The sequence below is a fragment of the Lentzea terrae genome (assembly GCF_003265345.1).
GTDB lineage: Bacteria > Actinomycetota > Actinomycetes > Mycobacteriales > Pseudonocardiaceae > Lentzea > Lentzea terrae.
Window position 1 is genome coordinate 114,757 of the sequence record NZ_QFWW01000029.1, and the last position, 47,691, is coordinate 162,447.

48 protein-coding genes and 1 pseudogene (1 of these 49 only partly in view) are annotated in these 47,691 nt (G+C 69.2%); 30 read left to right on the forward strand and 19 right to left on the reverse strand.

Annotated elements, in window-relative coordinates:
• On the reverse strand, window positions 1-1,666 hold the 5' portion of the coding sequence (locus DI276_RS35180; RefSeq protein ID WP_112272380.1) for a cellulase family glycosylhydrolase. Its footprint begins 32 nt before the window's first position; the window shows 1,666 of its 1,698 coding nt (coding positions 1-1,666); its start codon is at window positions 1,664-1,666; its stop codon lies off the left edge, out of view.
• A gap of 124 nt (window positions 1,667-1,790) precedes the next feature.
• Here DI276_RS35180 and DI276_RS35185 point away from each other — a divergent pair, with 124 nt between their 5' ends.
• On the forward strand, window positions 1,791-2,180 hold the full coding sequence (locus tag DI276_RS35185; RefSeq protein WP_112271675.1) for a GyrI-like domain-containing protein: 390 nt from the start codon (window positions 1,791-1,793) through the stop codon (window positions 2,178-2,180).
• Here DI276_RS35185 and DI276_RS35190 read toward each other — a convergent pair.
• From DI276_RS35190 to DI276_RS35205, 5 genes are all read right to left on the reverse strand, one after another.
• Entirely contained in the window at window positions 2,173-4,224 is a 2,052-nt protein-coding gene (locus DI276_RS35190) for a hypothetical protein (RefSeq protein ID WP_157985119.1), read from the reverse strand. The genes DI276_RS35185 and DI276_RS35190 overlap by 8 nt on opposite strands.
• Window positions 4,225-4,265: 41 nt before the next feature.
• Window positions 4,266-4,676, reverse strand: coding sequence for a GNAT family N-acetyltransferase (locus tag DI276_RS35195; RefSeq protein WP_232837179.1), 411 nt, complete (start codon window positions 4,674-4,676; stop codon window positions 4,266-4,268).
• A 17-nt stretch (window positions 4,677-4,693) separates the two neighbouring features.
• Window positions 4,694-5,572, reverse strand: a complete 879-nt coding sequence (gene bla, locus DI276_RS35200) for a class A beta-lactamase (RefSeq protein ID WP_112272382.1) — start codon at window positions 5,570-5,572, stop codon at window positions 4,694-4,696.
• A gap of 64 nt (window positions 5,573-5,636) precedes the next feature.
• Window positions 5,637-5,831, reverse strand: a complete 195-nt coding sequence (locus tag DI276_RS50375) for a hypothetical protein (RefSeq protein ID WP_157985120.1) — start codon at window positions 5,829-5,831, stop codon at window positions 5,637-5,639.
• Complete coding sequence (locus DI276_RS35205; RefSeq protein WP_112271681.1) at window positions 5,777-6,253, reverse strand: hypothetical protein; 477 nt, start codon at window positions 6,251-6,253, stop codon at window positions 5,777-5,779. The genes DI276_RS50375 and DI276_RS35205 overlap by 55 nt, the downstream gene beginning before the upstream one ends.
• A 75-nt stretch (window positions 6,254-6,328) precedes the next feature.
• On the opposite strand from DI276_RS35205, the gene DI276_RS35210 reads away from it, so the two are divergent.
• Window positions 6,329-6,853 (forward strand): GlcG/HbpS family heme-binding protein, encoded by a 525-nt coding sequence (locus DI276_RS35210; protein WP_112271683.1) that lies wholly within the window; start codon window positions 6,329-6,331, stop codon window positions 6,851-6,853.
• Here DI276_RS35210 and DI276_RS35215 read toward each other — a convergent pair whose 3' ends face one another.
• Window positions 6,854-7,174 (reverse strand): hypothetical protein, encoded by a 321-nt coding sequence (locus DI276_RS35215; protein WP_157985121.1) that lies wholly within the window; start codon window positions 7,172-7,174, stop codon window positions 6,854-6,856.
• Between the two features lie 97 nt (window positions 7,175-7,271).
• Between DI276_RS35215 and DI276_RS35220 the strand changes: the two genes are divergently transcribed.
• The 4 genes and pseudogenes from DI276_RS35220 to DI276_RS35235 all read left to right on the forward strand — a co-directional run bounded on the left by DI276_RS35220 (window position 7,272) and on the right by DI276_RS35235 (window position 9,481).
• Complete coding sequence (locus DI276_RS35220; RefSeq protein WP_112271687.1) at window positions 7,272-8,096, forward strand: class II glutamine amidotransferase; 825 nt, start codon at window positions 7,272-7,274, stop codon at window positions 8,094-8,096.
• A gap of 87 nt (window positions 8,097-8,183) precedes the next feature.
• Complete coding sequence (locus DI276_RS35225; protein ID WP_112271689.1) at window positions 8,184-8,777, forward strand: DUF4360 domain-containing protein; 594 nt, start codon at window positions 8,184-8,186, stop codon at window positions 8,775-8,777.
• 85 nt (window positions 8,778-8,862) lie between these two features.
• A pseudogene (locus DI276_RS35230) lies at window positions 8,863-9,054 on the forward strand (cupin domain-containing protein); the annotation flags it as partial.
• 1 nt (window position 9,055) lies between these two features.
• Window positions 9,056-9,481: a cupin domain-containing protein gene (locus DI276_RS35235; RefSeq protein ID WP_112271691.1), complete on the forward strand. Its 426-nt coding sequence runs from the start codon at window positions 9,056-9,058 to the stop codon at window positions 9,479-9,481.
• Window positions 9,482-9,526: 45 nt separating this feature from the next.
• Here the strand turns inward: DI276_RS35235 and DI276_RS35240 are convergent, their stop codons facing one another.
• Window positions 9,527-11,251 (reverse strand): L-aspartate oxidase, encoded by a 1,725-nt coding sequence (locus DI276_RS35240; protein WP_112271693.1) that lies wholly within the window; start codon window positions 11,249-11,251, stop codon window positions 9,527-9,529.
• A 116-nt stretch (window positions 11,252-11,367) separates the two neighbouring features.
• On the opposite strand from DI276_RS35240, the gene DI276_RS35245 reads away from it, so the two are divergent.
• Window positions 11,368-11,964: a phosphoribosylanthranilate isomerase gene (locus DI276_RS35245; protein WP_112271695.1), complete on the forward strand. Its 597-nt coding sequence runs from the start codon at window positions 11,368-11,370 to the stop codon at window positions 11,962-11,964.
• A 52-nt stretch (window positions 11,965-12,016) separates the two neighbouring features.
• Here DI276_RS35245 and DI276_RS35250 read toward each other — a convergent pair whose 3' ends face one another.
• Window positions 12,017-13,168: an nSTAND1 domain-containing NTPase gene (locus tag DI276_RS35250; RefSeq protein WP_112271698.1), complete on the reverse strand. Its 1,152-nt coding sequence runs from the start codon at window positions 13,166-13,168 to the stop codon at window positions 12,017-12,019.
• 36 nt (window positions 13,169-13,204) lie between these two features.
• Window positions 13,205-13,567, reverse strand: a complete 363-nt coding sequence (locus tag DI276_RS35255) for a DUF4406 domain-containing protein (RefSeq protein ID WP_232837137.1) — start codon at window positions 13,565-13,567, stop codon at window positions 13,205-13,207.
• Window positions 13,568-13,616: 49 nt separating this feature from the next.
• Between DI276_RS35255 and DI276_RS35260 the strand changes: the two genes are divergently transcribed.
• Both DI276_RS35260 and DI276_RS35265 read left to right on the forward strand, forming a co-directional pair.
• A complete protein-coding gene (locus DI276_RS35260) occupies window positions 13,617-14,357 on the forward strand; it encodes a DeoR/GlpR family DNA-binding transcription regulator (protein ID WP_112271700.1) in 741 nt (246 codons plus the stop codon).
• Between the two features lie 49 nt (window positions 14,358-14,406).
• A complete protein-coding gene (locus DI276_RS35265) occupies window positions 14,407-16,119 on the forward strand; it encodes a serine/threonine-protein kinase (RefSeq protein ID WP_157985122.1) in 1,713 nt (570 codons plus the stop codon).
• Window positions 16,120-16,123: 4 nt separating this feature from the next.
• Here the strand turns inward: DI276_RS35265 and DI276_RS35270 are convergent, their stop codons facing one another.
• The gene (locus DI276_RS35270) at window positions 16,124-17,119 is read right to left on the reverse strand and encodes a HEAT repeat domain-containing protein (RefSeq protein ID WP_157985123.1); all 996 of its coding nucleotides are present in this window, start codon (window positions 17,117-17,119) and stop codon (window positions 16,124-16,126) included.
• 55 nt (window positions 17,120-17,174) lie between these two features.
• Between DI276_RS35270 and DI276_RS35275 the strand changes: the two genes are divergently transcribed.
• Window positions 17,175-18,482, forward strand: coding sequence for a cytochrome P450 (locus DI276_RS35275; protein ID WP_112271705.1), 1,308 nt, complete (start codon window positions 17,175-17,177; stop codon window positions 18,480-18,482).
• Between the two features lie 227 nt (window positions 18,483-18,709).
• Complete coding sequence (locus tag DI276_RS35280) at window positions 18,710-20,803, forward strand: NB-ARC domain-containing protein (RefSeq protein ID WP_198681091.1); 2,094 nt, start codon at window positions 18,710-18,712, stop codon at window positions 20,801-20,803.
• On the opposite strand, the gene DI276_RS35285 is transcribed toward DI276_RS35280, so the two are convergent.
• Both DI276_RS35285 and DI276_RS35290 read right to left on the reverse strand, forming a co-directional pair.
• Entirely contained in the window at window positions 20,784-22,469 is a 1,686-nt protein-coding gene (locus tag DI276_RS35285; RefSeq protein WP_112271709.1) for a hypothetical protein, read from the reverse strand. The genes DI276_RS35280 and DI276_RS35285 overlap by 20 nt on opposite strands.
• Before the next feature lie 143 nt (window positions 22,470-22,612).
• A complete protein-coding gene (locus DI276_RS35290; RefSeq protein ID WP_112271711.1) occupies window positions 22,613-23,830 on the reverse strand; it encodes an ROK family transcriptional regulator in 1,218 nt (405 codons plus the stop codon).
• 250 nt (window positions 23,831-24,080) lie between these two features.
• On the opposite strand from DI276_RS35290, the gene DI276_RS53135 reads away from it, so the two are divergent.
• The 4 genes from DI276_RS53135 to DI276_RS35305 all read left to right on the forward strand — a co-directional run bounded on the left by DI276_RS53135 (window position 24,081) and on the right by DI276_RS35305 (window position 27,118).
• Entirely contained in the window at window positions 24,081-24,209 is a 129-nt protein-coding gene (locus DI276_RS53135) for a hypothetical protein (protein WP_269814324.1), read from the forward strand.
• A gap of 106 nt (window positions 24,210-24,315) precedes the next feature.
• Window positions 24,316-26,085: an albusnodin/ikarugamycin family macrolactam cyclase gene (locus tag DI276_RS35295; protein ID WP_232837181.1), complete on the forward strand. Its 1,770-nt coding sequence runs from the start codon at window positions 24,316-24,318 to the stop codon at window positions 26,083-26,085.
• Window positions 26,072-26,674: a lasso peptide biosynthesis B2 protein gene (locus DI276_RS35300; RefSeq protein ID WP_232837138.1), complete on the forward strand. Its 603-nt coding sequence runs from the start codon at window positions 26,072-26,074 to the stop codon at window positions 26,672-26,674. Before DI276_RS35295 ends, DI276_RS35300 begins: the two co-directional genes overlap by 14 nt.
• 33 nt (window positions 26,675-26,707) lie before the next feature.
• Window positions 26,708-27,118 carry an SRPBCC family protein gene (locus DI276_RS35305; protein ID WP_112271717.1) on the forward strand — a complete coding sequence of 137 codons (411 nt, stop codon included), beginning with the start codon at window positions 26,708-26,710 and terminating at the stop codon, window positions 27,116-27,118.
• Here DI276_RS35305 and DI276_RS35310 read toward each other — a convergent pair.
• The 5 genes from DI276_RS35310 to DI276_RS35330 all read right to left on the reverse strand — a co-directional run bounded on the left by DI276_RS35310 (window position 27,106) and on the right by DI276_RS35330 (window position 30,653).
• Window positions 27,106-27,633, reverse strand: a complete 528-nt coding sequence (locus tag DI276_RS35310; RefSeq protein ID WP_157985126.1) for a MauE/DoxX family redox-associated membrane protein — start codon at window positions 27,631-27,633, stop codon at window positions 27,106-27,108. The two genes, DI276_RS35305 and DI276_RS35310, sit on opposite strands and share 13 nt — an antisense overlap.
• Window positions 27,634-27,637: 4 nt before the next feature.
• A complete protein-coding gene (locus DI276_RS35315; RefSeq protein WP_112271722.1) occupies window positions 27,638-28,057 on the reverse strand; it encodes a S26 family signal peptidase in 420 nt (139 codons plus the stop codon).
• Window positions 28,054-29,880, reverse strand: coding sequence for an ABC transporter ATP-binding protein (locus tag DI276_RS35320; RefSeq protein WP_112271724.1), 1,827 nt, complete (start codon window positions 29,878-29,880; stop codon window positions 28,054-28,056). The genes DI276_RS35315 and DI276_RS35320 overlap by 4 nt, the downstream gene beginning before the upstream one ends.
• On the reverse strand, window positions 29,877-30,383 hold the full coding sequence (locus tag DI276_RS35325; RefSeq protein ID WP_157985127.1) for a TlpA family protein disulfide reductase: 507 nt from the start codon (window positions 30,381-30,383) through the stop codon (window positions 29,877-29,879). The genes DI276_RS35320 and DI276_RS35325 overlap by 4 nt, the downstream gene beginning before the upstream one ends.
• A 63-nt stretch (window positions 30,384-30,446) precedes the next feature.
• Window positions 30,447-30,653 (reverse strand): hypothetical protein, encoded by a 207-nt coding sequence (locus tag DI276_RS35330; RefSeq protein WP_112271728.1) that lies wholly within the window; start codon window positions 30,651-30,653, stop codon window positions 30,447-30,449.
• A gap of 149 nt (window positions 30,654-30,802) precedes the next feature.
• Between DI276_RS35330 and DI276_RS35335 the strand changes: the two genes are divergently transcribed.
• The 6 genes from DI276_RS35335 (at window position 30,803) to DI276_RS35360 (ending at window position 38,049) form a co-directional block, all read left to right on the forward strand.
• On the forward strand, window positions 30,803-32,569 hold the full coding sequence (locus tag DI276_RS35335; RefSeq protein WP_198681094.1) for an AfsR/SARP family transcriptional regulator: 1,767 nt from the start codon (window positions 30,803-30,805) through the stop codon (window positions 32,567-32,569).
• A gap of 7 nt (window positions 32,570-32,576) precedes the next feature.
• Window positions 32,577-33,614 (forward strand): alpha/beta hydrolase, encoded by a 1,038-nt coding sequence (locus tag DI276_RS35340; RefSeq protein WP_112271732.1) that lies wholly within the window; start codon window positions 32,577-32,579, stop codon window positions 33,612-33,614.
• A gap of 162 nt (window positions 33,615-33,776) precedes the next feature.
• Complete coding sequence (locus DI276_RS35345) at window positions 33,777-35,477, forward strand: S8 family peptidase (protein WP_112272389.1); 1,701 nt, start codon at window positions 33,777-33,779, stop codon at window positions 35,475-35,477.
• 58 nt (window positions 35,478-35,535) lie between these two features.
• The gene (locus tag DI276_RS35350; RefSeq protein ID WP_198681095.1) at window positions 35,536-36,438 is read left to right on the forward strand and encodes a LysR family transcriptional regulator; all 903 of its coding nucleotides are present in this window, start codon (window positions 35,536-35,538) and stop codon (window positions 36,436-36,438) included.
• Between the two features lie 69 nt (window positions 36,439-36,507).
• Window positions 36,508-37,503 carry a YeiH family protein gene (locus DI276_RS35355; protein WP_112271736.1) on the forward strand — a complete coding sequence of 332 codons (996 nt, stop codon included), beginning with the start codon at window positions 36,508-36,510 and terminating at the stop codon, window positions 37,501-37,503.
• A gap of 12 nt (window positions 37,504-37,515) precedes the next feature.
• Window positions 37,516-38,049, forward strand: coding sequence for a cysteine dioxygenase family protein (locus DI276_RS35360; protein WP_112271738.1), 534 nt, complete (start codon window positions 37,516-37,518; stop codon window positions 38,047-38,049).
• On the opposite strand, the gene DI276_RS35365 is transcribed toward DI276_RS35360, so the two are convergent.
• Window positions 38,036-38,650 carry a TetR/AcrR family transcriptional regulator gene (locus DI276_RS35365; protein WP_157985128.1) on the reverse strand — a complete coding sequence of 205 codons (615 nt, stop codon included), beginning with the start codon at window positions 38,648-38,650 and terminating at the stop codon, window positions 38,036-38,038. The two genes, DI276_RS35360 and DI276_RS35365, sit on opposite strands and share 14 nt — an antisense overlap.
• 75 nt (window positions 38,651-38,725) lie before the next feature.
• On the opposite strand from DI276_RS35365, the gene DI276_RS35370 reads away from it, so the two are divergent.
• From DI276_RS35370 to DI276_RS35410, 9 genes are all read left to right on the forward strand, one after another.
• A complete protein-coding gene (locus DI276_RS35370) occupies window positions 38,726-39,415 on the forward strand; it encodes a 3'(2'),5'-bisphosphate nucleotidase CysQ (protein ID WP_112271743.1) in 690 nt (229 codons plus the stop codon).
• On the forward strand, window positions 39,412-40,299 hold the full coding sequence (gene cysD, locus DI276_RS35375; RefSeq protein WP_112271745.1) for a sulfate adenylyltransferase subunit CysD: 888 nt from the start codon (window positions 39,412-39,414) through the stop codon (window positions 40,297-40,299). The genes DI276_RS35370 and cysD overlap by 4 nt, the downstream gene beginning before the upstream one ends.
• Window positions 40,299-42,074: an adenylyl-sulfate kinase gene (gene cysC, locus DI276_RS35380; protein ID WP_112271757.1), complete on the forward strand. Its 1,776-nt coding sequence runs from the start codon at window positions 40,299-40,301 to the stop codon at window positions 42,072-42,074. Before cysD ends, cysC begins: the two co-directional genes overlap by 1 nt.
• A gap of 58 nt (window positions 42,075-42,132) precedes the next feature.
• The gene (locus DI276_RS35385; protein WP_198681096.1) at window positions 42,133-43,185 is read left to right on the forward strand and encodes a DUF1214 domain-containing protein; all 1,053 of its coding nucleotides are present in this window, start codon (window positions 42,133-42,135) and stop codon (window positions 43,183-43,185) included.
• The gene (locus tag DI276_RS35390; RefSeq protein ID WP_112271761.1) at window positions 43,182-44,330 is read left to right on the forward strand and encodes a sulfotransferase family protein; all 1,149 of its coding nucleotides are present in this window, start codon (window positions 43,182-43,184) and stop codon (window positions 44,328-44,330) included. Before DI276_RS35385 ends, DI276_RS35390 begins: the two co-directional genes overlap by 4 nt.
• On the forward strand, window positions 44,330-45,109 hold the full coding sequence (locus tag DI276_RS35395; RefSeq protein ID WP_112272391.1) for an SDR family oxidoreductase: 780 nt from the start codon (window positions 44,330-44,332) through the stop codon (window positions 45,107-45,109). The genes DI276_RS35390 and DI276_RS35395 overlap by 1 nt, the downstream gene beginning before the upstream one ends.
• Window positions 45,106-45,558 carry an SRPBCC family protein gene (locus DI276_RS35400; protein WP_112271763.1) on the forward strand — a complete coding sequence of 151 codons (453 nt, stop codon included), beginning with the start codon at window positions 45,106-45,108 and terminating at the stop codon, window positions 45,556-45,558. The genes DI276_RS35395 and DI276_RS35400 overlap by 4 nt, the downstream gene beginning before the upstream one ends.
• Before the next feature lie 36 nt (window positions 45,559-45,594).
• The gene (locus DI276_RS35405; protein WP_112271765.1) at window positions 45,595-46,887 is read left to right on the forward strand and encodes an aspartate aminotransferase family protein; all 1,293 of its coding nucleotides are present in this window, start codon (window positions 45,595-45,597) and stop codon (window positions 46,885-46,887) included.
• 116 nt (window positions 46,888-47,003) lie between these two features.
• On the forward strand, window positions 47,004-47,495 hold the full coding sequence (locus DI276_RS35410; RefSeq protein WP_112271767.1) for an RICIN domain-containing protein: 492 nt from the start codon (window positions 47,004-47,006) through the stop codon (window positions 47,493-47,495).
• The last annotated feature ends 196 nt before the right edge of the window (window positions 47,496-47,691 follow it).

A 47,691-nucleotide genomic window follows, 5' to 3' on the forward strand; every position in this document is an offset into this window, starting at 1 on the left:
CCTCCGCCGCCGCGACGTTTCCACCCGAAGCGGCCGTGACCAGCGCGAACTGCCGTCCCGAGCCTCCCCGCAACAGCAGCTTGTCACCGCTGACCGTCGACGGTGCCGAGCTCACGACCAGCGGTGAGCGCAGCGACGCGGGCAGGTGCAGCTCGGTCGGCGCGGACCCGCCGTTCGAGTCCCAGACGATCACCGCGAACGGCGCCGAGCCGACCAGGCTGCGCACCGCGGCCAGCGGGATCTGCTGCCACGTCTGGTAGGCGCGGTCCTCGTAGGTGAACGCGAGCGTGGTGCCCGCGACGGCCTGCGGGTAGACGCGGTCGACGAGGGCGCGCTCGACGGTGAGCACCGGGTTGCCGGACGCGTCGAGCTTCACCGCGGAGAAGTGCTCGTCGTTCATCGCGTCGCCGTCGGTCATGACCTTGTTGGGGTTGTCGTTCATCAGCTCGCGGTGGCGGCCGTAGTTGACGTCCCAGTGCCACTGGCTGCCGGAGATCACGCTGCCGCGCGGCGCCGACCACCAGCGGGCGCCGGGGGCGGTCGAGTCGAGGCCCTGGTAGATCCCCTTGAGCACCGAGGAGAGCTTGTCGGAGGTGTTGCCGGAGACCGGGTGGCCGAACTCGGAGACGATCGACGTGGTGCCGAGCGCGGTGGCGCGGTCGCGGATCGTGCGGAACGCCTGGGTGTACTGGCCGTCGGCCGCCTTGCCCGGCATCAGCAGGCCCGACTGCGCCTTGCCGTCGTAGAAGTGCGCGTTGAACACGAACCGCTCCCCCAGCGTCGGCACCAGTGCGAGCCCGCCGGGTTCGGCGAAGAAGTCCACGTTCTGGTTCCAGAACACCAGCGGCTCCACGAAAGCGGGCTTCGTGGTCCAGCCCGCCTCGTCCATCTCGGCACGAAAGCGGTGGTAGAACGGCATCAGGAGGTCGCGCTCCCACTGCTGCGAGTTCTGGCCGCTGTCGTACTTGCCCGCGTAGGGCTCGTTGAGCGGGTCGACACCGGCGACGAGCTTGAACTCGTTGGCGGGCAACGCTTGCTTGACGTGCTTGAGCGCCTCGCCGGCCGCGTTGACGAACGAGTCCTGCACACCGTTGCGGTTGTGCCAGAAGTCGTAGGTGGCCGCGGTGACGGCGTTGTTGTTCTTCATGTTCTGGCCCCAGTGGAAGCAGAGGCCGCACGACTCCTTGGGATAACCGCTCGCCGCCCACGCCGGGGCGCCGTCGCCGGTGTACCAGCTGTCCTTGTTGAACAGGTACCGCGAGTACAGGTCCTGGTGGAAGTCGAGGTAGACGCGGATCCCCTGATCGGTGAACGCCCGCAGCTGCGTCGTCACCCCGTCGAGGTACGCGCGGTCGATCTGGCCGCGCTGCGGTTCGATCCAGGCCCACGTCAGCAGGAACCGCACGGCGTTGGCGCCGGTCAGCTGCTTCATCGCAGACGCGGACTTGCGCGCGTCGGCCACGGACGCGAACGGCAGGCCGCGGTACTCGGCGAGTTTCGCGGTGCCCGAGACGTTGAAACCGCGCAACACGACCTCACGGCCGTGCTCATCGCGGAACACCCCGCCGGACACCCTGAGCTCGGAGCCGTCGAACGACTCCGCGTGCACCGGGGTGATCACGAACGAGAGGAGGAACAGGACTACCAGGAGGACCGCTCGCCGCATCGCCGCCGCCTTTGGGAACGTGAACGAGATTCGCATTGCACGTTAGACGGTGGATTCGGGCTGGTCTAGGGTTGATCGAGCGCGTTCGACGCCATTCGACGATCGAATTCTGGGAGGCGCCGCTGTGACCGCTCCGATCACCCGGTCCGACGTCGAGGTGCTTGAGCACACCGTCGCGGACGAGCCCACCGCGATGGGCGAGGCGTGGCACTGGTTCGAGAACCTCGTGGGCCTCAAGGGGCGCAAGATGTTCGCGCGCATCGACGAGACGGCCGGCACCTACACCGTCTGCACACCGCGCAAGCCCGGCGACTCGTACGACCTGACCGTCGGGGTGCTACCCGGTGGCCGCTACCGGAGAACGGTGCTGGAGGGCGAACCGCCGGAGCTGTACGGCCGGATCGGACCGGCCATGGAGGAGCTCAAGGCGTTGGGGCCCTGGGACTCCTCCCGGCCGCTCGTCGAGTTCTACCGCCGCCACACGGTGGTCGAGCTCTGGGTGCCGATCACCTGACGTCTGCGGTCAGCGCGTCCACCTGCAGCCGCGTCGAGCCCTCCGCGCGCACGGCGATCCGCACCGACCTGGTCTCGTCGTGGAGGCGCAGGTCGGATTGCTTGTGCCGCAAGTAGTTCAGCCCTTCGCCGCTGATTTCCACCGGCTCGGTGAGCGTGCTGGCGACCTCGCGTCCCGACGAGTCGAGCTCGGTGAGCACGAGCCGGGCCGTGCCGTTGCCGCGCAGGACGGCGTTGGACGTGAGGATTCCTTGCTGCACCGGGATGTTCGTGTGCACTTCCAAGGTCGTCGGCTGCACTGAGGTGGCCTCGCGCGGAGTGCCGCAGTCCGGTACGAGACTCCACCGGGAACACAGCACGCCGTATCCCGGCTTGGCGCGGTTCTTGGTGAGGTAGCCGAAGGCGATGCTGTTCGGGTGCGGTGGCATCCGCGGGTCGTCGTAGAGCTCCCAGGCCATGGTGATCGGCACCTGGAGGCCGGCGACGGTCTGCAGCGTCTGCCCGGTGTAGTCCGCTTGTTCGCGTTCCTTCTGCTCGTCCGGCGCGCTCTTCCCGATCTCGCCGACGATCACGGTGCTGGCGGGGAACTTCTCCCGCAGGCCGCGCACCGCCGGGTCGAGCAGGTCGAGGTTGCCGTAGCCGTGCACGTCGACGAAGTCCACCGGCTTGCCCACGAGCGCGGCGGCGAGGTCCGCGCCGTCGGTCGTCGCGTGCATGACGGACACGCCGCGCTTGCCCCTCGGCGCTGCGGTGCGGTCGTACACCATTGCCACGTAAGCGCTCTGGAGGTTCGGCTGGTTCCCGCGCACGCCGGACGTCTCGTTCTGCAGGTCGTAGTAGAGCACCGCATCGGTGGGTTCGAGCGCGTTGATGTAGGTGTTCATCCAGTCCGCGCTGGTGGTGGCGAACTCGGCCCACTTCGTGCGGTTGCTCTGCCAGTTCGGGTTGGTGAGCCAGCTGTTGGCGAACGCGACCACGAGCCGGATCCCCCGCTGCTTCGCGAGGTTGGCCAGGTCGGCCAGGTTGCGGGCTTGTGCGGCGGCGTTCTTGCTCATCTCCGGCCACAGCACGATCCTGGCGACGGTGCCGCCGGTGGCCGCGATCACGTCGAAGTCGCGCGCGACCTGATCGCGCACCTGCGGCCAGGTCGTGTCCTCGAGATACTCCTGGTACCGGTTCTGGTGCTCCGGCAGGTAGTTGAAGCCGGCCCAGCCGCGTTCGTCCGGAACGATCGTCAGGCTCGCGTGCGTCACGACCTGGCCGCCTTCGTAGACCCTGACGACCTTGCGATCTTTTCCTCCCGTGCTGATGGCGGCCGATCCGCCGCTGAGCACGGTTTCGGTGCCGTCGTCGTTGACCAGCCGTGCCTCGCCGCCGGTCCAGCGCACCGTGGCGGTGTCGCCCGCCTTGACCGTCGGCCGGTCGAACGAGACGGTCGCGCCGGAGCCCGCGGTGACGACGAGGGTGTCGAGCAGGTGCTCCTGCGCGGTGCCGGACCAGAGCGTGAACACCGTGGTGCCACGGCTGATCCAGGTGATCCGGCCCTGCCCGGACGGTCCCTGCGCGTACAGCTTCTGCGGGTTTCCGTTGTGCGACACCCACACCTGGGCGTCGCTCAGCGTCGTGGCCCAGCCGAGGTCGATCTCACCGGTGGCGCCGGGTGCGAGCGCGAGCTGCGTGCGGCTGGCGCTCAGCCGGCCCGGCAGCTTCCCGGTGCTGCTCGTGGTGCCGAGCAGAGTGGCGAAGTTCGGGCCGCCGCGCAGTTCGAACGTCGTCGTGGTGCCGGCGCGGAGGTACGGCCAGCTGGCGCTGCCGTTGACCTCCTGCCGCCACAGCTTGGCGGCCTTGCCGGTCTCGCGGATCCAGATCTGGACGGTCTGGTTGCCGTCGGTGTGCCAGCTGACGTCGACCGACGCCGCGTTCTTGCCCGGCGGCAGCGTCACCTCCGCCGCGGACACGGTGATGCTGTTGCTCGCGCGCGCTGGTGCCACGAGCGTGGCCACCAGCGCGACGGCGAGCACAATTGCTTTCCCCCAGGTGCTCATGCGCCCCATCTGATCAGACGGGGCGCCGGCCCGAGGGGGTTTCAGAGCTTCCGGCGGTACGAGATGTAGCCCGTGTACGCGGCCACCTTGTCGTAGAGCCTGCGGGCGGGGTTCTCCTCCTTGGTGTGCCAGTGCAGGAGCGTGGCACCGTGCTGCTCGGCGTCGCGCGCCACCCACTCGATCAGCGCCTGCGCGATGCCACGCCTGCGGGCTTGCGGGGCCACGTACAGGTCGTGGAGGTAACAGCGGGAGTCGCCGTCCGCCCAGATGCCGGTGTGGAAGTAGTAGTGCGCGAAGCCGACGATCGCGCCGTCCGACCTGGCCGCGACACCGCGGATCCGCGTGCCGTCGAGCAACCGCGACCAGGCCTCGGCGTAGACGTCGTCGCTCAGCGTTCCGCCGGCATCGTTGTGGTACGCGCGAACCGCGGCCTCCCAGTCCGCGCGATCCACCTCCGTCAACGGACTGATCAACTGAAGAACCCGGCCACCAGCTCCGCCGTCTTGGCCACCAGCGGCTCGTCCGCGCCGGCGTCCGGCACCGACTTGGTCGACAGCACCGCGATCACGATCGGCGCACGGCCGGGCGGGAACGCGATGCCGGCGTCGTTGGTGGTGCCGTACTTGCCGGTGCCGGTCTTGTCGCCCCAGCGCCACGCCGCCGGCAGGCCCGCCCGGATCCGGTGGTCGCCGGTCGTGTTGGCCAGCAACCACTTCGTCAGCTGGTCGGCGTCGGAGCGGTTGAGCGCGTGGCCCAGGGTGAGCCTGGCGTAGCTCTGGCCGATGGCGCGCGGTGAGGTCGTGTCGGTGACGCGGCCCGGCTCGGCCGAGTTCAGGTCCGGCTCCCAGCGGTCGAGGCGCGTCACCGGGTCGCCGATCGAGCGGCAGAAGCGAGTGATCGCCGTGGGGCCGCCGAGCTCGCGCATGAGCAGGTTGGCCGCGCAGTTGTCGCTGTAGGTGATGGTCGCGTCGCACAGGGCCGAGACCGTCATGCCGTTGGCGAGGTTCTCCGCCTTTTCCGTGATCTTGGCATAGCCGGACTTCGTGCAGTCGTCCTGCGTGTAGCGGATCACCTTGTTCAGCAACGTTCCGTCGTGGTCGCGCCGCAGGATCGCCGCGGCCACGAGAGTCTTGAACGTCGAGACCATCGGAAACAGCTCGTCCGCGCGGTGCAGCACCGTGCGGCCGGTACCTGTGTCAGTGGCGAACACGCCGAGCCGTGCGTTGTGCTGGCGTTCGAGGTCACGCAGCTTGCCGGTGATCGTCGAAGCGTGTGCCTGGGCGGGCACGGCGACGGCCAGCGCGGCACCCGCGCCCAGTGCCAGAACCGAGCGACGGTCAACAACCAACGTCTTGTCCCCCTTCTTGTGAAACCTCTCCACATGTCAGGACGCGCGGGAGATCAACTGGTTGTCAATGGATCCGGCGCCAGCACGCCAGGAAGGTGAGCGCCGCGATGAGCGACCCGGCCGAGGCGAACGACCCGGCGCCCAGGTAGATCACCCACTCGTCCGCGTTCAGCCCCTCTCTGGCCAGCGGAAATCCCCACAGGATCAGGCCCAGCGCCATCGTGGCCGTGGCCGCCAACGCCCAGAACACGACCAGCACGACCCGGCCCTTGCGGCTCGGGCCGGTGTAGGGCTGGAGAGACCCCTTGCGCTGCAACCACCAGCTCGCCAGCGCCGCGAGGGCGAGCGCGCCGCGGCCAGCCTGATCTGGGCCAGCACCACGGCGAACGTGAGCACGGCCGCGATCGGCAGCGCCACCCGCGGCCGGAGCTGGCGCAGGCACTGGAAGAACAGCGGGATCGCGCACCAGCCGAAGCTCGGCGCCAGCCAGACCAGGACCAGCCACACCGCGAGCACGACGGGCAGCGCGTTCGTCCAGCGCACGCCGGCCGGATAGGCGAGACCCAGCCCCAGCGCGAGGCCGAGCACGAGGAGGTCGGCGCCGTGATACGCGACGTACCGCGCCGCCGACGCCGTCAGCAGCACGTAGAAGCCCGCGTGCATCGCCCGGTGCAGCCACACGTCCGGGACTGCAGGCGAACGGACCGGGCGCGCGGGTCAACCGATGGGTGGAACCGAGGTTCCACCGTCACCACCATGGAAACGCGCGTGACCTGCGGAATCGTCGACGCCATGGACATCAGGAAGATCGCAGTCGCCACGCTCGCCGTCCTCGCCGTCGGTGGCGGTTACGCGGCAGCCGACCAGCACACCACCACGCGCGCCGAGAAGGTGCTCACCATCGACGCGGCCGTCAAGGCCGCTCAGGCCACCCTGGACGCCGCGGAGAAGGAGAACCAGCGCGTCACCGTGGCCGTGGTCGACCGCAGCGGCGACCTCGTCGTGCTGCTCGCGGGCGACGGCGCCGGCCCGCAGACCGAGGAGTCGGCCAAGCGCAAGGCGTTCACGGCCGTGTCGTTCAACGCCGCGACGTCGAAGCTCACCGGCCGCGTGACGGGCGCGGGCGCGACGCTGCGGGACATCCCTGGCACGTTGTTCCTGGGCGGTGGCGTGCCGGTCGCGGTGGACGGGGCGCCGGTCGCGAGCATCGGGGTCGGCGGCGCGCCGTGCGGTGACCTGGACGAGAAGTACGCGCGGGCCGGTCTGGCAACCCTCAAGTGATCAGCGTTCGGTGCGGTGCCGGGCGACGTGCCTGCCCGGCTCCGGCCGCTTGCCCAGCAGCATGAGGACCACGGCGACGACCAGGCCGAGCGTCGCGAGCCCGGCGGCCACGACGCGCGCGGCGGGGTGGTCCAGGACCAGCGTCGAGATCGTCAGTGCGAGCACCAGTGCGGCGATCGGGCCGATGACGGCCAGGTCCTGGCGCTCCTGGGGCGCTGCGACCGGTTCCGGTGCCTCGATCCGCACGGTCGGCACGCGCGTTTCGATCGTCTCGAAGTGCTGCTGATAAGCCGGGTACCGCACGCCGGGAGGAACCGTCACACCATGCATGCTGCCTGAGGAGGGCGCGCCGCCGCAAACATCGCGTTTCCGGCGAGGTACGTGTTCCCATGTACCAGCTGGGCAAAGGGAGGTCGTCATGTGCCGGTGGCTCGCCTATTCCGGTTCGCCGGTGCTGTTGGAGGAACTGCTCTACGCGCCGGAGAACTCGCTGGTCATGCAGTCGAAGCACGCTCGGCTGGGCGCGACGGCCGTCAACGGCGACGGGTTCGGCATCGGCTGGTACGGCAGCGCGAGCACACCCGGTCTGTTCCTGAGCACCGAGCCCGCGTGGAACGACCGCAACCTCCGCGAGCTGTCCGCGCAGATCACCGTCGACCGCGTCTTCGCGCACGTGCGGGCGTCGACCGGCGGCGCGGTGCAGCGGTCGAACTGCCACCCGTTCCGCTGGAACAACTGGCTGTGGATGCACAACGGTCTCGTCGCGAAGTTCCCCGTGGTGCGCCGCGAGCTGACGCTGGCGATCGATCCCGCGCTGTTCCCGCTGATCGAGGGCTCGACGGACTCCGAGATCATCTTCTACCTGGCGGTCAGCTTCGGCCTGGAGCAGGACCCGCCCGCCGCCGTCGCGCGCATGGTCGAGTTCGTCGAGGACGTCGGCAGGCGCGCGGGCGTCGAGTACCCGATCCAGATGACCGTCGCGGTCACCAACGGCTCGACCACCTGGGCGTTCCGTTACTCGAGCCGCGGCAAGTCGCGGACCCTGTTCCACAGCACCGACGTGACGACGCTGCGCCGCCAGTACCCGGACAACCCCGCGCTGCACGACCTGGCCGACGACTCGCGGCTCGTCGTGTCCGAACCGCTGGGCGACCTGGTGGGCGCCTGGCAGGAGGTCCCGGAGTCGACGTGCGTCGTCGTCCGGCCCGGTGTCGAGGAGGAGCTCCTCCCGTTCAAGCCGTGAATTGTCAGGCAACCGTCAGGTAGCGGGGGAATTTCGTCACTACCGTCTGGTGCTGCCGCCGCCACGGACCCCCCGGAGAGGTTCCTCATGCTCAACACGGCAGCGGCAGCACTGGTAGCCCTATCCGCCCTCGCCCCCACTGGCGCGGCGGAGGAAGAAGAACCCACGGCCAGCCTCGAGGTCGTGACCGTCAACGGATCGGGTTGCCCGGCGGGCGACGCCGACGTGAAGACCGACGAAAGAACCTTCACAATCGGCTACCACACGTTCCTGGCCAGGGCGGGAGGCGGCTCGTCGCCTGTCGACATGCGCAAGAACTGCCAGATCAACATCCGCGTCCGCGTGCCCGACGGCTTCACCTACGGCCTGGCACGCACCACCTACGAGGGCTACACCCACCTGCAGGACGGCGCTTCCGCCCTCAACCGCGTCTCCACCTACCTGCAGGGCTCGTCGGCCACCGCGTCGGTGAGCCAGTCGTTCACCGGGCCGCGCAGCGGCGACTGGGAGACCACCTACCGGCCGAGCTTCTCGGAAATCCAGTGGTCGCCGTGCGGTTCGGCGCGCAACATCAACATCAACGCCGAGGTGCGCGTGCTGCTCGGGTCGGCTGATCCGGACCGGCTGAACTTCGCGATCGTGGAGTCGAGCCGCGGTCAGGTGCGGGTCCGGCGCTGCTGATCGGAGTCACAGATCATCGGGCTGTCCCTGGTGTCGCGCCGGTGCCCGAAACCCTGGTGGGGCGGACCATCCTGTCACGTTCCCGCCCGGCAGCCCCGGCGCGCCACCGCACCGGCACCCCGGTCCGATCTACGGCTACGTCCTGACGGGCGCCATCACGTTCGAGCTCGAGGGACAGCCCGAGCGGGTGGTGCTCACCGTGGTCGGACCCGACGAGCTGGAGGCGCGCAAGCATCTGCGCGTGTCACAGAACGACGCGGTGTCCGGTCTCAGCTGACATGAGCCATGCACATCAGTTGGAGAACACCGACAAGAGCGGTCCGCCGCCGAAGATCGACGTCATCGGCACCGTGCCGGACGCACCGCGGATCCCGGACGGCGCCGAGGCCATGACGATCTTCGTGACGCTGCCGCCGAGCAGTCCGGGCGCACCGCCGCACCGGCACTCCGGGCCCGCGTACGGGTACGTCGTCAAGGGCGCCATCGTCTTCGAGCTCGAAGGCGAGCCGGCACGGGTGGTGCGCACCGGCGAGACGTTCTGGGAGCCCGGCGGTGACGTCATCCACTACCAGGACGGAAACCACCTCGCCGACGAGGAGTCCGCGTTCGTCGTCACGATGTTCTGCGCGCCCGGCCAGCCGATGCTGACCGTGGTCGAACCGGAGGAGCTCGAAGCCCGGAAGCATCTGCGAGCACCGAGGTGAACGAGGGGCGGGAGCCATCCCCGGCGCTCCCGCCCCTCACCCGCGTCACTCGACCAGCTTGCCGGTCGTGTCGACGTCCCTCATCAGCGACGCGATCTCGGCCGGCACCGGAGGGATCTCCTCCCGGTCGATCCAGCCGGGCCCGGCCCAGACCAGGTTCACCTGCTGTGCGGGATCCATGTCCGGGTAGTCCGACCGGTTGTGACAGCCGCGGGTCTCGCGACGTTCCAGGGCGCATTCCAGGGTCGCGCGGGCCGCGAGCGCCGAGGCCTTCAGGTCGAAGGCGTGCGCGAGGTCCTGGAACCCGGCGAGGTCCGGGTGCACGCCGACGTTGCGGATGCGTTCCTCCAGCTGGTCCAGCTCGGCGAGTCCCTTGCGCAGGCCCGCCTCGTCCCGGACCACACCGGCGTGTTCGGTCATCGTGTTGCGCAGAGTTCGTTGCAGCGCACGGACGTTCTCGGGTCCGTCAGCGGACAACAACCCGTCGACCTCGGACCGCGCCTCGTTCAGCACGATGCGCGAACGGCGTTGCGCGCTCAGCGAAGCCGAGTACTCAGCTGCCGCCTCGCCCACGATCCGCCCGTACACCAACAGTTCGATGAGCGAGTTGCCGCCGAGACGGTTCGCGCCGTGCAAGCCGCTCGACGCCTCACCGATCGCGTACAGGCCCTCGACACCCGTCGAGTGGTCCGTGGGCGACACCCAGACGCCGCCCATCGAGTAGTGCGCGGTCGGCGCGATCTCCATCGGCTCACGGGTGATGTCCTTCATCTGCAGTTCGAGCAGCGTCTGGTAGACCCGCGGCAGCCGGCGCATGATCTGCTCACGCGGCAGGTGCGAGACGTCGAGCCACACGCCGCCGTTCGGGGTGCCGCGGCCTTCCTTGATCTCGGTGTACGCGGCCAGCGCCACTCTGTCGCGTGTGGACAGTTCCATCCGCTGCGGGTCGTAACGCGCCATGAACCGCTCCCCCAGCGCGTTGGTCAGCACGCCGCCCTCGCCGCGCGCCGCCTCCGAGACCAGCGTGCCGGCCGCGTTCTCCGGTTCGAGCAGGCCGGACGGGTGGAACTGCACCAGCTCGGGGTCCCGGATGCGGCCACCGGCCAGCACGGCCAGGCGGAACGAGTCACCGGTGTTCTCGTCGCGCCTGCTCGACGTGCGGCGCCAGATCCGGGTGTGCCCGCCCGCCGCCAGGATCACGACGTCGGCGTGGAAGACGTACCGCGTGCCGGTGTTCAGGTCGAACCCGTACGCGCCGAAGACCACGTTGTCCCGCACCAGGATCTGCGTGATGTAGCAGGAGTCGTGGATCGGGACGTTCAGCTGCGCGGCCCGGTTGACGAGCGTGCGCTGGATCTCCAGACCGGTGTAGTCGCCGGCGAACGACGTGCGGCGGAAGGTGTGCGCGCCGAAGAACCGTTGCGAGAGCCGGCCGTCGACCTCGCGGGCGAACGGCATGCCCCAGCGCTCCAGGTCCGCGATGCCGCGCGGGGCCTGTTCCGCGACCACCCGCACGATGTCCGGGTTGGCGAGGAGATAGCTCTCCTTGACGGTGTCGGCCGCGTGCTGCTGCCACGTGTCGGCCGGGTCCATCGTCGCCAGCGCCGCGTTGATGCCGCCGGCCGCCAGCGCCGTGTGCGCGTCGGCCTTGGGCCGCTTGCCGACGACCATTACGTCGACTCCGCGTTCGGCCAGCTCGATGGCCGCGCGCAGGCCCGCACCGCCGCTGCCGATCACCAGTACTGAGGTGGCTACCTGATGTTCCGTCATCGCGGCCTCCGTTGCCCGTGTGCTTCTACAGGTAGGACCAGGCAGCGGCGCGATGTGTGACTGTTAGCTGCGCGACACCGGCCAGTCCGGACGGTCGCGGCACTAGGATCGACACCGTGTTCGTGAAGCTCTGCGGTCTGCGCACCGAGTCCGATGTCGCCGTCGCGGTCGAGGCGGGCGCCGACGCCGTCGGTTTCGTGCTGACCACCAGCCCCCGCCAGATCGACGCCGACCTGGCGCGCAGCCTCGTCGCGGCCGTCCCCGAGCACGTCCTCACCGTCGCCGTCGTGCGCGGCATCACAGCCGCTGAGGCAGGCGAACTGGCGGTGAAGACCGGCGTGCAGGCGCTGCAGCTGCACGGCGACTACCCGAAGGCGGCATTCGACGAGCTGGCGGACCGCCCGTTCCAGCTGGTCCGGGCGACGGCGCTGGGGCCGGACACCGACGTGCGCACCGGCGCGTTCGGCGAGGAGCTGCTGCTGATCGACTCCCCCGTCGCGGGGTCGGGCGAGCAGTGGGACATCACGAAGCTGCAGGACAACCGGCCGACCGGCAAGTGGGTGCTGGCGGGTGGGCTGGCGCCGGAGACCGTTGTCGAGGCGATCAGCGTGGCTCAGCCGTGGGGTGTCGACGTGTCCAGCGGCATCGAGTCCAGTCGTGGTGTGAAGGACCACGGCCGGATGCGCGAGTTCGTGGCCGCGGCCCGCAGCTAACAGGGCAGCTGGTAGTCGCGGTCGCGGAACCGCGCCGACCACTCCTCCCGCGTCATCGGGGTGCCCGCCAGCTCGCAGACGCGCCGGGCAGGGCCTCGACGTCGGTGTCCCAGAACCGGATCGTGCCCTCGTCGGTCGTCACGGCGACGCGCCGGCCGTCGGGCGTGAAGATCAGGCCGGCCACGCTGCCGGTCGGGCTGCGCAGGACAGCGGCCACCGCGGGGCCGTCGACGTTCCACAGCTGGGTGGTGCCGTCGTTGGTGGTGAGGACCAGGGTTCGGTTGTCAGGGCTGAACCGCACCTTGTTGATCGGGCCGCCGCTGTCCGTGATGACCGACAGCGGGGCCGAGTCGGCCACGCGCCACAGCCTTGCGGTGCGGTCGAGGACCTGGCTGTCCTGCAACGCTTTCACCAGCCGCGGATACCGTCCACAGTGGCCGTAGAAGTCCGCGCGCACGCCGATCACGACCCTGGCGTGCCGGTCTGCGGCGTGCACCAGCGTTTCGACGAACCAGGTGCGCTCGGCGTCGTCCTGGCACAGCGTGAAGACCTCTTCGAACTGGTCGACCACGACCAGCACCTCGTCGTCCGCCATGCCGAGGTACACGTGCAGCGCGGCGGGGTCGGCCAGGTGCCGAAGCACCTGGCCGACCCGTGTGCCGGTCAGCTCGGCCAGCCGCAGCGCGCACTCCTCGCGCGGGCTCGTGCCCGGCGTGAACACCACGAACCGGCCATCAGTCCGTGCGACGAGACCCGCGCGTAGCAACGATGACTTGCCGGAGCCCGACGCCCCGAACACGCCGAGGAACCGCCGTTCGCTCAGCCGTTGCCGCAACTCGGCGACCAGTGCGTCGCGCCCGAAGAACCGGTCGGCGTCCTCGACCTGGAACGCCGCGAGCCCCAGGTAGGGCGCCCGGACCCCGTCGGCGGGCGGTGCCGACAGCTCCTCGGACAGCTCGTGCCACCGCTGCCGCCACTCCTCGGCGTCTCCCCCGCACGCCTCGACGTACGCGAGCGTCACGGCCAGCGTCGGCAGCTTGCGGCCGCTCGCCGCGTCCGACAGCACGGTCACCGAGTAGTGGGCCTGCTTGCTCAGCTCGCGGTAGGTCGGCTTGCCCGCCTTCTCCCGCCACCGGCGCAGGTCGGCCGCGAACCCCAGCAGCGCGCTGTCCTCGGGTCCGAGTGGCCGTTCCGGTCGAGGCATGGTCGAAACGGTAGCGGCGAACGTGCTCCGGATGGCTCAGGCAGCCCGGTAACCGGGGATGTCCTCCACCCGTTCGTAGACGGGCAGCCCGCGTTCCCGAGCGATCCGCACATCTTCGTCCGCGCCGGTCGACGCACCCGGCAGCCGGAGCACGGCGTCGCAGTGCCGCAGCAGGCGTTCCGCGGTCGGGTACATGATCCCCTCCGCGACCGGGTCCAGCGGCGAAGAGCCGCCCGCACCACGCAGCACCGGCAGCGCCACCCACTCGCCGATCATCGGCACGTGCCCGCTGCGGAAGATCGGCCACGCGGCTTCTTCGAGCCTGGCGAGGTTGCGGGCCATCAGTGCGGGGTCGTCCCCGGTGCCCGATCGGTAGGGCCCTGCGATCAGAATCAGCATGCGACCGACCATAATGTGCAACACTCGGCAGAAACAAGGAGAAACGTGCATGCTCGCTGCCCAACGCCGTGACCTGCTGCTCGAACGCCTGCGCACGGACGGCCGGATCGTCGCCAAGGACCTCGCTGCCGAGGTCGGCATCTCCGAGGACACGATCCGTCGCGACCTGCGCGATCTCGCGGCGGCGGGTCTCTGCCAACGCGTCTATGGCGGCGCACTGCCCATATCTCCGGCCATCGCGGACTACGCGACACGTCAGGAGGTGTCGGTCGACGGCAAGCAACGGGTCGCACGAGCCGCGGCCGCGTTGGTCGAGCCTGGCAGCACCGTGATCCTCGACGGCGGCACGACCACCCTCGCCGTGGTGCGCGCGCTACCGCTCGAACTGGAGGCCACGGTCGTCACGCACAGTCCGACGATCGCGAGCGCGTTGGAGGCACACCGGAACGTGGAGGTCTACGTGATCGGTGGCCGGCTGTTCAAGCACTCGATGGTCGCGTGCGGAGCGGCTGCCGTGGAGGCCGCACGGGGCGTGCACGCCGATCTGTTCCTGCTGGGCGTCACGGGCGTGCATCCCGAAGCAGGCCTCACGACCGGTGACGCGGACGAGGCAGCGATGAAGCGCGCGCTCGCTCGCCAGGCGGCCGACACGTACGTGCTGGCCAGCTCGGAGAAGATCGGCGCGGCGTCGCGGTTCGGCGTGCTGCCGTTCAGCGAGGTCGCCGGGGTGGTCACGGACGCGGACAACGCGGTGGTGCACGCCCTGGAGGTGCCGCTAATTCGGGCATGAGGACCCGTTTCGCTTCGGCCGACCGGTGGAAGTCGTTAGGCTCCGCAAGGTGCGTACTGGAGATCTGGTCGACGGGCGCTACCGGCTGGAGGACGCCAAGGGGGCGGGCTCCGGTGGAATCGTGTGGTCCGCCTTCGACACGAAGCTCAAGCGGACGGTCGCGCTGAAACGGCCGCACGGCGAGCAGCTCGCGCGCGAGGCCGAGATCGCGGCGCAGGTGCAGCACCCGAACCTCATCGCGGTGTTCGACGAGGTGGACGGGTGGCTCGTCCTGGAGCACCTGGAGTCGGCGAGTCTCGACCAGCTGCTCGTGCAGGGGCCGCTGCCCGTGGAGCGCGTCGCGCGGATCGGAATGCAGATCGCGGGCGCGCTCGCCGCCGTGCACGAACGCGGGATCGTGCACCGGGACGTGAAGCCGGGCAACGTCCTGGTCGCCGCCAACGACCTGGCGAAGCTGACGGACTTCGGCATCTCGGTGTGGAGCGAGGTGACCGGGACCGACGACGCTCGGGTCAGCGGCACGCCCGCGTACACCTCGCCCGAGGTCGCGGCCGGGCACGCCGCCGGTCCCGAGTCGGACGTCTTCTCGCTGGGCGCAACGCTTTTCGCCGCACTGGAGGGCGCGCCGCCGTTCGGCACGGGCGCGCCGGACGAGGTGCTGAACCGGGTGCGCGCCGCGGAGCTCCCGCAGCTCACCGGTCCGCTCGCCGGCCTCCTCGCGGACATGCTGAACCGCCGGAGGAAGAAGCGTCCCACCGCGAGCCAGGTGCGGGAACGGCTGCGCGAGATCGTCGGCGGCTGGGAGCCGCCTTCTCCTGTCGCCACCCGGAAACCGTTCTGGCGGCGCAGGTCCGGCCAGCTGGCCGGGGCGAGCCTCGCGGCGATCGCGGTGGCCGCCGGGGCGTTCGTCGCGTTGCGGCCACCGCCGGCGGCCGGCTCGGACCTGATCGGCGAGGAACGCGAAGCCGACCCGTGCTCGCTCATGAGCCAGCACGTGTTCCGCGACTTCGGCCCGTCGGAGCTGCGCACCGACTCCGGCAACTTCAACCGCTGCGACGTGCTCGTCGACGTGCGCCGCGAGGAGAAGATCGACATCGAGGTGCAGCTCGTGACCAGGGCGTCGCTGCAGATCGAAAAGTCCTGGCAGCTGGTGCAGGACAAGCATTTCAGCGTGTACCTGATGCCGTCGGACGACCGCGAGTGCAACCGTCTGGTGAACGTCGACGCCAGGTACGGGGTACGGGTGTCGGCGAAGATGCCGAACTCGCCGGAGGACCTCTGCGCGATCGCCGACACGGCGGTGAACACCGTGCAGGAGGTCTTGCGGAAGGGGCAGATTCCCCGGCGTGCCAAGAAGTTCCCCGAGGGGTCCGCGGCCTGGGTGAACACCTGCGGCCTGCTGCCCGCCGAGACGCTGCCGGGGTTCAACCAGCCCGTCGACGTGTTCGCCGGCTGGTCGTGCAAGTGGTTCTCCCTCGCCAACCGCACCGAGGTCAGGGTTCGCTACGACCAGCACCCGCTGACCGACTCGATCGGGGGAAGGCCGGCGACGCTCGGCGGCCATGAGGCGTACGTCCTGCGCGACACCGGCACCAGCCGGTCGTGCACGGTGCAGGTGCCGTACCGGCCGCCGCAGCACTTGCCCAGGACCACCCTGGACGTGCTGCTGGTGACCGTCATCGGCGACCCCGGCGAGATCGAGCTGTGCCCGGAGGCCGAACGGCTCGCGGCCGTCGCGGCGGTGAACCTGCACCGGCGGTGACCCGTCAGATCTCCAGGAAACCCTTGGGAGAGCCGTAGGTCCGGCCGCACTGAGTCAGCGCGAGCACGCCGTGGCCCTCCACGTCGCCCTCGAAGTACCTGGGGTTGACCGACAGCTGCTCGGCGACCTCGGTGGCCCAGATGTCGTCCAGGTCGTCGTTCTCGTCGCTCCAGTCGTGCGGCAGCCCCCTGCCGTCCTCGACGTCGAGCTCGCCGAACTGCTCTTCCGGTTTGAACGCGTCGTAGTAGCGGACGACCTCACCGCTCTCCGCGACGCACCACGCCGTCCAGCCGTCACCGCAGCTCATGCCGTAGTAGTGCGCCTCGCCGAACACCGTGCTCAGCACCGCGCAGATCTCGTGCACCGGTCTCTCGGCGTGCGCGAACGGTTCGCCGAACACGAGCGTCCACCCGTCCCACGCGCCAGTGACGTACACCCGCGCGCACCGCACGTGCTCGTCGTCCTTGGCCCACGCGTGGTGGTCGTTGTTCCAGGCCGCGCCGCCAAGGACCTTCGTCACGGGCGCCGGGTTCTGCAGTCCGCAGACCTCGAGCACGGCGGCCTGGTTGTCGGTCCTGATCGCGAACCAGCCACCGCAGAGGTGCATCTCCTCGGTGCCGTACATCTCTTCTTCGATCTTGACCTGGATGTACCGCTCGATCATCGTCCGGTCCGCGGCCGACACCGCGTCCGGCCCGGCGACCTCGACGATGCCCGCCAGCGCGGCTCTGCGGATCTTGCCCTTGGCCGTCCGGCGCGTCTCCTGCAGCAGTGGCAACACGTCCGGCCCCATGGTCCCGAACGCCCACAACGCTTCCCGTCGCACGTAATGGTCCTCGTCCGCGAGCAGGGGCAGCAGTTCGCTCGCGTGCCGCAACGCCTTCTCGCCGCGGAACATGCTCGCGGCCGTCCGCCGCACCGTCGCGTCCGGATGCCGGGTGGCGGCGAGGTGCTCCGCTGTTTCGTCGAACGACGTCAGTCCCGGCTCCGCCAATTCCATGGCGCGGCAGATTACCGTTGACGCACGGCCGTCCACACGGAACGCTGCGGAACTGATGAGTCTCGCCGAGGAGCACGTCAAACCGGCAGTGCGCTGGGGCATCGGCCACGCGCTGCCACGGGCGTTGCTGCGCCACGCAGCCCGTCGTGGCGACCTGCAGGGCCGCATCACCGTCGAGGCGTCCACCGGCGCCGACCTCACCGGACTGTTCAACGACATCCGTGCGCGCGGCCCGCTCGCCGCCACCAGGGTCGGCCACACCACGGCCCGGCACGACGTCGTCAAGGAGGTGTTGAGCAGCGACGCCCTCGTGACGACCCGGCCGCGGTTCGGGGCGGGCATTCTGGGCAAGCTCGCCGCGTGGTCCGCGGTCGAGATGACCCACCCGGTCCAGCCGCCGTCGTTGCTGGTCGTCGAACCGCCGCAGCACACCCGCTACCGCAAGCTGGTCACCCGCGTGTTCACCGCCCGCGCCGTGGAACAGCTGCGCGAACGCACCCAGGCCATCGCCGACGAACTGCTCGACAACCTCGACCCGGCCAACCCGGTCGACCTCATCGAGAACTACTGCGGCCTGCTCCCGGTCACCGTCATCAGCGAGATCCTCGGTGTCCCGCACCAGGAACGCGCCACCGTCCTGGCCCTCGGCGCGGCCGCGGCGCCGAGCCTCGACATGGGCCTGCCGTGGCGGGTCTTCCGCACCGTCGAAGCCACGCTGAACGACTTCGACGCCTGGCTCACCCGCCACCTCAACACCCTGCGCGCCAACCCCGGCGACAACCTGCTCAGCCGCCTGATCACCGCCCGCGAGGACGGCGTGGGGCTGACGGACCGCGAGCTCAAGTCGACCGCGGGCCTCGTGCTGGCCGCGGGCTTCGAGACCACCGTCAACCTCCTCGGCAACGGCATCTCGTTGCTCACCAAGCATCCTGCGCAGCTGGACGTCTTGCGCGCGCGGCCGGAGCTGTGGGCCAACGCCGTTGACGAGGTCCTGCGCGTCGATCCGCCGGTGCTGCTGACCGGCCGCATGTGCGCCCGTGACACCACAATTGCCGGCATCCCGGTTCGGCGCGGCCAGTTCATCACCGCCGTGCTCGCCGCGGCCAACCGCGATCCCGACGTCTTCGAGAACCCCGCCGCGTTCGACGTCACTCGTCCGAACGCCCGTGACCACGTGTCGTTCGGCGCCGGCCGCCACTACTGCCTCGGCGCCCAGCTCGCGCGGATGGAGGGCGAGATCGGTCTGCGGTCGATCTTCGAGCGGTTCCCGGACCTGCGACCGCTGCCCGGCGCGCACCGCCGGCCGACCCGCATCCTGCGCGGCTTCGAACGCCTGCCGACCAGTCTGTCTACTTCGGACTGACTTCGCAACGGAAACGCTCTCACGTGCCCGTTCACTCGTTCGAGCGGGCAATGCTCCATTCGCGCGTCCTTGGTGACGCTCAAAGCCCCGTTCGGGCCCCACCGGAGTGGACAATTCATGGCCAAATGAGGGACAGAGCGTGCTCTCGCCCCTCTGTTTGGGTCCGCACCTTGTAGCGTGACGAACCAGCCGTCTGCCCCAGAGCTATGCGACGACGGAGGTTCGACGTGCCACCTGCGAGCAGGAACACGGCGCAGGGCAACGTTCACAACCTTGTTCAAGTCGGCAACGTCATGGGTGACGTCCTGTTCCACGCATACACAGACTCCGCTTCGCACGCACCGCAGCAACTTCCGGCCGTGCCGTCCGGTTTCGTCGACCGCGAGGCGGTGCTGGCGGAGCTTGATGCCGTGCTCCTGGCCACCGATCGGGAACCGAGGAAGATCGCCGTTGTCAGCGGTTTGGCAGGAGTGGGCAAGACGGCGATGGTCCGACTGTGGGCGAGACAATCGTCGCACCGGTATCCAGGTGGTCAGCTCTACGTCGACTACGCCGCGATCCGCACGGAATCAGGCACGCCTGTGAGTGACGCGCTGGCCGAGTGCCTGTGCGCATTGGGGGTGGCCCGAGCACACATTCCACCGACACTTTCAGCACGTACGAATCTGTTTCGCATGAAAACAGCTTCGGCACCCGTTCTGGTCGTACTGGACGACGTGACTGAACCTGCCCAAGTTCCACCATTTGTGCCAAGTGCAAACGGCAGCTCCGTAATTGCCACGAGCACTGCTAGATTGACCGAACTGGCACTCGATGGCGCGTACTTCCTGCGCGTAGAACCGTTGACCGAGACATGCGGAACAGCGCTGTTGCAAAAGATCTGCGGCGATCAGCGCATCCCTCCGGACTGCGACGGCGCTCGGCGGCTGGTGCAGGTCAGCGCGGGCCTCCCCGTAGCGCTGCGCGTCATCGGTGCTCGCCTGGCCTCCAGCGCTGCGATGACAGCTACAGCGCTCGCCGATGAGCTGACGGACGAAAGCACACGGCTCGCCCGCCTGTCACTGCGAGGAGTGCCAACGGTGTCCGACGTGTTCGACAACGCCTATCGATCTCTCTCCCCCGACGCCGCCCTGTTGTACCGATTGCTCGGCGCCTCCCCTGTGCGCACGTGCAGCCTCGACACCGCGGCGGCGATCCTCGACCTCTCTCCAGATCTGGCCCGCCACCTGGTGGACGTGCTGCGCGAGGCGTCACTGCTCGATGAGGCGCCGGGCGGCGGCTTCGTGTTCCACGACCTCGTCCGGTTGCATGCGCGCGAACGCTCACAGCCCGCCGAGCGGCTCACGGTCCTGCGCCGGCTGACGGACTACTACCTGAGCAAGACCGCGTTCGCCGACGAGGCGATCATGGGCAAGAGGACGCGCATCGCAGACCACCGAACGATTCTCGCGGGCCGCCGGTCACCGTTCGCCACGGACCGGTCAGCGCTGGGCTGGCTGGCTGACGAGCGCTCCAACCTCCTCGCCCTACTGCGTGCGGTGTCGGAGGCGGGCTGGCACGATCAGACGTGGCAACTCGCGGAAGCGTTGATGGCGCTATATCTGAACCGGCGCTACCTCAACGACTGGATCGAGTCTGCGGAGATCGGCGCCACCGCCGCGCGTCGGGCAGGCAACGAACCGGCAGAGGCCAGGCTTCGCAGCGTCGTTTCCCGTGCCTACACCGAGATCGGCGCGCACGACCGCGCACGCGCCAGCCTGGACACGGCGCTGGCTCTCGCGGAACGCTCCGGCAACAAAGTTCTCACCGCGTCGGTGTGGGAGTTCATCGGCCGTTTCCGCGACCAGGTCGATCCCGAGTCGTCCCCGGAGGCCTACGAGCAGGCGATCCATCGCAACCAGGAGGCCGGGGAACGCCGAGGCGTCGCCATCGCGACGTACTTCCTCGGCTGCGCCATGAGCTCGCGCGGCGACCAGACCAACGCGCTGCGCACCCTGAAGCAGGCCCATCGACTCCTGCTCGAGGTGAACGACCAGCGGATGGCGGGCCGTGGGGCGATCAGCCTCGGGCTCGCCTTCCTGCGCGACGGGAACACGACGGCGGCCCGCGAACGGTTGCTAGACGCCGTCGAGTACTTCTCCGGCTCTGAGGCCACGTACTACGAGGCTCAGGCAAGAGAAGCGCTCGCCGACGTCGCCGTTGAGTCAGGTGATCCCGCGCTCGCGAGGGAACAACTCGAACGGGTCCTTCTGATCCGCCAGGCCAGCGGTGCGCCGGATGCGGCCGCCGTGGCGGCCCGGCTCAGAGAGCTACCCGCGTGACAAGCAGGGCGACGCTGTGCTTGCCGAAGCGCACGACGAACCTGCCGACGACATCACGCGCCCGCAAGATCAACGAGTGCACGGCCGAGGCCAGCGCGCTGACCGGGACCAGCAGCTTCCTCGCCAGCACCTTCACGCTGAAGCGTTCAGCGGGCCGGCCGAGCGCGTGGAACAACAGTTCGCACCCCTCTTCGCTCCCGACCCCGACGAGCTTGGACCCCGGCCAGTCGTCGCGCAGGCGAGCCAGCTGGCCCTCGATCTCGTCGCTTTCGCACGCCGACGGATTCACGACGACGGACGCGTTCTCTATCGCGTGGTTGTCGGCTTCCTCGCTCTCGGACACCAGGTGGCCTTCCTTGTCCGCGAACTCGGGAGACGGTCGTGCTCCGTGCGGAAACCGCTGCAGGACGACCGTGTCGCCGACGACCGTCGGATAGTCGCGATGCGACCAGACCTGCTCGCTCATCATCTGGGGGTATGCCGCGACCTCGGCGGGCATGGGCCGAGCAGGCGGGTCGATCTGCAGCTTCTCGTAGAACAACCTCCTGAACCCCTCGAGCGCGTCGAGCGGCTTCGCTATCAACTTGGCGCGCAACGTCTCCGCGAGCGCCGGATCGTGCCCGGCGATCAAGTCGTCGATCTGCAGGCGGAGATCACCGTGCCGATCGATGTGCCGGATGAGGTGCTTCGCTTCCGCCATGACTGTGTCCGGCGCGACGACGCTGTCCCGGTACACACCGAACGCGGTCGGCACGCCCGCCATCGCCGCATAAAGCGTGGGCGAACCTATGTCGCCGACGAACGCATCGGCCGCGACGACAAGGGAGTGCCAGTAGTCCGGTAGTACGACGAGCAGGCCGCCGCGCTTTAGATGCGGCTCCAAGATGGCCTCGATTCCGTGTTTGGCCCGCCAGGCCCACATGTTCGGATGCAGCATCAGTGCGACGCGGTACTCACTGCTGGGCAGGCTGCCCAGAAACGCGCAGAGCGCTTCTTCCCACTCCGCGAGCAGGGAACCCTCGCCCCAGGTGCTGGAGATCGCGATCAACTTCCGGTTCTCGCCGACGCCGAACCGAGCCCGGTACTCCGGCCGCCGGCGCTTGCTGATCGCGATCAGGTCATAGCTCGTGTCGCCGCCGATGACGACACGTTCCTTGGTCTCGGTACTGATGCGCAGCAGCTGATCTTCGATGTCCGGGTGCGTGGCGACCATGCGGATGTGCCCCATGGCCATGTGCTTCTCCGGAACCACGCCGGACTGGCGTGACTTCCTGAGATCCGGTTCCGGAACGATCTTGTGCAACGCCAGCCCGTGTGGCAGCACGATCACCGGGACCGGATGGAAGGGCCTGAAGTCGATCCGCTCGCTCGCCGACACGATCAGGTCGGGACCGCGCTCCTTCTTGATCAGCTTCAGCGCCTTCTTCACGCTGATGACCGGCCAGCCGTGCTGCTTGATCAGCTCCTTGGTGCCCTGGGCAAACCTCGACCCGGTGCAGAGAACGAACTCGACCTTGACCCTGGGGTCGCCGTTGAAGCAGGGCATCAGTTCCAGCGCTCTGGCGACTGAAGCCGGGTTCCTGACACCGATCCAGATGAGCTTCACGTCGTTGCGGCCGCCCAGCCGGCGCTGCTCGTCAGCCCACTCGCACCGTTCAGCACTCACTGAACGCGCCGCTCGTGCCGACTGTCCACATATTGCATGTCCTCACGGGGTCGGATTGGGTACGACGCGCCGGAGGTTACGCCAGATTCACCCTCAAGTGGAAGTGATACCGAAGAGGGTGTCGCGTTCAATATGAAGTTGATCTAGCTCTCTGAAGTCAGGCTTCCTTCATAAAGCAGCGCGTAAGACAGGGCACCCATGGCTCCAGCCTTCAGGCCGAGCTGCGACGTCTTGACCAGAACAGGACTGTCACCGTCCACCGCGGGTTCGATCGCACCGAGCCGAAGGGACTCCTCGACGGCCTCTCTGAGCACCTCACCTGCCCTGCTCAGCTCCCCACCGAGCACGATCAGCTCTGGATCGAGCGAGTTGCACTCCATCACGATGCCGGTGCCGATGGCCCTGCCGGCGTCCTGCACGATCCGCAGCGAGACCCGGTCACGTCGCATGCCCGCCAGCTCAACCAGCTGGTCCAGTGTCTCAGGCGGGTTCACCGCGCCGCGGTATGCCCTGCGGGCCTGCGCGAGGAGCTCTGGACCGCCCGCCACCGTCTCGAGGCAGCCGCGCCGGCCGCAGTTGCAGACCTCGCCGTTGGGCACGATGCCGTAGTGGCCGATCTCCCCAGCCAGCCCGCGTCTGCCTCGGTAGATGTACCCGCGGTTGAGGATGATGCCCGCGCCGATCCCCGTCGAGGCCTTCACGAAGATCATGGTCTCGACATCGCGCCCCACTCCGTGCATGTGCTCCCCGAACGCGGAGAAGTTCGCGTCGTTGTCGGGCACGACCGGCACGTCCGGGAAATGTGCTGCGTACCACGATCGCGGATCGCCCTCGAGGTCCCATCCCAGCGCGGGCGCGATCATCGTGAGCTCGGCGGTTCGCGGGTTCACCGCGGCAGGCACACCCAAGCCGATGGACACCAGGTGCTCGACCCCCAGCTCGGTCTTCGCACTGAGCCGCCTGATCAGGTCGGCGCTCTCGGCGATCCACCGCGCCGACCCGTGCCGCGCCCCGATGTCCACGGTGTCGGTGTGAAAGGTGGCGTCGTCGACCCGGCGAACGGCCACGGTCAGCCGCTCGTGACCGACGTCGATCCCCGCAGCCAGGCCGCGGACGTCGCGCAGGCGAACGGTCTTGCCCCGTTCGTGGTCGCGAACCGTGACGAGGTTGTCCTGTACCAGCTCCTGCACGACCTGCGAGACCTTCGCCTGAGAGAGGTCAGTGCGGCGGGCTATCTGGACCTGTGTCGAAGGCTGCACCATGACCGCTCGAACGATCTTGCGGCGATTGACCGCTTTGATGCTTCGCTCGCGCGGGTTCAACAAATTCCGCGCGTCGGGCAGGTCGTGGTGCGAAACCATGGGTAACACCGGTCCAGTCTAAGAGGACATGACTTCATTTTGAAGACGGCCAATCGATGAAGATCATTCCACGCGGCAGAGACTCGTGCACCTCAAACCGGAATCACATCCGTCCCAGTATCCGACGTGTCCAGAAGGTGGCAACGAAATGTCATTGCGCTGGACTGCTGCGCCGCGCTCCTGAGTCCTAGCCTAGACACGCTCGGTCACATGACTAGAACTCTCCGAGTTCAAGCTAGGGGGAATTGCCGTGTCCGCCAGCTCCGACGAGCCCCGCGAGTACGAGTCTCCCGAGGTGTACGACCTCGGCGCTGTCGTCGCCGTGACCCACGGCTGCGGGAAGGGGAGCGACGACGCCATCGGCCAAGGTTTTTCCTGAGGCGGTCTCTCGCGCGGTCCTCGGCACACTGCAGTTCCATGTTCCGGAAGCCGTCCACCTCACGACTGGCGTCGGCTGGTTGCCCGGCGAGTTATACGACCTGACGTTGGTTGCGGGACGTGGCATCGTCATCGGTCAGTGCTCCGCACCACCACATGCACTGACCGAACGACTCACGAACACGCTCAGGACGGGCGATACTCGGCCGCTGATGTCTTTGCCGGGGGCCTACTCAGCCGTACTGGTCACAGTGTCCGGTTTGACCCTTGTCGCCGACTCAGTCGGGCAGTTCCCCATCTACTACCGCAGAACCCAGGGCGAGTTCGTCTTCGGCACGCGGGCTGAACTGGTCGCGGCGAACGCCTCGTTCGACCTGGTGGCCCTAGCGGCAGAAATCGCGTGCCCCCAAGCATTCTCCGCATTGGGGACGCGAACCAACTACTCCGGGGTGCATCAGCTCCTTCCCGGTACAGCGCTCCGGATCAGCACGTCAGGCACACAACTGACCGTTCCGTCGGCATCGCTGATCCCCGATACGCGACAAAGCCTGAACCAAGCGGCTGACGAGTTGCACGAGGTGCTCCAGGCGGCCGTCATCGCACGGGCACCGCAGTCCGCGGACTTCAGCGGTGGGTTCGACTCGACATCGTTGGCATTCCTGGCGGCTCGGCTTGTGCCCAGGCTGACCGCAGTCACCGTCTCCCAGCGCGGCGCCCCGGTCGACGACGATCTCAGGGCCGCCGCGGCGCTCGCCCGCCTCGACCGGCGGCTGACCCACCGCGTCGCGCATGGAGACGAGCACCATCTGCCGTACCAGCACCCGATTCCCGGCGCGGACGCGCCCCATCCGGCCGTGCTGCACCGAGGTCCACTGGCACTTCGACTGTCCAATGTGGCCGAAAGCGGATCTGCTGTCCACTTGGTCGGCGAGGGTGGCGACCAAGTGCTGACTGCACCGCACGCTTATCTGGCGGACCTGGCCAGGCGCGGTGCTCACGGGGAGCTTTGGCGGCATTGCGTCGCATGGGCGAGACTGCGGCACCGATCTCCGACGGCCTTGTTCGTGCGTTCGATGCGGCTCGCCGCAATGACTTCATCACAAGAACTGCGCGCGTTGGCGCGGCAACTGGATCCGAGGCAGACCCACAACGACTCCTGGGAGCACCGGGCCATCACCGTCGCGGGCCATCTTCTGTGCCGCTGGCTGATGCCTCGAACACGCGTGGCGTTGGCAGCACAGCTGAGCAGCCCGGTGGACGACCAGCACCTGGACGTCGGCGACCAGGCCGCCATTGCACAGCTCCGCTCGGCTTGCCGGGCACAGCACATCGTCCGCGAATTCGCCGCAGCGCATGGCATCGCTGTGCACGCACCGTTTCTCGATCCCGAGGTGGCACGCGTCTGTATGAGCGTTCCTGCGTGGCGCAGGGCTGATCCGCAGTCAGTCAAACCACTGCTGCGGCGCGCGATGGCCAGCCTGGTCCCGGATGCGGTGTTCACGAGAACGACCAAGGGAAACTACACCGCGACAGCGCATCTCGGGGTCAGACACTCGATCCGCTCTCTGCACGCGCTGCTCGCCGATCCGCTCACCGCCGAACTGGGGCTGATCGAACCCGGTCCGGTGCGCGACGTCGTGAACCGCGCGGCACGGGGAATCGCCGTCCCGTGGGCCGCGCTCAACCAGGTTCTCGCCGTGGAGATCTGGCTGCGTGACGCCACCACCAGAGGAAGGGATGGCACTGTCGATGCCGGCGTTCATCGTCCCCGAAGAAGTGAACACCACCACGAACGAGAGCGGGCGGGTGGTGGCCCTCAACACCCGAACAGGCCAATGGCACACATTGAACGAGACCGGCGGCATGATCTTCCGTGAGCTGAAGCGCAGTGGCGACCTCGAGCTCGCCCTGTCCTCCGTCGCTCACGAGTTCCCTTCCATCCCTCTGTCGGAGATCCGCACCGATGTCGACCGGCTCGTCTCGGACCTTCTGACACGCGGGTTGCTCGTCCCATCCCCCGAGCACGTCTGGCACGCGGGCGGTACCCCTGTCGCACTCCCCTCACGCCAAAGCGGCGATGTCACCGCGATTCGCAGGGTGCTTGCCACACTGTGCCTGCTAGCGGCGATCGCAATACTTAGGCTCCCCTTCCGCACGACCATTCGCTTCGCTGCCGCGGTGAAACGCATGCTGGCCCGGCGCACCGCGACCCGGTCCGACGGCAGGAAATCGGTCTCCGCGGTCCACCAGGTGGGCAGATCCGTACCTCTGCGAGTGGCGTGCTTGGAGACATCGCTCGCATCGGTGCTGTTGTGCGCGCTGTACGGCCAGGCACTCGAGTGGTGTTTCGGCCACTCGCTCGATCCCATCGCTTTCCACTCATGGGTGGAAGCAGATGGAGAACCGGTGCGAGATCCACACGATGAGCCGATCGACACTGCGTACAAGCGAATCTTCGCCGTGTGACAGGTCACGCCGAGCTCGGCGCGTGACCACCGACTGCGCCGGACGCACGTCAGCACACGCACGGCGGCGAGGGACGTGTCCGGGGCGACGGTCAACCAGCACGCGGTGTGGTGGCTGTGGCCCAACACGCGCCTGCTGCGCTATCCGGGGCGCGCCAACTTCATGGTGCTGCAAATCCTTCCGGACGGGCCGGAACGCACCGTAGAAACCTGGGACTTCTACTTCGAGACGAAAGAACTGACTGCTGTGGAGCTAGATGGCGTGCGGTACATCGACGAAATGTTGCAGCAACAGGACATCAGCATCGTCGAGAGCGTGCAGCGAGGGATGCGCACGCCCGCGTTCGACCAGGGCCGGATCGGGTACGACCCGGCGGGGTCAGGCCTGTCCGAACACCGGGCGCACCACTTTCACGGGCTGCTCCTCGACGCCTACCGCGCCTGAACCGGACCGGCCACCAGATCGGCGAGGTCGTCGAACCGCACGACCAGCACCGCGCCGACGGCCCCGACGACTGCCGCCAGCCACGTCGCGGCCGGGTCCGCCGCGACGTTCAGTGCGCCCAGCCCGAAGAGTGCCGCTGCCAACAGAAAAGCGTTGCGATAGACGTGCCGCTGCCCGAGCGTGGTGCTCGCGCGCCCGAAGCACCGGCACACCGCGCCGGACTGCCGTGCCACCGCGCGCCACACCGCGGCGGTCAGCACCCCGAACAAGCCCACCGCCAGCACCAGGCCCGCGACTGCCGGCCAGCGCCCGATGAACACGGACGCGAGCAGCAGCAAGGCGATCACGAACTCCGCGGTCACTGTCAGCACCGCGAAGAGCCGCGTCCACCGCGCTGGAATCCCGAAAGCCGGTACCGACGCGACGAAGTCGGCGTAGTCGGACTTGCCGCGCACCTTGCTGACCGCCGACACCAGCAGTACGAGTCCGCAGAGCACCACCGCACCCGTGCCCACCACGTCACCCCCGACCCATCTGGCGCAGCACCACGCCGATCAGCGCGTCCGCCGGGAGGTAGCCGAGGCGGCGGGAGTCGTTGCTGCGCGCGGAGTTGTCGCCGAGCACGAGCAGGCTGTCCACCGGGACGCGCGGGCCGGGCACCGGGATCTGCGGTGGCACCGGGTCACCCGGTACCGCCACCGCGCGCTTCACCATGCGGCCCTGGGTCGGGTCGTCCGGTGTGGTGGTGTCGACCCGCACGACCACGACCTGGCCGGCGCGGACGCGGTCGAGCTTGGCCCGGCGGACCAGGAGCCGGTCGCCGGAGTGGTAGGTCGGTTCCATGCTCACGCCGTGCACCGTCACCACGAGCAGCCGGCTGCGCAACACGAGCAGCCACGCCAGCACCGCACCGACCGCGGTCAACGCAACCCAGATCATCCGGTCACCACCTCGTCATATCCCGAAGCCTGCAAGCGGAAGAGCCGCGCGTAGTCCCCGCCCAAGAACATGAGCTCGTCGTGCGTCCCCAGCTCGGAAACCTGCCCACCCGTGAGCACCGCGATCACCGAAGCGTCGCGGACCGTGCCCAGCCGGTGTGAGATCAGCACGCTCGTCGCGCCCTCTCGGTGCCGCCGCAAACTGTTGTGCACCTCGTGCTCGGCCTGCGCGTCCAAGCCGGAGCTGGGCTCGTCCAGGATCATCAGGTCCCTGCGGTCGCGCAGGAACGCCCGTGCCAGCGCGAGCCGCTGCCACTGACCGCCGGAGAGCAGCACGCCGGTGTCCGGGTCCTCGCGGTCGGCCTCGTCGAAGAACATGCGCGACAGCAACGTGTCGTAGCCGCGGGGCAACGCCGTCACCATGTCGTGCGCACCCGCCCGGCGAGCAGCCTCGACGACGCGCGCGCGATCGTCCATTGCGGACACGTCGCCCAGGCCGATGTTCTCGGCGGCAGTGAGGTCGTAGCGCATGTAGTCCTGGAACACCGCGCCGATCCGGGCGCGCAGTTCCTCGACCGCGCACGTCCGGATGTCCACGCCGTCCCACAGGATCGCACCGCGGCACGGGTCGTAGAACCGGCACAGCAGCTTGACGATCGTCGACTTGCCCGCACCGTTCAGCCCGACCAGGGCGAGCGAACGCCCGTGCGGGATCGTCAGGTTCACGCCGCACAGCACCCACGGCTGGTCGTCGGCGTAGCGGAACCACACGTTGCGCAGCTCGATCCCTTGCCGCAACGGCGGAACCGGCGCACCCCCGACCGGCAGGTCCGCGGGCTGGGACTCGATCTCGTCGTAGTGGTGGAACAGCAGGACGGAGTGGTGCGCCGAGGCGAGGTTGTGCACGAGGCTCTGCGAGGCGGACTGCACTCCGGCGACGGCCGCCACGAACATCGCGACGTCACCGATCGACAGCGAGCCGGCGGCGGCGAGCCACACCGACCACACCAGGCCGGCGGCGGACACCAGTGCGGTCAGACCGGCCAGCAGTCCGCGAACCCGCGCCTCGCGCCGATCCTGGCCCTCCACCACGGCGTGCGCGGCGGTCAGCTCGACGAGCATGCGGCGCCGGAAGAGGTTGCCGAGGCCCAGCAACCGCAGCTCCTTCGCCGCGTCGAGGCTCGACAGCAGCTCCGCGTAGAACACCTCGCGCCGCTCGGCCGGGGTGATCGACCACAGCACCTCGGCCCTGGCGCGGCTGAGCCGCAAATGCGCCAGCAAGGCGGGGACGGCCGCCAGCAGCACGATCACCGCCATGCCGACGTCGAGCACCAGCAACGTGCCGAGGAACCCGGCCGTCGTCACGGCCGCCTGCACCGCGCCCAGGCCGTCGTCGACGAGCTGACCGGGGCCGCTGCGGCCGGTCTGCTGCGCGAGTTGGAGCTTGTCGCGGAACCGCGGGTCCTCCATCCGCGCCAGGCCGGTGAGCCGGCCCATCGCCTGGTACAGCCGGTCCATCGTGAGCACCGCGACGGCGCGGTCCAGCCGTTGCTTCAGGTACTCCGACGCCACCGGCAGCAGACCGCTGACCAGACCCGTCACCGCCAGCCCGACGGCCCAGGGCAGCAACGGAGTCCAGCCGCCGCCCGCGGCGAGGCCGTCCAGCAGGATCTTGGTGCACCACGCCGCCGCGAGCGGCACGACGCCGCCGAGCAGGCAGAGCACCACGTACAGGGGTGTGCCCGCGGGCGCGGCCGTCCTCGTCAGGCGGAAAGCGCTGACCAGGAGCGACAGCACCCGGCGGGCACGGAGATCGGTGTTCACCTGGTCGCGGGAACCGGCAGCGCGGACATCTCCCAGCCGCTCGCCACAACGGTCTTGTCGTCGTCGACCAGACACACGGCCGGGTATCCGGTCGTGCCGAACGCGTTGTGCAGCGGGCCGCCCAGCTCCTCGACGACGACCTCGGCCACCTCACCGAGACGCACGACCATGTCGGCGACCTCGTCGGCCGGTCCGGCGGCGATCGCGATCACCTTGCCGCGGTGGCCGGTCGCGTACTCGATGAACTGCGGCATGCGCTCCTTGCACGGTTCACAGCCCGGCGAGAAGAACCCGACGAGCGCACCGGCAACGTCCACATCGGACAGTTCGATGCGGGAACCGGCGGGCGCCATGATGTCCGGCTCGGCCGCCGACTGCTTCTCCCGCAGGTCGCGCAACGCCTCGTTCTGCTCGCGCAACCGCCGGATGATGCCGAAGCTCAGCAGCAGGTCCAGCACGCACAGGATTCCGACGACCACGACCGCGGCGGTCAGCACTGACATGGGAGTCTCCGAAGCTAGAAGGGGCCGTGAGTGGCGAGACGCGTCGCCACTCACGGCGTCTGGTCAGCCGCCGCAGATCCGGAAGGCCACGCAGGGACCGCAGATCTCCCTGCACGCGCCGTTGGTCGAACAGCGCCGGCGGAAGTCACTGCGCTCACGGCAGTAGCAGTGCTTGTAGTACGGGTCCGGCGGGCAGGCCGCACCCACGTCGGCCTTGGCCACGAACATGCCGAGCAGCTTGTCGCTGAGCGACTCCAACGTCTTGCGCATGTGTCGCGCTCCCTCACTTCCTCCGCGCCGGGTGGCGTCGGTGGCGCCAACGTAGGAAAAGCGCCTACACGCAGCCGCCCAGCGCGCATACACGGCCGCGTGTATGCCGTGTCGGGGATGTGTCAGCGGCCACAGCCAGGATCACCGGCGTGTCCGTCGAGTTCAGGATTCTGGGGAGAATCGAGGTGCGGGCCTGTGGCGCGAACGTCGCGCTCGGCTCGCTCAAGCAACGCCTCCTGCTCGCCACGCTGCTGCTCAACCCCGGCCGCCCGGTGCCGATCCGCAGGCTGGTCCGCGCGCTGTGGGCCGAGGAGCCACCGATGTCCGCGGTGGCGAACCTGCGCACGTACGCCAACCGGCTGCGCCAGGTGCTTCCCGATGGCGCACAACGGATCGCCGGTCGGCAGTCGGGCTACGAGCTCACCCTCCGGCCGGGCGAACTGGACCTGCACCGGTTCACCGAACGCGCTGACGCGGGCAGGGCGGCGTTGTCCCGCGGTGATCACGCCACGGCCGCACGTCATCTGGGCGAGGCGCTCTCCGCGTGCCGGGGCGCGGTGCTCGAGGACCTGGCCGGCAGCGAGGCGCTGGCCGCGTCGATCGCACCGGTCGAGGAGCTGCGGCTGGCGGTGACCGAGGACCACTTCGACGCACGGCTCGGGCTCGGCGAACACCGCGCGCTGATCACGCCGCTGCGCGAGTTCGTGGCAGAGCACCCGTTGCGGGAACGGCCGCGGGCGCACCTGGTGACCGCGCTGTACCGGTCGGGCGACCTGGCCGGAGCTCTCGCCGTCTACACCGACTACCGCAGGGTGATCGCCGACCGACTCGGGCTGGAGCCGTCACCGGAGCTCGTCAAGCTGCACCAGGCGGTGCTCGACCGCGATCCGGCGCTGACGGCGGTCGCCAAGGTGCGAGCTTCTGCCGTCCCCAGAGAGCTGCCTTCGCCCTGTCGGTCGTTCTCCGGCCGTGGACCGGAAGTGGCGCGGCTGCAGGCGTTGCTCGCGCAGGACGTGCCCACGATGGCCGTGGTGCACGGCCCGTGCGGCGTCGGGAAGAGCGCGTTGGCCCTGGAGGCCGCGCACCGCACCGCGCCGGTGTTCCCGGACGGCCAGCTCTACGTCGACCTCCGGCAGACGACCCGGCTCCCCCATCGGTTGTTGCGACACCTCGGCGTCACCGACGTGCCGCACGCGATGGACGAGGCCACCGCGCTGCTCCGCTCCCGGCTGGCCGACCGCGCCGTGCTCGTGATGCTCGACGGCGCCACCGACCCGGCACCGCTGCGCGACCTGCTGCCCGCGACCGGCCCGTGCGCGGTGCTGATCACCAGCCGGACGCCGCTCCTGCTGGACGGCGCCGACCACCTCCCGCTCGGCCCGTTGTCCGATGTGGACGGTCTGGAGCTGCTGACCAGGCTGGTGCCGCGGGCGGTGGCCGAACGCACCGCCGCCGTCCGCATCGTCCAATCCTGTCACGGGGTTCCGCTGGCGCTCCAGATCGCGGGTGCGATCCTCGCGCACCGCGCCACCCGTCCGCTGTCCTGGCTGGCGCACCGCCTGGCGGCGAACCCGCTGGCCGAGCTCAGCTTCGGCGGCGTGTCGGTCCGGGCCGCCTGCGCCACCGCGTTCCGGGCCGTCGAGGACCCGCTGGCAGCCACCGCGTTCCGGCTGCTCGGCCGGTACGAGGTGTGCGACGCCGCCACCGCCGCCAGCGCCCTGGGCACCGGTCTGCTGGAGACCGAAGCGGCCCTGGACCAGCTGGTCGACCTCGGTCTCGCCGAGTGGGCCGACGGCGACACCTACCGGCTGCCCGGCCTGATGCGGTTGTTCGCGGCCGAGCTGACCAGCCAGAACGGCACCCGGCCACCGATGGCCGGTTCCTGGCCTGTCCTCCGGCACGGCACGACGACATGATCAAGACATGAAACGCCGCCTGTTCGCCGCAGTGGTCGCCGTGATGGCGTTGTCCAGTCCGCCCGCGCAGGCCGAGCCCGCGCCGCCCCGGTTCGCCGACGGTTTCGGCCTGGTGGTGACGAGCCAGCCGAGGTGGGTCGACGGCAACCACCGCACGTTCATCTTCAGCGTCGCCACTCGTCAGGTGCCGACCCCGACACTGCTCGAAGGCCAGGAACCGGGCAGGCACGCGATCGTCGTCACGCTGCCCTCCAGCTACGACCCGAGCGCGCGCTATCCGGTGCAGTACTACCTGCACGGCCACCCCGACCGCCCCGACGCCGCGTGGAACCAACGGGTCGTCGAGAACGCGACGCGCGACGTCCCGTTGATCACCGTGCAGCCCAACGGCAGCGGCCGCGGCTGGTACTCGAACTGGGTCAACCCCGGTGCCGCCGGTCCGCAGAACTGGGAGACCTTCCACCTGGAGCAGGTGGTCCCGTTCGTGGACGCCAACCTGCGGACGATCGCCACCAGGGACGGCCGGGCGATCGTCGGCCACTCCATGGGCGGCTTCGGCGCGTTCCACTACGCCGAGCACCGCCCCGACCTCTTCAGCTACGTCGGCAGCTTCTCCGGCGGCCTCGACCTGCGGAACTCCGAGCTGCGCGCCGCCGTCGTCGCGACCGAGCTGAACCCCGCCTCCGGCACCCCCACCGTCGGTGCCGACGCGATCTTCGGACCGCCGATCTGGCCGTTCGACGGCGTCTGGAACGCCCAGAGCCCGGCACAGCACGTCGCGTCGCTGCGCGGCATGGGCGTCGCCCTGTACACCGGCAACGGCGGCGACCTCACCGTCAACCCGATCCAGGCGGTGTTCGAGCACCGGGCGCGGGAGACGGCGCTGGTCACCGCGTCCCACCTCACCGCGGCGGGCATCCCGTTCCACTTCTCCGACTACGGCGACGGCAGCGGCTGGGCGCCGGGCTGCACCGGCAAGCACGCGGAGGAACCGTGCGTGCAGGCCGACATGAACCACTTCGTCGGGCTGCTCATGCGCCGGTGACCCACGCCTGACGTGCGCCGTTCGTCGTGAGCCGAACGGCGCATTTCTGGAACCGCGCGTCCCGAATCCGTCCTGACCTCCTCTAAAGCGTCTGACGGGCCCCTGCACCCGCGCAGTGTGCGTGGGCAACGCCCGCTAGGGAGTGTTGGAGGAACAGTGTTCATGCGTTCACGTTCACGCCTGCGCGCCGCGGTCATCGCCGCGGCCGTGGGCGCCGGTGTGCTGACGGCGGCGACCCCCGCCGCAGCCGCGGGCACGCGCGCTTACCTGGTCATCACCGCGCCGAACGACACCGCCGGCGCGAAGACGGCCATCGCGAGCAACGCCGGCACGGTGTTCAGCAGCTACGACGCCATCGGCGTCATCGTCGCCCACTCCGGCGCCACCGACTTCGCGAGCAAGATGCGCGCCGTCAGCGGTGTGCAGAAGGTGGGCGCGACCCGCACGTCGGACGTCCCCGAAGCGGCGTACAACCCGGCGATCCCCATCTCGCCCGCGCAGTCGGCCCTGCCCAGCACCGAGCCCGTACGCTCGGACATGACCCAGATCGGCGCCGACAAGGCGTGGGCGATCAACGCCGGTTCGGCGAACGTGACCGTCGGCGTGCTCGACACCGGCGTCGACGACCAGCACGGCGACCTCCAGCCGAACTTCGACGCGGCCAAGTCCGCGTCCTGCGCCTACGGCAAGCTCGACACCCGTACCGGTGCGTGGCGGGACGTCGACCAGCACGGCACGCACGTCGCGGGCACGATCGCCGCGGCCAAGAACGGCAAGGGCGCGGTCGGCGTGGCTCCGGGCGTGAAGATCGCCGCGGTGCGCATCGCGGAGCCGACGACCACGCTGTTCTTCCCCGAGAACACCATCTGCGCCATGGTCTTCGCCGGTGACAGCGGGTTCGCGGTGACCAACAACAGCTACTACACCGACCCGTGGCTGTTCAACTGCCCGGACAACGCCGACCAGGACGCCATCCTGGAGGGCGTGAAGCGGGCCGTGGCCTACGCCGAGGGCAACGGCGTGCTCAACGTCGCCGCGGCCGGCAACGAGAACTACAACCTCGCGAACAAGACCCGCGACACGAAGAGCCCCAACGACTCCACGGCCGTGCAGCGCAACGTCACCAACGCGTGCCTGAGCGTGCCGACCGAGGTCTCCGGCGTCGTCAGCGTCTCGTCGATCGGCGCGACGAACCGCAAGTCGTCGTTCTCCAACTACGGCACCGACAAGATCCACCTCACGGCGCCGGGTGAGGCCGTCTACTCGACCGTCCCCGGCGGCAAGTACGCCTCGCTGCAGGGCACGTCGATGGCTTCCCCGCACGTCGCGGGCGTCGCGGCGCTGCTCAAGTCGGTCAACCCGGCGGCCACCCCTGCCCAGCTGCGTCAGCTGCTCGCGACCCAGGCCGACGACCTGGCCTGCACCGACACCCGGTGCAGCGGCACCACCGCCAAGAACAACTTCTTCGGCGAGGGCCGTGTGGACGCGCTCCAAGCGGTCGACACCGGCACGCCCGGCGGAACCACGTTCGAGAACACGACCGACGTGGCCATCCCGGACAACGGCGCGGCCGTGACCAGCTCGATCACCGTCACCGGTGTCACGGGCAACGCCCCGGCCACGCTCAAGGTCGGCGTCGACATCCAGCACCCGTACCGCGGTGACCTGATCGTCCAGCTGATCGCCCCGGACGGCACTGCCTACCCGCTGAGCAACCGCGCGGGTGGCAGCGCGGACAACATCGTGGAGACCTTCACGGTCAACGCGTCGAGCGAGGTCGCGAACGGCGTCTGGAAGCTCTCAGTGCGCGACGCGGCTTCCGCTGACATCGGCTCCATCAACTCCTGGAAGCTGACCTTCTAGGAGGGGCCACCTGATCGGCCGTCCGTCGCGGGCGGCCGATCAGGCCTATCGTGCGGAAGTGCTCGATACCCGCCAGCTAGAGGTGTTCGCGACCGTCGCCAGGACCGGCTCGTTCAGCGCGGCCGCACGGGAGCTGCACTGCACCCAGCCGGCGGTCAGCCAGCAGATGCGCGCACTGGAACGGCAGATGGGCGGCCCGCTGTTCGTCCGCACCGGGCGCGGGCTGAACCTCACCGAGGCCGGCCGCATCCTGGCCGAACGCGGCTCGGCGCTGCTCGACCAGCTGGCCGCGACCCACCAGCAGATCAGTGCGATCGCGACGCACGACATCGGCACCATCCGCATCTGCGCATTCCCCAGCGCCAACGTCTCGCTCGTGCCCGTGGCGGCCGCGATCCTCGCCAAGGAACGTCCTCACCTGCGGCTCGAGCTGGTCGAGGAGGAGCCGCCGGACTCGTTCGGCCTGCTCCGCCGCGGCACGGTCGACGTGGTGATCGGCTTCAGCTACCGGGGTGAGCCGCAGGACGACGCCGCGATCGCCGGCATGCTGCGGGTACCGCTGATGCGCGAGCCGCTCGCGTTGCTGCTGCCGATCGGGCATCGGCTCGCCGGCCGGGACCGCGTGTCACTGGCGGAGGTCGCGGAGGAACGCTGGATCGCCGGCTGCCCCCGCTGCCAGGGAGCCCTCCAGCAGGCCTGCGCCGAGGCCGGGTTCACGCCGGACATCACCTGTTCCACCGACGACAACCTGGCCATCCAGAGCCTCGTCACGGCCGGGCTGGGCGTCGCGCTCGTGCCGCGGCTGCTGCTGTCGTTCCTGCAACACCCCGGTCTGACCACGGTCGCGGTGGAGTCGCACGCGGAACGGGAGACCGCGCTCTACACCTGGCCCGACCTGATCCGCCTGCCGCTCATGCGCGCCACCGTGGACGCGCTGGTGTCCGCCGCGGCGCAGGCATAACGGCAACTTATACGTACCCAAGGAATGGCCATCTTCTGCGCATAGCTCGCAGAGGTGATGGTTGCTCATATGGGCAGCATCAAGACCACTGCGCGCGCGACCGACTCACCGGTGCCCGGCCTCGCGCTGGTCGCGGCCGGTGTCACGGTCGCGATGGTCGTCACGTGGCTGTTGCCCGCGGTCAGCGCGTTGACCGCAGCGGTGCTGCTCGGTGCTGTCGTGGCCAACGTGGTGCGGCTCCCCCAGGCGTTCAGCCCGGGGATCAAGCTCGCCGGGCGCCGCCTGTTGCGCCTCGGCATCGTGCTGCTCGGCCTGAAGCTGGTGGTCAGGGATGTGCTGGCGCTCGGCTACGAGGTGCTGGCGCTGGCGGTCGTCGCCGTGGTCGTGACGTTCGTCGTGACCCGCTGGCTCGGCCGGGTGCTCGGCGTCGGCGAGGGCCTGTCGTTGCTGATCGCCACCGGGTTCTCGATCTGCGGCGCGTCGGCCGTCGCCGCGATGAACGGCGTGCGCCAGCAGGACGAGCAGGACGTCGCCAAGGCGCTCGGCCTGGTCACGCTGTTCGGCACGGTGGCGATGTTCGCCCTGCCCGCGTTGCACCCGTTCACCGGCCTGTCCCCCGCCGCTTACGGCGTGTGGGCAGGCGGGAGCGTGCACGAGGTCGCCCAGGTCGTCGCCGCGGCCGGACCGGTCACCGGCGCGCTGGCCATCGCGGTGGCCGTGAAGCTGACCAGGGTCGTGCTGCTGGCGCCGATGCTCGCCGCGGTGAGCATCGCCGAACGCCGCAAGTTCCCGGCCGCGGGCAAGCGTCCGCCGATCGTGCCGTTGTTCGTCGTGGGCTTCCTGGTCGCGGCCGCCGTGCGCGCCACCGGTGTCCTGCCGGACGTCGCGCTGTCGTTCGCGGCGTTCGTGGACAACCTGCTGCTGGCCGCCGGCATGTTCGCCCTCGGCACCGCCGTGAACCTGCGTTCCCTCGTCCGCTCCGGGCTGCCCGCGCTGACGCTGGGCCTGCTCTCCACCGTCCTGATCTCCGTGCTCGCGCTGATCGGAGCCTCTTTGATCATGTGAGGAGTCGTCATCATGCCTCGTCTGCTCTCCCCCGCCGCCGCACGTCTGGTCGGCGCAGTCAGCACCGCCGTGCACGCGGGCGGTAACGACGCCGCTGTCGCCGCACGGGTCGCCAAAGCCCTCACCGGCCACCTCACCGATCCGACACTGCTGGACCCCGAGCACCGCGAACCCGACCCGAACCACTACCGCCAGCACGTCCTGCACGTGGAACCCGACGGCAGCTTCTCCGTCGTCGCGCTGGTCTGGTTGCCCGGCCAGGAAACGTGCATCCACGACCACGTCTCGTGGTGCGTCGTCGGCACTTACGTCGGCGTGGAAGAAGAGACCACCTTCCGGCTCGCGGGTGATCACCTGGTTCCGTTGCGGCGCAACCGCACTCCGCAGGGCGTGGCGTCGTACCTGGTGCCGCCGGGCGACATTCACAAGGTGTGCAACAACTCCAGCTCGGTCGCGATCTCGATCCACGTCTACGGCGCGGACATCGGCGTGCTCGGCACCAGCATCCGGAGGCGTTACGACCTGCCCGTGATCAGCGGGCGATGACACCCCGCTCGATCGCGCCGGTCGCGAACTCGATGAGGTGCGCGGGCTTGACCCGGTTGCTCCGCGCGCCCTGCAGCAGCAGGTCGTCGGCCAGCCCGATCAGCGAGTCCCACACCCAGTGCGGCAGCGCCGGGTCGTCGATGAGCGTCTGACCGGACGCTGCCGCGGCTTCGGCGACCGCCTTGGCGAGCGCCTTGATCGTCTTGCGGTAGTCCTGCGCCGACCCGGCGACCTCCTTGCCCCTGCGGCCGCCGGAGAGCACCTTCGCCTCCCACTGCGCCGCCGACCTGCCGAACCGCCGCCACAGCTCGGTGACCTGGGGCTCGATCGCCTTGAGCACGCCCGCGACGCCGAGGCTGCGGTCGACTCCGGCGAGCGTCCGCTGCAGCTCGTCCAGGCGGCGTTCCATCAGGGCCGCGAAGACGTCCTCCTTGCCGGCGAAGTACTGGTACACGGTGCCGGAGCTGACCCCGGCCCCCACCGCGATCGCGCGCATGGTCAGGCCCGCGTACCCCTGCTCCTCGAGGATCAGCTCGGCGGAGGAGAGGATGTCCCGCCGCCTGCCTTCCGCGTCGCCCCACGCCGTCTGCTCTGTGCTCACGGTGCCGGATCCTACTTTGAACAACGTTCAAAAGCATATTGAACGTTGTTCGGTTTGCTCGCTACAGTCGAGCGCATGGCGGAGACGGACGGCGCGTTGGCGGAACGGTTGGCCACCGAGACGGGCCGGTTGCTGGTCGGCGTCAGACCTGGTGACGGTGACCGGATCGCGCAGGACTTCCTGGCAGCACAACTGAAGGAGCACCGGCCGGACGACGCGGTGCTGTCCGAGGAGGCGCCGGACGACCCGCGCAGGCTGACCGCTGACCGGGTGTGGATCATCGACCCGCTCGACGGGAGCCGGGAGTACGCCGAACCCGGGCGCTCCGACTGGGCGGTGCACGTGGCGTTGTGGCAGGCGGGACAACTCGTCGCCGGTGCGGTGTCGCTGCCGGCGTTGGGCAGGACGTTCGGCACGGATCGGCCGGCGCGGTCTTCTCCGTCGCATTCCCGCCTGAGGATCGTCATCAGCCGGACGCGCCCACCCGAGTTCGCCCAACGATTCGCCGACGCGGTCCACGGCGTCCTGGTGCCGATGGGCAGCGCGGGCGCCAAGGCCATGGCCGTCGTGCGCGGGGAGGCCGACGCCTATCTGCACGCCGGTGGCATGTACGAGTGGGACTCCGCTGCCCCGGTGGCCGTGGCGCGCGCGGCGGGGCTGCACTGCTCCCGCGCCGACGGGCGACCGCTCGTCTACAACCAGCCCGATCCGTGGCTGCCGGACCTGCTGATCTGCCGGCCGGAACTCGCGGGGGCGATGACGTGAACCACCTCGACACGTTGGAAGCCGACAGCATCGACATCTTCCGCGAGGCGGTCGCGGAGAGCGAACGGCCGGTGCTGCTGTACTCGATCGGCAAGGACAGCTCGGTGCTGCTCCACTTGGCGCGCAAGGCGTTCTACCCGTCCAAGCCGCCGTTCCCGTTGCTGCACGTGGACACCACGTGGAAGTTCCGCGAGATGATCGAGTTCCGGGACCGGACTGCTGCTGAGCTCGGCTTGGAGCTGATCGTGCACCGCAACCCGGAGTGCGTGGCGCTGGACATCAACCCGTTCGACCACGGTTCGGCGCGGCACACCGATCTCTGGAAGACCCAGGGGCTGCGGCAGGCGCTCGACGAGCACAGGTTCGATCTCGCGTTCGGCGGGGCGCGGCGGGACGAGGAAGCCTCGCGGGCCAAGGAAAGGGTGTTCTCGTTCCGGACCGCGCAGCACCAGTGGGATCCGAAGAACCAGCGGCCAGAGCTGTGGCGGCTCTACAACACGCGGGTCGCGCCCGGCGAGAGCATCCGGGTGTTCCCGCTGTCGAACTGGACCGAGCTGGACGTGTGGCGCTACGTCGAACGCGAGCGGATTCCCGTGGTGCCGCTGTACTTCGCGGCGCAGCGACCGGTGGTCGACCGCGACGGAATGCTGATCATGGTCGACGACGACCGGATGCCTCTCACCGATCCACCACGCACCGAGCTCGTCCGGTTCCGGACGCTGGGCTGCTATCCGCTGACCGGCGCGGTGCGCAGCGAGGCGCGGACGGTGGCCGAGATCGTCGAGGAGATGCGCGCCGCGACCACGTCCGAGCGGCAGGGCCGGCTGATCGACCACGACCAGAGCGGGTCGATGGAGCGCAAGAAGCGGGAGGGCTACTTCTGATGGAACTTCTGCGGTTCATCACCTGCGGCAGCGTGGACGACGGCAAGAGCACGCTGATCGGCCGGCTGCTGTACGAGTCGAAACTGCTGTACGCGGACCACTTGGCCGCTTTGGAAGCCGACTCCCGGCGCGTCGGGACCCGGGGTGGTGAGCTGGACTTCGCGTTGCTGGTGGACGGACTCGCGGCCGAACGCGAGCAGGGCATCACGATCGACGTGGCGTACCGGTTCTTCGCCACGGAGGCGCGGCGGTTCATCGTCGCGGACACGCCTGGACACGAGCAGTACACGCGCAACATGGTCACCGGCGCGTCCACCGCTGATGCCGCGGTGATCCTGCTCGACGCGCGCAAAGGTGTGCTCAGCCAGACTCGTCGGCACGCGCGCATTGTGTCGTTGCTGGGGATTCGGCATGTCGCACTGGCCGTGAACAAGCTCGATCTCCTGGACTACTCGCAGGAGGTCTTCGAAGAGGTCAGCGCTTCGTTCGCGGAGTTCGCCGCGGAGCTGGACTTCGCCGAGATCACCTGCGTGCCGATGTCCGCGACCGAGGGCGTCAACGTGGTCGGCCACAGCGAGCTGACCCCGTGGTACGAGGGACCGACGTTGCTGCAGTGGCTGGAGTCGGTGGTCGTCGGCACCGAGCAGGACGGCCCGGCGCGGTTCCTCGTGCAGTGGGTCAACCGGCCGGACGCGACGTTCCGCGGCTTCTCCGGACGGGTGCTGCGCGGCACCCTCCGGGCGGGTGACGAGGTCTGCGTCGGCGACCGAACCTCCACTGTGGAGCGGATCGTCACGATGGACGGCGATTTGCCCGAGGCGCCAAGGGGGTCGTCGGTCACCGTGGTGCTCGCCGATGAGGTGGATGCGAGTCGCGGTGAAGTGCTGGCGGCAGCTCGGGAGCCTGTGGGCACGGCGGACGCGTTTCAGGCAAAGCTGGTCTGGCTCAACGAGAACGGATTGCTGCCCGGCCGGCAGTACCTGGCCAAGATCGGCGCGCGGACCGTCGGGTTCACGGCGACGAAAACGTTGCAACTCAACGAGATCGGCGTCGACAACGTGCACTTCGACGCGCCCGTGCCGTTCGAGAGCTACCGCACCAACCGCGACCTCGGGTCGTTCGTGGTGCTCGACCGGCTGACGAACGCCACCTCGGGCGCCGGGATGATCGACTTCGCGCTGCGGTCGACGAACCTGCGCTGGCAGACGATGACCGTGGACAAGCAGGCACGGGCCGCTCGCAACGGGCACCGGCCGTGCGTGGTGTGGCTGACCGGCCTGTCGGGCGCGGGCAAGTCCACCATCGCGGACCTGGTCGAGAAGGCCCTGCACGCCGCCGGCCGGCACACGTTCCTGCTGGACGGCGACAACGTGCGGCACGGGCTGAACAAGGACCTGGGCTTCTCCGACGCCGACCGCGTCGAGAACATCCGGCGCATCGCCGAGGTGGCCGCTCTGATGGTCGACGCCGGGTTGATCGTCCTGGTCTCGTTCATCTCGCCGTTCCGCGCCGAGCGGGCGCTGGCACGGGAGCTGGTCGCCGAGAACGAGTTCTGCGAAGTGTTCGTGGACACGCCGCTGGCCGTGGCCGAGCAGCGTGATCCGAAAGGCCTCTACGCGCGGGCCAGGCGGGGTGAGCTGGCCAACTTCACCGGCATCGACTCGCCGTACGAACCGCCGGAGAACCCCGAGATCCGGCTCGACACCACGGTGTTGTCACCGGAGGCGGCCGCCGAGGTCGTGGTGGCGCGGCTGCGCGCGCTCGGCATCTGTTGAACGTTGTCCAGAATCGGGTATGTTCCGCTAGAACACGTTCTAAATTCGGGAGGGTCTCGTGCCGGATCAGGCGTGGTCGCAGTTCTGTCAGGCGCTCGAGAAGGCCGGTGAGGTGATCAGCTCCGGCCCGGACACCCCGCTGGACCGCGCGGAGGGCTACCGGTACCTCGCCCGGCTGACCCGCGAGATGCTGTACTCCTGCCTGGACAACGCCGATCCCGACTTCCCGCGCTTCCACCAGCTCGACCTCGTGAAGATCGGCGCCGACAACCCGGACAACGTCTACCTGTCGGCGAACATCCGCGGCGACCGGACCTACCGGATCACCGGGACGCGCGGCACCATCGCGTACTTCAGCATCGGCTCGAAAGCCAACCGGTACGCCAAGGACGGCACGATGGCGTCGACCGGCGAGCTGTCCGACGCCGACCTGACGATCGCACCGGACGGTACGGTCGAGATCATCGCCAGCGCGGTTCAGCAGGGTGCGAACTGGCTTCCACTGGCGCCCGACTCGACCGGTCTGGTGGTGCGCCAGACGTATCTCGACCGTGCCGCGGAGGTGCCCGGCTCGTGGCACATCGAGCAGATCGGCGGGCCTGCCGAACCCGCTGCGCTGACCCCTGAGTTCCTGGCCAAGGCGCTGCAACGGGCGGCGCTGTCCGTGCACGGCACCGCGGCGACGTTCGCGCACTGGACGCAGACGTTCATGGCGCGCCCCAACGAGCTGCCCGACTTCGGCCAGGAGATGTTCCAGCGCGCCGGGGGTGATCCGGAGATCTTCTACCTGCACGGCTACTGGTCGTTGCGGCCCGGCGAGGCGTGGGTGATCGAGACCGACGTGCCGGACTGCCCGTACTGGAACTTCCAGCTCGACAACTGGTGGATGGAGTCGCTCGACCACCGGCGTCAGATCACGGTCAACAAGCACACCGCTCAGCTTGACGCAGATGGCCGCCTCACGATCGTGGTGGCGGCCGCCGATCCGGGCGTCGGCAACTGGATCGACACGTGCGGGCACAGTTCCGGCACCGCGCTGCTGCGCTGGCTCGGCGCGTCCGCGCACCCGATCCCGAAGTGCCGCGTGGTTCCTCTGGAGGAGATGCGATGACGGTGACGACCGAGCTGAACGTCGCGGAACTGCTGGAGAAGGCCTGTTCGAAGACAGGTCTCACCGACTTCGGCGACGACTGGTTCCGCGAACCGCTCGACGTGCTGGTGCGCAGCCTCAACACCGAAGCCGCGCTGTCCCCGTTGGGTTTCGAGCTCACCAAGCACCGGCTGACGGCGCTTTTGGCTGACCGGCTGCGGTTGCGTGCGTTGCAGCGGGCAAATCCCTCGGTGCTCGACGTCGATGTGCGGGTGGCCGCCGAGATCTGCGGCCTGCCGCGCACCGGCTCGACCCTGCTGCACCGCCTGCTGGCCGCGTCGCCGCAGGTCACGTCCACGCTGTCGTGGGAGGTCGCGTACCCGATCCCGTTCCCCGGCGAGGGACCGGACGCCGCCGACCGCAAACGCCGCGCCCAGGAACGCATGCAGGTGTTCGCGCAGCTCTCCCCCGACTTCGGCGACCTGCACACGGTGGTGTGGGACGGGCCGGAGGAGGACGTGATCCTGCTGGACCGGACGTTCGTGTCGATGAGCTACGACTCGTTCTACTGGGTGCCTTCGTACGGCGACTGGCTGCGCTCCTTCGACCAGGCCCCTGCCTATCGCGAGCTCCGCGAGTGGCTGCAAGTGCTGCAATGGCAGAGTGTCGGCCGCGACCGGCCGTGGGTGCTCAAGTCGCCGCACCACCTGACCGCGGTCGACACCGTGCTCGACACGTTCCCCGACTGCAAGATCGTCATGACCCACCGCTCGCCGGTCAACGCCGTGCCGTCGTACGCCTCGATGGTGCGCGCGATGTCCGCGCAGTACAGCGAGGTGGTCGATCCGGTCCGAATCGGACAGTACTGGTCGCGGCGGTTCGCTCGTACCCTGCAGGACTTCGCGGCGGCTCGTCAGGCGCATCCTTCGCGGTTCGTGGACGTGCGGTTCGCCGACACCGTCAGCAAGCCGCTGGAAGTCGCTCGCCAGGTCCTCGACGCGCTGGGCCTGCCCGCCGGACCTGCGGACGACGCGGCGTTCGAGGCCTACCTGGCGCAGAACCGCACCGAACGGCACGGCTCGCATTCCTACACGCCAACGGACTTCGGGCTCTCCGAGGACCAGCTGCAGCGCGATTTCGCCTTCTACTCGGAGGTCTACCTGTGATGCTGCAAGACGAGGTCGTGCTGATCACCGGCGTCGGACCGGGTCTCGGTTCGAAGCTGGCCCTGCGAGCGGCCGCGGAGGGCGCTCGGGTCGTGATGGCCGCGCGTTCTCCTGATGTGATGAAGCAGGTGGAGAAGGACGTTGTGGCGGCCGGCGGTGAGGCCATCGGCGTGCAGTGCGATGTGCGTCGTGCCGAGGACGTCGCTGCTTTGGTGTCCACGGCGGTCGGCCGGTTCGGCACGATCACCGGCCTGGTGAACTCGGCGTACGGGCACCCCGGCTTCTTCGATCTGCTGGACACCCCGGAGAAGGCGATCCGGCGGTCGATGGACATCGTGCTGTACGGGGCGTTGAACGTCACCCGCGAGGTCGTGCCGCACATGAAGGCCGCCGGGCGCGGCTCGATCGTCAACATCGGCACCATGACCACCCGCAAGCCGATGCGCGGCGAGGCCGGCTACGCGGTGGCGAAGGCGGCGATGGCGACCGCGACCCAGTTCCTGGCACTGGAACTCGGCTCGTTCGGCATCCGCGCCAACCAGGCCGTGCTGGGCTGGCTGGACGGGCCGGGCGTGCGCTTCTACCTCAAGATGACCGCCGACGCGCGAGGTGTGAGCGAGCAGGACGTCTACGACGAGATCGCCGCGCGCAACCCGCTCGGCCGCATCCCGGCCGACGAGGCGTGCGCGGGAGCAGTGCTGTTCCTGTTGTCGCGCTTGGCTTCTGAGATCACCGGTGCTGTTCTGGACGTCAACGGCGGGGAGTACATGCCGGCATGAGCCACCTCATCGAGTCCGTGACCGTGGAAATCGACGCTCCGGCTGCTTTTGTCTGGGCGGTGCTGCTCGACTACCCCAACTATCCACAGTGGAATCCGTACACGTCCGCCGTTTCCACAACTCTGGCCGTCGACTCGCCGATCGACCTGACGTTGCCGAAGCCCGACGGGACTCCTGGCACCTGGGTGAGCCGCGAGTACATCCGCGTCGTCGACCCGCCGCGGCTGCTGCGCTACGACACCGGCGACACGTTCCCCGGCCTGCTCGGCACGCGAGACCAGGTGATCACGCCGCTGGGCTCGGCGCGGTGCAGCTACCACACGTTCGAGACGTTCACCGGCAAGTACGCCGACGCCATCTACGCCGCCCAACGCGACTACGTGAAGAACGGCTTCGACGCGGTCGCTCACGCGTTGCGCGAGCGCGTGCAAAGCCTCGCGCGGCGCTGAACGAGCGAGTCCGGACCGGACGGCCGACAATGCACCATGGACCTCGATGAGCTGGTCTTCCACCCGTGGACCGTCCAGGGGCCGCGGACCGTGCCCACGTTCGTCAGCGGCTCCGGCAGCCACGTCGTCGACGCAGACGGGCGCCGCTACCTGGACTTCAGCTCCCAGCTGGTGTTCACCAACCTGGGCCACCAGCACCCGCGGGTCGTGGCGGCCATCAAGGCCCAGGCCGACCGGCTCTGCACGCTGGCCCCCGGTCACGCGTCCGACGTGCGCGGCGAGGCCGCCCGGCTGATCGTCGACGTGGCCCCGGACGGCCTGGGCCACGTCCTGTTCACCACCGGCGGCACCGAGGCCATCGAACACGCCGTGCGCATGGCCCGCCTGTACACCGGCAGGCCGAAGGTCCTGTCCGCGTACCGCTCGTACCACGGCTCGACGTCGACCTCGATCCACCTCACCGGCGACCCGCGCCGGTGGGCGTCGGACACCGGCACGGCAGGCGTCGTGCACTTCTTCGGCCCGTTCCTGTACCGCACGGCGTTCGGGGCCACGACACCGGAAGAGGAGTGCGCGCGGGCGCTTGCGAGTTTGGAACAAGTGATCCTGCTGGAGGGCCCGGCCACGATAGCGGCGCTGGTGCTGGAACCCGTGACCGGCAGCTCGGGCGTGATCGTGCCGCCACCGGGCTATCTGCGCGGCGTGCGGGAGCTGTGCACCCGCCACGGCATCGTGTTCATCGCGGACGAGGTCCTCGTGGGCTTCGGCCGCACCGGCACCTGGTTCGGCGTCGACCACGACGGCGTGGCACCCGACCTGCTGGTGTTCGCGAAGGGCGTGAACTCGGGCTACGTACCGCTCGGCGGCGTGCTGGTCGGCGACCCGATCCACGACCTGTTCACGCGCCGTCCGTACCCGGCGGGCCTGACCTACAGCGGCCATCCCCTCGCCTGCGCGGCCGCCGTCGGAGCGATCACAGCCATGCACGACGAGCAAACCGTGGCGGCAGCCGCCCGCCTCGGCACCGACGTGCTCGGGCCCGGCCTCGCAAAACTGGCCGACCACCCCTGCGTCGGCGACGTACGGGGCATCGGCGCCCTGTGGACCCTGGAACTGGTGCAGGACCGGCAAACCAAAGAGCCGCTCGTGCCGGCCGGGGAGCCGATGGTCGCCTTCACGAAGGCGTGCCTGGCCCGCGACGTGCTTGTTTTGGTGCTGGGCAACCGCGTCCACGTCGCGCCACCGCTCAACGTGACCGACGCGGACGCCGCCACCGGTCTGACCGCCCTCGACGAAGCCCTGGCCGCGGCCGACTCGTTCCTCGGGTGACGCACAGATGAAGTCCAAGCGAACTTGATCACTCGGCACTTTCGCTGGTGCGCAACGTTCGTAACGTTGCAATCGCGGGCCACCCCCGGCCCGCCTTCACACTGGGGTGTGCGATTTTGCGTTTCCACAGAACGGTTTTCGCTGCTCTGACGGCCATCGGTCTCACCGCGTTGGTCGCTCCGCCCGCCAGCGCCGCGACCTACTACAACCTGATCAACTTCAAGAGCGGCAAGTGCATGTCCGTCGAGGGCGGCGGCAGCACGTCCAACGGCGCCAACATCATCCAGTGGAGCTGCAACGACGGCGGCGAGCAGCTCTGGTACTGGTCCGGCAGTGCGCTGAAGAACCGCAAGAGCGGCAAGTGCCTCTCGGTCGCGGGCGGCGGCAGCACCGCCAACGGCGCCGAGCTGATCCAGTGGACCTGCAACGGCGAGTCCGAGCAGTCCTGGGACTCCTCCGGCGGCTACCTGTTCAACGCCAAGAGCGGCAAGGTCGCGTCGGTCTCGGGCGGCGGCAGCACGTCGAACGGCGCCAAGGTCGTCCAGTGGTCGGCCAACGGCGGCTCCGAGCAGGGCTGGGAGTTCGACGCTCGCTTCATCGACGCCTGATCTCCTGGGGGCTGGACCGGGGTCCGTTGGCGCGGGCCGGCTTGTTTTGGCGGGTCGCGTTCCAGCGTGGGCGCGCGGGCAGCCTTACGGGCTTTGGTTGCGTCATCGTCGCTTCGCGACGATCGCGATTGGGGCTTGACTTCGGGGCCCTTTCGAGGCGCTGCGTCGGGCGGAAAAGGACGGATGCTTCGCAGCC

Excerpts from the sequence above, each read along its gene's own strand:
- DI276_RS35300 (WP_232837138.1), top strand. The coding sequence starts at position 26,072 with ATGATCTTCCGTGAGCTGAAGCGCAGTGGCGACCTCGAGCTCGCCCTG.
- DI276_RS35390 (WP_112271761.1), top strand. The coding sequence starts at position 43,182 with ATGACGGTGACGACCGAGCTGAACGTCGCGGAACTGCTGGAGAAGGCC.
- DI276_RS35190 (WP_157985119.1), bottom strand. The coding sequence starts at position 4,224 with ATGAGCACCTGGGGGAAAGCAATTGTGCTCGCCGTCGCGCTGGTGGCC.
- DI276_RS35340 (WP_112271732.1), top strand. The coding sequence starts at position 32,577 with ATGAAACGCCGCCTGTTCGCCGCAGTGGTCGCCGTGATGGCGTTGTCC.
- DI276_RS35355 (WP_112271736.1), top strand. The coding sequence starts at position 36,508 with ATGGGCAGCATCAAGACCACTGCGCGCGCGACCGACTCACCGGTGCCC.
- DI276_RS35370 (WP_112271743.1), top strand. The coding sequence starts at position 38,726 with ATGGCGGAGACGGACGGCGCGTTGGCGGAACGGTTGGCCACCGAGACG.
- DI276_RS35405 (WP_112271765.1), top strand. The coding sequence starts at position 45,595 with ATGGACCTCGATGAGCTGGTCTTCCACCCGTGGACCGTCCAGGGGCCG.
- DI276_RS35290 (WP_112271711.1), bottom strand. The coding sequence starts at position 23,830 with ATGGTTTCGCACCACGACCTGCCCGACGCGCGGAATTTGTTGAACCCG.
- DI276_RS35235 (WP_112271691.1), top strand. The coding sequence starts at position 9,056 with ATGAGCCATGCACATCAGTTGGAGAACACCGACAAGAGCGGTCCGCCG.
- DI276_RS35270 (WP_157985123.1), bottom strand. The coding sequence starts at position 17,119 with ATGGAATTGGCGGAGCCGGGACTGACGTCGTTCGACGAAACAGCGGAG.
- DI276_RS35275 (WP_112271705.1), top strand. The coding sequence starts at position 17,175 with ATGAGTCTCGCCGAGGAGCACGTCAAACCGGCAGTGCGCTGGGGCATC.
- DI276_RS35210 (WP_112271683.1), top strand. The coding sequence starts at position 6,329 with ATGGAAACGCGCGTGACCTGCGGAATCGTCGACGCCATGGACATCAGG.
- DI276_RS35220 (WP_112271687.1), top strand. The coding sequence starts at position 7,272 with ATGTGCCGGTGGCTCGCCTATTCCGGTTCGCCGGTGCTGTTGGAGGAA.
- DI276_RS35255 (WP_232837137.1), bottom strand. The coding sequence starts at position 13,567 with ATGCTGATTCTGATCGCAGGGCCCTACCGATCGGGCACCGGGGACGAC.
- DI276_RS35225 (WP_112271689.1), top strand. The coding sequence starts at position 8,184 with ATGCTCAACACGGCAGCGGCAGCACTGGTAGCCCTATCCGCCCTCGCC.
- DI276_RS35325 (WP_157985127.1), bottom strand. The coding sequence starts at position 30,383 with ATGTCAGTGCTGACCGCCGCGGTCGTGGTCGTCGGAATCCTGTGCGTG.
- DI276_RS35240 (WP_112271693.1), bottom strand. The coding sequence starts at position 11,251 with ATGACGGAACATCAGGTAGCCACCTCAGTACTGGTGATCGGCAGCGGC.
- DI276_RS35330 (WP_112271728.1), bottom strand. The coding sequence starts at position 30,653 with ATGCGCAAGACGTTGGAGTCGCTCAGCGACAAGCTGCTCGGCATGTTC.
- DI276_RS35400 (WP_112271763.1), top strand. The coding sequence starts at position 45,106 with ATGAGCCACCTCATCGAGTCCGTGACCGTGGAAATCGACGCTCCGGCT.
- DI276_RS35315 (WP_112271722.1), bottom strand. The coding sequence starts at position 28,057 with ATGATCTGGGTTGCGTTGACCGCGGTCGGTGCGGTGCTGGCGTGGCTG.
- DI276_RS35250 (WP_112271698.1), bottom strand. The coding sequence starts at position 13,168 with ATGCCTCGACCGGAACGGCCACTCGGACCCGAGGACAGCGCGCTGCTG.
- DI276_RS35345 (WP_112272389.1), top strand. The coding sequence starts at position 33,777 with ATGCGTTCACGTTCACGCCTGCGCGCCGCGGTCATCGCCGCGGCCGTG.
- DI276_RS35360 (WP_112271738.1), top strand. The coding sequence starts at position 37,516 with ATGCCTCGTCTGCTCTCCCCCGCCGCCGCACGTCTGGTCGGCGCAGTC.
- cysC (WP_112271757.1), top strand. The coding sequence starts at position 40,299 with ATGGAACTTCTGCGGTTCATCACCTGCGGCAGCGTGGACGACGGCAAG.
- DI276_RS35260 (WP_112271700.1), top strand. The coding sequence starts at position 13,617 with ATGCTCGCTGCCCAACGCCGTGACCTGCTGCTCGAACGCCTGCGCACG.
- DI276_RS35395 (WP_112272391.1), top strand. The coding sequence starts at position 44,330 with ATGCTGCAAGACGAGGTCGTGCTGATCACCGGCGTCGGACCGGGTCTC.